At 48.0% G+C, this 57,671-nt stretch carries 53 protein-coding genes and 1 riboswitch (2 of these 54 cut by a window edge); of the genes, 31 read left to right on the plus strand and 22 right to left on the minus strand.

The window, feature by feature from the left end; genetic code table 11:
• The 8 genes from E4T81_RS06910 to E4T81_RS06945 all read right to left on the minus strand — a co-directional run.
• Positions 1-160, minus strand: the start of a protein-coding gene (locus E4T81_RS06910) for an iron ABC transporter permease (RefSeq protein ID WP_135042748.1). 833 nt of this gene lie to the left of the window's left edge; 160 of the gene's 993 nt are visible here — the first part of the coding sequence; the start codon lies at positions 158-160; its stop codon lies off the left edge, out of view.
• A 4-nt stretch (positions 161-164) separates the two neighbouring features.
• Complete coding sequence (locus E4T81_RS06915) at positions 165-1,298, minus strand: ABC transporter substrate-binding protein (RefSeq protein WP_245207028.1); 1,134 nt, start codon at positions 1,296-1,298, stop codon at positions 165-167.
• A gap of 9 nt (positions 1,299-1,307) precedes the next feature.
• Positions 1,308-2,456, minus strand: a complete 1,149-nt coding sequence (locus E4T81_RS06920) for a DUF5074 domain-containing protein (protein WP_135042750.1) — start codon at positions 2,454-2,456, stop codon at positions 1,308-1,310.
• A gap of 21 nt (positions 2,457-2,477) precedes the next feature.
• On the minus strand, positions 2,478-4,475 hold the full coding sequence (locus E4T81_RS06925) for a TonB-dependent siderophore receptor (protein WP_135042972.1): 1,998 nt from the start codon (positions 4,473-4,475) through the stop codon (positions 2,478-2,480).
• A 51-nt stretch (positions 4,476-4,526) separates the two neighbouring features.
• Positions 4,527-4,732, minus strand: a riboswitch (cobalamin riboswitch).
• Positions 4,733-4,893: 161 nt separating this feature from the next.
• The gene (locus E4T81_RS06930; RefSeq protein ID WP_135042752.1) at positions 4,894-7,818 is read right to left on the minus strand and encodes an Ig-like domain-containing protein; all 2,925 of its coding nucleotides are present in this window, start codon (positions 7,816-7,818) and stop codon (positions 4,894-4,896) included.
• 39 nt (positions 7,819-7,857) lie between these two features.
• Positions 7,858-8,313: a hypothetical protein gene (locus E4T81_RS06935; RefSeq protein WP_135042754.1), complete on the minus strand. Its 456-nt coding sequence runs from the start codon at positions 8,311-8,313 to the stop codon at positions 7,858-7,860.
• A 494-nt stretch (positions 8,314-8,807) separates the two neighbouring features.
• Entirely contained in the window at positions 8,808-9,698 is an 891-nt protein-coding gene (locus E4T81_RS06940; RefSeq protein WP_135042756.1) for an Abi family protein, read from the minus strand.
• Positions 9,699-9,973: 275 nt separating this feature from the next.
• Entirely contained in the window at positions 9,974-11,617 is a 1,644-nt protein-coding gene (locus E4T81_RS06945) for a diphosphate--fructose-6-phosphate 1-phosphotransferase (protein WP_135042758.1), read from the minus strand.
• A gap of 194 nt (positions 11,618-11,811) precedes the next feature.
• On the opposite strand from E4T81_RS06945, the gene E4T81_RS06950 reads away from it, so the two are divergent.
• From E4T81_RS06950 to E4T81_RS06965, 4 genes are all read left to right on the plus strand, one after another.
• Positions 11,812-12,849 carry a bifunctional oligoribonuclease/PAP phosphatase NrnA gene (locus tag E4T81_RS06950; RefSeq protein WP_135042760.1) on the plus strand — a complete coding sequence of 346 codons (1,038 nt, stop codon included), beginning with the start codon at positions 11,812-11,814 and terminating at the stop codon, positions 12,847-12,849.
• Positions 12,850-12,879: 30 nt separating this feature from the next.
• Positions 12,880-13,569 (plus strand): DUF4827 family protein, encoded by a 690-nt coding sequence (locus E4T81_RS06955; RefSeq protein ID WP_135042762.1) that lies wholly within the window; start codon positions 12,880-12,882, stop codon positions 13,567-13,569.
• A gap of 12 nt (positions 13,570-13,581) precedes the next feature.
• Entirely contained in the window at positions 13,582-14,967 is a 1,386-nt protein-coding gene (glmM, locus tag E4T81_RS06960; RefSeq protein WP_135042764.1) for a phosphoglucosamine mutase, read from the plus strand.
• A 96-nt stretch (positions 14,968-15,063) separates the two neighbouring features.
• Positions 15,064-15,306 carry a YtxH domain-containing protein gene (locus E4T81_RS06965; protein ID WP_135042766.1) on the plus strand — a complete coding sequence of 81 codons (243 nt, stop codon included), beginning with the start codon at positions 15,064-15,066 and terminating at the stop codon, positions 15,304-15,306.
• Between the two features lie 114 nt (positions 15,307-15,420).
• On the opposite strand, the gene radA is transcribed toward E4T81_RS06965, so the two are convergent.
• From radA to E4T81_RS06980, 3 genes are read right to left on the minus strand one after another with little or no spacing between them, the layout of a single operon-like run.
• On the minus strand, positions 15,421-16,788 hold the full coding sequence (gene radA / locus E4T81_RS06970) for a DNA repair protein RadA (RefSeq protein WP_135042768.1): 1,368 nt from the start codon (positions 16,786-16,788) through the stop codon (positions 15,421-15,423).
• An 18-nt stretch (positions 16,789-16,806) separates the two neighbouring features.
• A complete protein-coding gene (locus E4T81_RS06975; RefSeq protein ID WP_135042770.1) occupies positions 16,807-17,565 on the minus strand; it encodes an RNA methyltransferase in 759 nt (252 codons plus the stop codon).
• A 3-nt stretch (positions 17,566-17,568) separates the two neighbouring features.
• A complete protein-coding gene (locus E4T81_RS06980) occupies positions 17,569-19,557 on the minus strand; it encodes a cytochrome c biogenesis protein CcdA (RefSeq protein ID WP_135042772.1) in 1,989 nt (662 codons plus the stop codon).
• Positions 19,558-19,791: 234 nt separating this feature from the next.
• On the opposite strand from E4T81_RS06980, the gene E4T81_RS06985 reads away from it, so the two are divergent.
• From E4T81_RS06985 to rpmA, 6 genes are all read left to right on the plus strand, one after another.
• Positions 19,792-20,589 (plus strand): glycosyltransferase family 2 protein, encoded by a 798-nt coding sequence (locus E4T81_RS06985; RefSeq protein ID WP_135042774.1) that lies wholly within the window; start codon positions 19,792-19,794, stop codon positions 20,587-20,589.
• Positions 20,590-20,610: 21 nt separating this feature from the next.
• Complete coding sequence (locus tag E4T81_RS06990; protein ID WP_135042776.1) at positions 20,611-21,168, plus strand: CD225/dispanin family protein; 558 nt, start codon at positions 20,611-20,613, stop codon at positions 21,166-21,168.
• On the plus strand, positions 21,168-21,467 hold the full coding sequence (locus tag E4T81_RS06995) for a DUF4286 family protein (RefSeq protein ID WP_135042778.1): 300 nt from the start codon (positions 21,168-21,170) through the stop codon (positions 21,465-21,467). The genes E4T81_RS06990 and E4T81_RS06995 overlap by 1 nt, the downstream gene beginning before the upstream one ends.
• Positions 21,467-22,057 (plus strand): crossover junction endodeoxyribonuclease RuvC, encoded by a 591-nt coding sequence (gene ruvC, locus E4T81_RS07000; protein ID WP_135042780.1) that lies wholly within the window; start codon positions 21,467-21,469, stop codon positions 22,055-22,057. The genes E4T81_RS06995 and ruvC overlap by 1 nt, the downstream gene beginning before the upstream one ends.
• Positions 22,058-22,238: 181 nt before the next feature.
• Entirely contained in the window at positions 22,239-22,559 is a 321-nt protein-coding gene (gene rplU, locus E4T81_RS07005; protein ID WP_135042782.1) for a 50S ribosomal protein L21, read from the plus strand.
• Between the two features lie 22 nt (positions 22,560-22,581).
• Complete coding sequence (gene rpmA, locus E4T81_RS07010; protein ID WP_135042784.1) at positions 22,582-22,842, plus strand: 50S ribosomal protein L27; 261 nt, start codon at positions 22,582-22,584, stop codon at positions 22,840-22,842.
• Between the two features lie 187 nt (positions 22,843-23,029).
• Here rpmA and E4T81_RS07015 read toward each other — a convergent pair whose 3' ends face one another.
• The gene (locus tag E4T81_RS07015; protein WP_135042786.1) at positions 23,030-24,391 is read right to left on the minus strand and encodes an SLC45 family MFS transporter; all 1,362 of its coding nucleotides are present in this window, start codon (positions 24,389-24,391) and stop codon (positions 23,030-23,032) included.
• 158 nt (positions 24,392-24,549) lie between these two features.
• On the minus strand, positions 24,550-24,897 hold the full coding sequence (locus E4T81_RS07020; RefSeq protein WP_135042787.1) for a hypothetical protein: 348 nt from the start codon (positions 24,895-24,897) through the stop codon (positions 24,550-24,552).
• Positions 24,898-25,084: 187 nt separating this feature from the next.
• Between E4T81_RS07020 and E4T81_RS07025 the strand changes: the two genes are divergently transcribed.
• From E4T81_RS07025 to E4T81_RS07105, 17 genes are all read left to right on the plus strand, one after another.
• A complete protein-coding gene (locus tag E4T81_RS07025) occupies positions 25,085-25,579 on the plus strand; it encodes a TlpA disulfide reductase family protein (RefSeq protein ID WP_135042788.1) in 495 nt (164 codons plus the stop codon).
• A gap of 32 nt (positions 25,580-25,611) precedes the next feature.
• Entirely contained in the window at positions 25,612-27,261 is a 1,650-nt protein-coding gene (locus E4T81_RS07030) for a DUF6029 family protein (protein WP_135042790.1), read from the plus strand.
• Positions 27,262-27,279: 18 nt separating this feature from the next.
• Positions 27,280-28,110 (plus strand): Omp28 family outer membrane lipoprotein, encoded by an 831-nt coding sequence (locus tag E4T81_RS07035; RefSeq protein ID WP_135042792.1) that lies wholly within the window; start codon positions 27,280-27,282, stop codon positions 28,108-28,110.
• A 19-nt stretch (positions 28,111-28,129) separates the two neighbouring features.
• Complete coding sequence (locus E4T81_RS07040; RefSeq protein ID WP_135042794.1) at positions 28,130-28,825, plus strand: T9SS type A sorting domain-containing protein; 696 nt, start codon at positions 28,130-28,132, stop codon at positions 28,823-28,825.
• 101 nt (positions 28,826-28,926) lie between these two features.
• A complete protein-coding gene (locus E4T81_RS07045; RefSeq protein WP_135042796.1) occupies positions 28,927-29,097 on the plus strand; it encodes a DUF362 domain-containing protein in 171 nt (56 codons plus the stop codon).
• Between the two features lie 199 nt (positions 29,098-29,296).
• Positions 29,297-29,857 carry an RNA polymerase sigma factor gene (locus tag E4T81_RS07050; RefSeq protein ID WP_135042798.1) on the plus strand — a complete coding sequence of 187 codons (561 nt, stop codon included), beginning with the start codon at positions 29,297-29,299 and terminating at the stop codon, positions 29,855-29,857.
• 44 nt (positions 29,858-29,901) lie between these two features.
• Complete coding sequence (locus tag E4T81_RS07055; protein ID WP_135042800.1) at positions 29,902-30,285, plus strand: hypothetical protein; 384 nt, start codon at positions 29,902-29,904, stop codon at positions 30,283-30,285.
• A gap of 8 nt (positions 30,286-30,293) precedes the next feature.
• Positions 30,294-30,764 carry a hypothetical protein gene (locus E4T81_RS07060; RefSeq protein WP_135042802.1) on the plus strand — a complete coding sequence of 157 codons (471 nt, stop codon included), beginning with the start codon at positions 30,294-30,296 and terminating at the stop codon, positions 30,762-30,764.
• Between the two features lie 72 nt (positions 30,765-30,836).
• On the plus strand, positions 30,837-36,464 hold the full coding sequence (locus E4T81_RS07065) for an alpha-2-macroglobulin family protein (RefSeq protein ID WP_135042804.1): 5,628 nt from the start codon (positions 30,837-30,839) through the stop codon (positions 36,462-36,464).
• 2 nt (positions 36,465-36,466) lie between these two features.
• The gene (locus tag E4T81_RS07070) at positions 36,467-37,222 is read left to right on the plus strand and encodes a GDSL-type esterase/lipase family protein (RefSeq protein ID WP_135042806.1); all 756 of its coding nucleotides are present in this window, start codon (positions 36,467-36,469) and stop codon (positions 37,220-37,222) included.
• Positions 37,223-37,307: 85 nt separating this feature from the next.
• A complete protein-coding gene (locus E4T81_RS07075; RefSeq protein WP_135042808.1) occupies positions 37,308-38,054 on the plus strand; it encodes an Eco47II family restriction endonuclease in 747 nt (248 codons plus the stop codon).
• Between the two features lie 4 nt (positions 38,055-38,058).
• Positions 38,059-39,408: a DNA (cytosine-5-)-methyltransferase gene (dcm, locus tag E4T81_RS07080; protein WP_135042810.1), complete on the plus strand. Its 1,350-nt coding sequence runs from the start codon at positions 38,059-38,061 to the stop codon at positions 39,406-39,408.
• Between the two features lie 50 nt (positions 39,409-39,458).
• Positions 39,459-40,577, plus strand: a complete 1,119-nt coding sequence (locus E4T81_RS07085) for an aminotransferase class I/II-fold pyridoxal phosphate-dependent enzyme (RefSeq protein WP_135042812.1) — start codon at positions 39,459-39,461, stop codon at positions 40,575-40,577.
• Positions 40,574-41,959 (plus strand): pimeloyl-ACP methyl esterase BioG family protein, encoded by a 1,386-nt coding sequence (locus tag E4T81_RS07090; RefSeq protein ID WP_135042814.1) that lies wholly within the window; start codon positions 40,574-40,576, stop codon positions 41,957-41,959. Before E4T81_RS07085 ends, E4T81_RS07090 begins: the two co-directional genes overlap by 4 nt.
• Positions 41,956-42,582: a dethiobiotin synthase gene (bioD, locus tag E4T81_RS07095; protein ID WP_135042816.1), complete on the plus strand. Its 627-nt coding sequence runs from the start codon at positions 41,956-41,958 to the stop codon at positions 42,580-42,582. Before E4T81_RS07090 ends, bioD begins: the two co-directional genes overlap by 4 nt.
• A gap of 180 nt (positions 42,583-42,762) precedes the next feature.
• Complete coding sequence (locus E4T81_RS07100; RefSeq protein WP_135042818.1) at positions 42,763-43,413, plus strand: 3'-5' exonuclease; 651 nt, start codon at positions 42,763-42,765, stop codon at positions 43,411-43,413.
• A 33-nt stretch (positions 43,414-43,446) separates the two neighbouring features.
• Complete coding sequence (locus E4T81_RS07105) at positions 43,447-43,653, plus strand: hypothetical protein (protein WP_135042820.1); 207 nt, start codon at positions 43,447-43,449, stop codon at positions 43,651-43,653.
• Between the two features lie 26 nt (positions 43,654-43,679).
• Here the strand turns inward: E4T81_RS07105 and E4T81_RS07110 are convergent, their stop codons facing one another.
• Genes E4T81_RS07110 through E4T81_RS07135 form a run of 6 tightly spaced genes read right to left on the minus strand, consistent with a single transcriptional unit; the run spans position 43,680 to position 48,557 of the window.
• Positions 43,680-44,546, minus strand: coding sequence for a DUF6048 family protein (locus E4T81_RS07110; protein ID WP_135042822.1), 867 nt, complete (start codon positions 44,544-44,546; stop codon positions 43,680-43,682).
• Positions 44,543-45,076 (minus strand): DUF6452 family protein, encoded by a 534-nt coding sequence (locus E4T81_RS07115; protein ID WP_135042824.1) that lies wholly within the window; start codon positions 45,074-45,076, stop codon positions 44,543-44,545. The genes E4T81_RS07110 and E4T81_RS07115 overlap by 4 nt, the downstream gene beginning before the upstream one ends.
• Positions 45,061-45,591, minus strand: a complete 531-nt coding sequence (locus tag E4T81_RS07120; RefSeq protein ID WP_135042826.1) for a nitroreductase family protein — start codon at positions 45,589-45,591, stop codon at positions 45,061-45,063. Before E4T81_RS07120 ends, E4T81_RS07115 begins: the two co-directional genes overlap by 16 nt.
• 18 nt (positions 45,592-45,609) lie before the next feature.
• Complete coding sequence (locus E4T81_RS07125; RefSeq protein WP_135042828.1) at positions 45,610-46,581, minus strand: glycosyltransferase family 2 protein; 972 nt, start codon at positions 46,579-46,581, stop codon at positions 45,610-45,612.
• A 9-nt stretch (positions 46,582-46,590) separates the two neighbouring features.
• Positions 46,591-47,142 (minus strand): DUF4199 domain-containing protein, encoded by a 552-nt coding sequence (locus E4T81_RS07130; protein WP_135042830.1) that lies wholly within the window; start codon positions 47,140-47,142, stop codon positions 46,591-46,593.
• A 32-nt stretch (positions 47,143-47,174) separates the two neighbouring features.
• Positions 47,175-48,557, minus strand: a complete 1,383-nt coding sequence (locus E4T81_RS07135) for a hypothetical protein (RefSeq protein WP_135042832.1) — start codon at positions 48,555-48,557, stop codon at positions 47,175-47,177.
• 181 nt (positions 48,558-48,738) lie between these two features.
• Here E4T81_RS07135 and E4T81_RS07140 point away from each other — a divergent pair, with 181 nt between their 5' ends.
• Complete coding sequence (locus tag E4T81_RS07140; RefSeq protein WP_135042834.1) at positions 48,739-49,584, plus strand: OmpA family protein; 846 nt, start codon at positions 48,739-48,741, stop codon at positions 49,582-49,584.
• 91 nt (positions 49,585-49,675) lie between these two features.
• On the opposite strand, the gene E4T81_RS07145 is transcribed toward E4T81_RS07140, so the two are convergent.
• From E4T81_RS07145 to E4T81_RS07155, 3 genes are all read right to left on the minus strand, one after another.
• Positions 49,676-50,596, minus strand: a complete 921-nt coding sequence (locus tag E4T81_RS07145) for an NAD(P)-dependent oxidoreductase (protein ID WP_135042836.1) — start codon at positions 50,594-50,596, stop codon at positions 49,676-49,678.
• Between the two features lie 14 nt (positions 50,597-50,610).
• Entirely contained in the window at positions 50,611-51,678 is a 1,068-nt protein-coding gene (gene serC / locus E4T81_RS07150) for a 3-phosphoserine/phosphohydroxythreonine transaminase (protein WP_135042838.1), read from the minus strand.
• Between the two features lie 115 nt (positions 51,679-51,793).
• Positions 51,794-53,698: a hypothetical protein gene (locus E4T81_RS07155; RefSeq protein ID WP_135042840.1), complete on the minus strand. Its 1,905-nt coding sequence runs from the start codon at positions 53,696-53,698 to the stop codon at positions 51,794-51,796.
• A 382-nt stretch (positions 53,699-54,080) separates the two neighbouring features.
• Here E4T81_RS07155 and E4T81_RS07160 point away from each other — a divergent pair, with 382 nt between their 5' ends.
• From E4T81_RS07160 to E4T81_RS07170, 3 genes are all read left to right on the plus strand, one after another.
• Positions 54,081-55,649, plus strand: coding sequence for a hypothetical protein (locus E4T81_RS07160; RefSeq protein ID WP_135042842.1), 1,569 nt, complete (start codon positions 54,081-54,083; stop codon positions 55,647-55,649).
• Between the two features lie 119 nt (positions 55,650-55,768).
• The gene (gene bioA, locus E4T81_RS07165; RefSeq protein WP_135042844.1) at positions 55,769-57,049 is read left to right on the plus strand and encodes an adenosylmethionine--8-amino-7-oxononanoate transaminase; all 1,281 of its coding nucleotides are present in this window, start codon (positions 55,769-55,771) and stop codon (positions 57,047-57,049) included.
• A 174-nt stretch (positions 57,050-57,223) separates the two neighbouring features.
• Positions 57,224-57,671: the 5' portion of a DUF5672 family protein gene (locus E4T81_RS07170; RefSeq protein ID WP_135042846.1), read on the plus strand. It continues 338 nt past the right edge of the window; 448 of the gene's 786 nt are visible here — the first part of the coding sequence; it begins with the start codon at positions 57,224-57,226; its stop codon lies beyond the right edge, outside the window.

Genomic DNA, 57,671 nt, shown 5'->3' on the forward strand with positions numbered 1-57,671 from the left:
TAGGCAGGCGACTGCCCGTCACAATAAATCCCGCAGCACCGTGGGAGTCACCGCCAAGCAGTATATCCAGCACCTCACTTGCGGGAATATCTACTGAACCGATAAACAGGTTCAGCAGAAACAACACGGCAACTAATATGGAAATTATTGCAAACTTCATTATGTCACGGTTTCATTTTGGTAAAATAACGTGTGGCGTTTATATCACCGTTTCCGTCATGAAAGATAGTGATAAGGTCATTCAACAGCCATTGAGGGTGAAAAGGCACCTCTTCATAGAAATAGGTACCGGTCGTATTGCAGCCAAACACCCTACCCTCTTTCAACGCTTTAAACTGCGGATATATTGCATTGTCGGCAGCAAGTTCGCTCAACGTCTTGTCGGTTGTCTGAGAGTAACGCACAAGCCAGATGTCGGCATCAGACGCCCTGTAGAGAACCTCTTCGCCCGCAAGCCCCACACTGCCGCTGCGGTCGTAGGACTCAAACGGGTTTTCTCCGCCGGCATCCTTTATGAACGTACCCATCGTCGAGTTGGCCGACGGCACATACCAAACCTGCCCATAAAGACGGTCGATTATCACATTTGGACGTGAAGCCGCGGCAACTGACCGCTTGAGTGCATTATACTCCGATTCAGTAGCCTCAAACATCTTCTGAGCCTCATCCTCTTTTCCAAAGAGCATCCCGTAAAACCTCATCCATTCAGCTCGCGCGAGAGGCGTGGTCTCCATATAGTCGGCACACTCTATGATGGGGATTCCGAGCTGCCCTACCTTTCCGTAGGTGCCGGAGTTCTCAAAAGGCGACAGCATTATGCCGTCGGGCGACATATTGATTATGCGCTCTATGTCAGGGGAGGTTCCTATTCCGCAATCAACCACCTCGCCCGACGCGATACGTTCAGAAAGGTCACGCTGATGTATATAACGGGCATCACAAACCCCCTTTATGGCATCAATCGCACCTAACTCACTTACAAGACTGTTATGGACCGACGAATATATGAGAGCCCTTTTCATCGGAGTCCTGACCAAAGTCCCTTCAGGCAAGGAGGACGGAAGTTCCACACTGTCAGGGACAAGGAGATACGTATGCAATACGCGCGTCGTGTCCCAGGGATTACGGACCGAGGCGACTGTAAACCCGTCATGTCTGACAAGACTGATATTACGGGCATACTTCATCTTTATCGTATCGCCCTCTTCCGCGATAATATGAGCATTGCCGCCCTTGCACGAAGCAAGGAGCGGCAACACTGCTACCAAAAGTAACCTGATCAAAGGCTGTATTTTCATGTCGTTTTTTTAATTAAAGAAAACTGCGGCACGCGGGTTCTGTCCACCGCAATCAAATTTGCCGACAAAGCTTCCATCGCTCTTGAATCGGTACATAGTGCCGTTGGAAGCGCTGTAATTGGTAACTCCGACATAAATGTCACCGGTATATTCGCTTACAGTCATCATATATACGCTTGCAGTGGCAAGCTCTGCAGGCGCATCTTTCAAGAAAGTGGTGTTGTTCAGCTTGCCGCTCTTGATGTCATAGGTGCTGAATGTATTGGTAGTGACGTAGGGACGCACAGAGTAGTCGGTACGTGAGTCAACGAGATAAAGCATGTCATTGCCGGCAGCCAGATTGGTCGCATAGCCGATTTCACTCACCTTGTTGCCTGCGGCGGGGTCAATCATCTGAAGCACGTAGCTTTCACGACCATAGTTCCAGGAGATAAGGAACAATTTGTCATCCTCCTCAACAAGCACATTAGGATTCTGCTCGACTTCAAGGGTCTCCTTTTTCTTGAAAGTATCGAGGTCTATGACAAATACGTCTTTGAAATAGTTGTACTTATTTTTTCCTGTTTCCGGATCGGTGGTGCGCTCGTAGGAATTGGCGACATAAAGGCAGCCGTTCTCAATAGCGACACCTTCAAGATTTGCGCCGAGACCTTTCAATTTGTCGACAACCTCAAGAGTTTCCGCATTGATCTTAGCTACGACACCACCATAGAAAGACGCGTAGATAAAACCGTTGTCGGCAGCGATATAGCGTACACCGCCCATGAGATCGGGGTCAGAAGAGAAGACTGTACGAGCCTGCTGAACACACGCTGTGTTAAGCTTAACCATATAATTAGAGCCATACACGGCTACATATATGTTTTTGCCATATTTAATCATGCTCTGACCGCAATCTCCGAGACTTACTTCATTCTGGTCAAAAAATATGTTTTCTACAAATTTAGGTTCGCCTTCACCGGGATTATAGAAGCTGATTGACGCATTATTGCTTGCCATCGTTCCTTCGTTAAGAATGAACATTCTTGACTCGGGGAGCGAAATATCAGAGCCCTCGTCATTCCATTTCGGCTCGTCATCGTCACTGCTACAAGAAGTAAACACACCTCCTAATACAACGGCAGCAGCCATTGCAAGATAAAATTTTCTCATTTTCATAATAATATCACAATTATACTGTTAAAATTTAAATATTCCGGTAAGTCTCCATGAACGTCCGGGCATCGGATAAAACTTAATTACATCATATTGCACGTCGGCAATGTTAATCAGTTCGCCCCTAAGAGTAAGTTCACAGCGGTTCAACCGCAAGTCCTTAGAAAGGGTCAGTGTCTGTTCGGCATACCCGTCAATTTCATTTGCCTTAATATTTTCCGACATATAATAACGCATGCCGACAGCCACAACCGAATACCCGACATTGACCCACGGTGTCTCGATTATAGCCGACGCATTGCCGCTATGTTCGGGAGTATAGGGAAGCTGGGCTTTATAATTGCGCGACTCCTTGTCAGTCACGTCGATGGCTTTCTGCCAGGTATAAGAGCCATTGAGTATCACGTTAATACCTTTAGGCAGAGAGACAGCCGTCGATACAGTGAAATCAAGCCCCGTCACCCTCACCTTGCCGTAGTTTATCATTCGCCAGGCATAAGTCGTAGGGAACGCCACAATCTTGTCAGTGACATCATTATAATAAGCGTCGACAGTGACCGAGAAATAGTCCATCGCCGGGAAAAAGGACCGGCTCCAGGTTATCCCGAGGTCAAATTCATCGGCTTTCTCCGGACGCAGCACACGGCTTCCGAGGCGGTCGTAATACAAGTCATTGAATGTAGGCACCCTGAATGTGCTCTTATACATAGCCCTCAGATATAACATCTCGTCGGCAAGCGGCTTTACACTGACCGACAGCGAAGGCGCAAGACGCTTGACATCAGCAGGCCGGTCGCCGCTCTTCACACGCTCGGTGATATAGGTTCCGACAAGCGTGCCGTTGACGGTCAACAGAGATTGCTGCCAGCGGGCGCTCAGCGCCGTCAGTGATGTATATCGTGTAGGGTCGGGACACCCTACCATGGTGCTTTCAAGGGTATTGATAACACCGTCCTGGGCAAGCGCCACGGTCACATTATCCAAAGGACGGTACAGACCGGTCGCCGACATATAATATTCATTCTGCTTATGAAGCGCCTCGTAATGATTTCCGGTAAATTGCGGGCCTTCCTCAGTGTCTTTGTTCCAGCCGTAATTATACCTTGCCTGAGCCTGAAGCTCCCATCGCCGAGAAAAGCGTTTGCGATATTTCGCCTGGATGAAGGCGTTTTTATCCCATAGCTGCTCGGTCGAGACCGGATTATATAACACTATCGCACCCGGCAAGCCACGCCTGGAATAGAAATAATAGCCTTTTACCTGAAGGTCACCGTCACCGGGCATGTCATAATATACATTTGCCTCGCCATGCCAGGAGTCAATCGCAGAGTTGTTTCGCCGCTCACGCGTGACATCCTTACCGTTGACAAGCGTAAACGGATAATTGCCATCGGCACGGAGAAAAGTCCCGTCAAGCGATGTTGTGACACGCGAGCCGATTTTCTGCCACCATCTTACCGACGGGCTGACATAGCCGAAGGAGCCGCCGCTCATTTTCACGCGAAACGAGGCATTGCGTCCCCAATCAAAATGAGGTCGCTCGGTAGTGATGCCAAGCACTGCAGCCGAGGCATAAAGACGGGCACTCTGAAGCATATCCTCCGTCTGCCCTACGGCGAGCGAGAGCATACCTACGTTATCAAGTGAAAAGCGACCTATGTCAATCTGTCCTGCCTGACAATTACTTACCGGAGCCCCGTCGTAGCTCACCGCTGTGTGAGCCGCACCCATATTACGCACTGATACAGTCTTTAATCCGCCTATGCCTCCGTAATCACGGACATTGGTTCCGGCAAAACGACGCACGGCGTCAGCCACGCTCTGCACTCCGGTCTGATTCATATCTTCGATTGACAGTGTCTGCACCGGCACTGCAGTCGCAACCTTGTTAGGCATGCGACGCGAAGTCACGGTGACTTCTTCAATCTGATGCACCTTTCCGGTGATTGAATCGGAGTCAGCCGCACTTATGTCAAAACACGACAACGCGACCGCCCCGACTACGAGGCAGCGCACACACATGTCCTGCAATATCATATTCTCTTTATGTCCTCTCATCCTCGAAAGAAAAACATTATATTATAACACGCAGGCAGGTCTTCGGACTTATTTCCGGTTTAACTCAAGCGCCTTCCCAGATCCGTATTGCCGAAATCCAGTGGCTGAAAGCCTGAGACCGTTAATGAAAATTACCGCAGCGGGACTGTCCGGGATTCTCACCCGTGTTCCCTTTTAATCACCGGCAAACTCGCCGGCAAACCAACGCGACCGCAAAGTTACTACAATTTTTCTTCCTCGCAAAAAAATCTAACAGGCAAGCCAGGCAAATCAAAATTAGTCTTTATAAAATACTCTTAAATACCGGAGGTTAACATAATACAATAGCCGAGAAAATCACTTGTTTTCTCAGCTATTGTATTAAATGGGTCAGGATTATGTATCATTCTATCCTTACTTTTATATTATTGCCGTCACACACCAAAATATAATAATCGGAGACAAGATTGGCATCAGCATATATTCCTTCATAGACAAGCACACCATTAAGATTGAATATTTTAACATAAGTGGAATCATCTGTCAGGACATCTTTAATTCCTGATAATTCCGTCACTACTACTGCACATTGAGCATATATACCAGACTTATCTGTAGCCGATACAGTTATTACAGCCGCGCCTTTCCTCAACAATGATATAGCTCCGGAATCATCGACTGCCGCCACACTTTCATCAGATGAACTCCATGTAACAATCTTATTAGTGGCATCATCAGGAAAGACGGTTGCCGTAACCCTGATTTGCTCACCCTCTTTTCCCTCTACAGATGAAGGGCTCAATGATATTGATGAAACTAATATTTCCGGTTTAAAAACCGTGACTTCACAAGAAGCACTTACCACTGATTCATCGGTTGCAGATACCGTTATTACTGCGGTTCCTTCCTTAATGAGAGAAAGAAGTCCGGTATCATCTACCGTCACCACACTTTCATCAGATGAACTCCATGTAACAATCTTATTAGTGGCATCATCAGGAAGGACGGTTGCCGTGACCCTGATTTGCTCACCCTCTTTGCCCTCTACAGATGAAGGACTCAATGATATTGATGAAACTAATATTTCCGGTTTAAAAACCGTGACTTCACAAGAAGCACTTACCACTGATTCATCGGTTGCAGATACCGTTATTACTGCGGTTCCTTCCCTAATGAGAGAAAGAAGTCCGGTATCATCTACCGTCACCACACTTTCATCAGATGAACTCCATGTAACAATCTTATTAGTGGCATCATCAGGAAGGACGGTTGCCGTGACCCTGATTTGCTCACCCTCTTTTCCCTCTACAGATGAAGGACTCAATGATATTGATGAAACTAATATTTCCGGTTTAAAAACCGTAATATTACAAGACGCCAAAAGATTCGAACCATCATTAGTCTTTGCGGTAACAATAGCTGTACCAATTCCTAATGCCGTAACATTACCATTGTCATCAACAATTGCCACATTTTCGTTATCAGAGCTCCATGTTAAAGTTTTATCAGTAGCATCATCAGGCTTTATATCATAGGTCAACTGTACTATTTCGGAAATTTTTAAATCAACTGATTCCTGATTAATAGTCAATGATGAGACAGGGATACTATTGTCATACTCAACAATACTCTTAAACTTATTCCATTTGTCATCCAACCAATATCTTGGATAACTACCCCTCGGAATATACAATGTCACATATTCATACATCGAGTCTGAAATTTCAAGCCTTGGCGGATATTCAGTTTCACAATATAAATTGGAAAAAAACGGGCCAAACGGCTTGAGCGAAATATCCTTAACCTTATCTGAAATCACAAAAGACTCTAAACAACAGACATTCAAATTTATCCGCTCAGAGTCAACGCTATTCAATATTTCATGAACAAACGGCGTGTATTTAGATTTGTCAGGAATCCATGATATATATTGTAAAGCAGACCCATCAGTTTCCTTTATTCTGTAAGGTACTTCACTATACTCACTTAAATCTAATTTGATAAGATTTTTTAATTTATTAATCGCCAATACATCTGTCTGATTAAGTTCTGCTCCGCTTATTTTCAAAGAAGTCACATTATCAAGACTATCTAACGGAAGATACATTATTAAATCTCCACTTCTTTCCAAATTAATGTTAAGTGATATTTGTTTTCCAAATATCACATGATTGAAGCAAAAACGCCCCCAGGTGGAATCTCCGTTTGGGAAAAAGCATGAAGTATTTATTAGCCTCTGGCTACCAAATGCATAGGGGTCTATATCCGGCTTCTCATCCCCTAAAAACGTAATATTTCGCAACCAGTTATATCCATAAAATGCACGTTCACCTATTTTTTTTACATTCTTTGGTATAATAAGATCCGTCATTAAAGATGTTCCATCCTCAAAGAATGTGGAATCCCCTATTTCTGTCAAATCAGATGAAAATCTAACTTCTTTTAGATTCCGGCATCGCAAAAATGCCTTTTTGCCAATATATTTAGCAGCAGATAAATCAAGTGTCTCAAATTCTTTATCTACGAAAGCGTATTTTCCGATTTCTTCTATACGATCAAGACCTACAAAATGATTTATATTATTGGATGCAAAAGCATGATCCCCAACTATTTTTATACCTTCAGGAATTTTGAAAGATAACAGTTCGCTATCTTCTTCAACAGAAGATCCATATAGAAAATTATGAGGAATAATAGTTACATTTGGACCAAATTCAATACTTTTTATCCCTTTTTGACTTGCAAATGGACTATAGCCTAAAATATTACGCCCGATGTAACCCTTGGTAATTTGATAAATATCCCAATGACTATAAGGGCTCCATTCATCTGGATGATGCTTGTCATCATAATAACGATGGACTTCGGAATATAATGGTTCATCTCCATCTTCAATTATAAGTTCACCGACATCAAAATAACCATTACACCTCGCGGATAACTTAACTTTTTTGATTGTAGAAGGTATTATCAGTTGCGGAATAAAATGCCTGGGCATTTCTCCTTCGCCACTAAAATTTCTTCCAAAGCTTTGCCATCCAAAACAAGAAACTTTAGAGACGACATACTTTTTCATGTTTATCATAATTGAATCAGGTATCATCACATGCAGCTCATCTTTTTCAAATAAACCATTATCGGCAAACAGCCCCATGAAAGAAGCCTCCATGGTATTCTCATCCAATTCATAAACAACATCTCCGAGAATTATCCATTCATCACGCATAGTGTCATACAATTTAGAAAACCATACATCTCCAGATGCGTTCTCAGTCAAACAAAAAATGAACAATATGAACAATAAATATCTATTAATGCGTGCACTCATACTAAATTTACGTTTTTGTGAATAATTTAATCGCGTTTTTTATACCAGGAGGCTCTTTAGCACGGAAATAATCATATTTGCCGTAAGTTTATTGGCTTGATTTATAGCCAATGTTTTGGAATCGTCGTCTTTACATCGGGATACATATATAGGCGCAGTTTCAATGATGTCATATCCATTCTCATCAGCAAAATCATTCAACATATCGTATACGCCCCACTTTGTACGACTTGCCGAAATAATGACATCGCATTTGTAAGAGACACAAACATCCAAACACTCATGAAGAGTTTTTTCATACCCGGGATCTCCAAATGTAATAATACCCACAGCATGCTCTGAATACCGACCTATCATAAATGCTGTGATTTCATCTTTTCCCGATGGATAAAGCAATTCAAAATCAGGGTCGCTGCACAAATTTTGAATCAGACAATCCAGAGACCCTGTTTTTCCATGATTTTGTTTTGCTTTGTGTATTACAAGCGTTTTCATAAGTTTTTGGTTGCCGTGGTCATCCTCTCGTTGGCATTAGATTGGTTTACAAAGAGAAAAGCGTAGGAATCTGTATCTGTTACCATCCTACTTTCCGAGGCTTCTCGCATTGCCCTTTAGATGTCGGATGGCAACGCAGAAGCCCACGCCAGTATATGCAATCAATGCGTCCGGCTATATTTCTCCCGAAATATCATGCCGAAAGCAAGATAATCACATATCCACGGGCATCTACCGTTGCTCAATCCTTGACATCTAAATGAATTTTGCGAGAATTCCGGAAAGTCAAGAATCAGCGCGGATAAACGCTTTCAAATATTTATTACATCCCGCTCCGCTTAACCCCAGACCGAGGGATTGGTTCAGATGAATCTTACCCTGCTGGCGTGGTTTGCAGTACGGTCTGTAGTCACAAAGTTAATTAAAATTTATTGTTCCTACAATATTCCTCAAGAATTTAACGGTTATCGATCTTCACGTTTTTGCTGGCACGATTACTGCCAAAGCGTTTCATTCCCCCAATTGCTTGGGAACCCCATTGCAATAGTATCTACTTTCGGATATTCGGCAAGCAGTGATTTGAAACGGGCAACGAATGTGTTTTGTGGATTTACTGCTTGAAGGTAATACAATATAATTGACAGTATGTAATATACCCTTTTTGTATCATGCGGAGTATTTATAAATGGCAGATGTGTGTTGCGAGGTACGACTGCGTTAATGCTCAACCGACGATTCCACAATCGGCTGTGGTGTGCGCAAATATTCCTTATATATACGATTGAATGTAGCCAAGACTCCATTACAGAGTCTGTCAGTCCATAGAAACGAGCCACTTTTCGCCTTGCGTGACCGGCGTTGAGCCATTTGTACATCATCGACAATGTACCGAATGAACTTATTTCAAACGTCATCCAACTTGGCGGAAAGTTATTTGAATAACGCTGTTGGAAGCCGACAATGGCATCATCATCGCTCCTACGTAATTCGGACTGTAAATTTGTCAACAGAGTGGCGTGACGACTTGTGTTACGAAAATTATCCGGATTTTCAAACCAGTATATACCGGCCTCGTCACCCATTATCAATGATAGTTGTGTACGGATTGACACCTCGATTTTTTCCAGCTCTGAACAAATCATCTTTCGCAATGCCGAGTCAAACTTATATAGCGAGTAGGCATCTTCAAAACTTGCTCCCTCCTTAAACTGACGCGAATTAGTCTGTCGTAACGGCATAAGATAACTCTTCATTCGGAAAAGACTTATATTTTCCAAAATATGCTGTGCCTTGTTCTCATCGGAGAAAGTTAACCCCTCCGATTTTAGAAGACTTATCTGTTCGGCAACCGAGATCTGCGGTTGATTATAGTGTGGAAGTGTCATAAAAAAATAAAAACTTACCCTGAGCGCGCTGTTCTTACGGGAAGCGGGGTAAGTATGTTACTGCAAATTTAGTGCTTTTATCTGTAATAACAAAATCCAAATCAACTATTACGCCGTTTTCAGAGAGAAATCTTCAGCACACCGGGGCAGCTCCCGGCATTGCAGCCGGTTAGACAAAAAAGGGACCGCCTGAGAGCGACATTGCTCCCCCGAGGCGGTCCCTGCAAGCTGTGATTCGGGTTTTATCTTTTGCCGTCAGCCATCAATCCATGATGTTAACGGTGCTCATACTGAAGGGTCAGTGAGGGCTGGTCACACACTTCTGCCGGTCCAAAATACTGGATCGGGCCGGGATAAACGAAGTCAGTGTTGATCGCCCATCCGTCACGCTTAGATGCAAATTTCTTGAACGGCGCACCGTCAAGGCTGACAAGCGCTTTCTGTATAACGGGCTTCATGGCTCCGTGGCGGCGCTCCATGTTCATCATCATTGTGATAGGTATACCGCCGGCAATCCACTGTACAGAGGGCTTGGTAAGACCGCGCACACTTGACATGTAACCGGTGACACCTGAATTGATAAGACATGCGGCATTGAAACCGAGAGCATAGCAGTAGTCGGCATCAAAGTTAGAGGGATCGGCACAGCGTCCTTCGTAGCCGAAGAAGTGGTAGAGCGACGCAAACTTGCCTACATAGCGACCTTCGCTCTTCATTTCATTCAGGCGACGTGCCACCATCTCACCGAGCAGCTTCTCGGTCTCGATAAGCGATACCTGAACATTGCCGTGGGGGTCACGGTCAAGACAAAGCTGACGAGCCACGCCCTCGGGAAGGCTGGTGAAAATCGCAGTGTTGTCATCAGAAAGGCGCTCTGCAATCCAGGTAAGCTGGTTCTGACGGTCAACCTTTGCAAACTCTTCGGCATTAGCGGCAAGGAGGTCGTTGAGCTCGGCGATAAGAGCCTTCATCGCAGGGATGAACTCGATAAGACCCTCGGGGATGAGGACTGTACCGAAGTTATTGCCGTTGGCAGCACGCGCAGCCACTACATCGGCGATAGAGTTAACGATGTCGTTAAGAGTCTGCTTCTTTGCCTCAACTTCCTCGGAGATGATGCAGACATTGGGCTGACACTGTAGCGCACACTCAAGAGCGATGTGGCTTGCAGAACGTCCCATGAGCTTGATGAAGTGCCAGTATTTCTTTGATGAGTTACAGTCACGCTGGATGTTACCGATAACCTCACTGTAGACCTTAGTTGCGGTGTCGAAGCCGAAAGAGGTCTCAATCACCTCATTCTTGAGGTCACCGTCGATAGTCTTCGGACAGCCGATTACCTGAACACCGGCGTTGATTTCCTTATAATACTCGGCGAGGATAGCGGCATTGGTATTGGAGTCGTCACCACCGATGATGACAAGAGCCTTGATGTTAAGCTCTTTCAGGATTTCAAGACCTTTGTCAAACTGAGCCTTGGTCTCAAGCTTTGTTCTTCCTGAACCGATGATGTCAAATCCACCTGTGTTACGATACTCGTCGATAATTTCGGCGGTAAGTTCAACATACTGATGGTCAACAAAACCGCCGGGGCCCATAAGGAAGCCGTACAGACGGCTGTCGCGATGTACCTTCTTGATACCGTCAAACAGACCGCTGATTACATTGTGTCCGCCGGGAGCCTGACCTCCTGAAAGGATAACACCTACATTTACAGGCTCGGTCTTGCCTGCCGATGCAGCCTTCTCAAACTGGATTTCGGGAAGACCGTATGTGTTGGGAAACAGATTCTTGATATCTTCCTGATCGGCCACCGAATTAGTAGCCTTGCCCTCTACCGCCTTTACAGCGCCGGTAAGCACAATCGGCAATTTGGGCTGATAAGCCGCACGGGCTTTCTGAAGTGCACTCTTCTTCATTGACTTAATGAGTTATAGATTAGTAATATATATGTCCATATGTTTTGATTGCAAATTTCGCAAAAAATTATCAAAATATCAACCTGTTTCATAATAAAAAAACAACTTTTAATCAGAGTCGACAATCTCTATTGAAAATATCGGTTAATTTTGATAACTTTGCTCCTTGATAAATAGGCTAAATCAACAAATAAATGCTACGACCCGTCATATCGGAATCTAAAGTAAAAGCTGTCAGCGACCTGCTTCAGGAGAGCGACCGCATTGTGATAACGTGTCACATGGCACCTGACGGAGACGCCATAGGCTCGTCGCTCGGTTTGCTCCACACCCTTGCCAACATAGGCAAGGAGGCCCGCATAGTGACCCCCGACAGGATTCCGGAAACCCTCAGGTTTCTACCAGGCGCAAAAGATATTGTGCCTTACTCAAAATATACTGAATTTGCAGGAAAGCTTCTTAATGACGCCGACCTGATATTCTGTCTTGACTTTAACGCACTCTACCGCGTCGACCGCATGAAAGACGCCCTTGAGAGTGCAAGCGCCAGGAAGATACTTGTCGACCACCACGAAAGTCCGCAGGATTTTACCGACGTGGCAATCTCCCACCCCGACCAGTCGTCGACATCAATGCTTCTATTCCGCCTTCTTTGCCGTCTTGAGCTTTTCAACATGATTGACCGCAAGGCGGCGACATGCATCTATACAGGCATGATGACCGACACAGGCAACTTCTCCTACAACTCCAATGACCCTGACCTTTATGTAGTCATCGCAGAGCTTGTGAGAAAAGGCATCAACAAGGATGAGATTTACAAGCGCGTCATGGACACAAAGAAAGCAAATGTATTAAAGCTAAACGGATATGCCGTCTCCAACATGCAGCTTTTCCCTGAACACAAGGCTGCGTTGCTGACTCTATCTGCCGATGAGCTCAAGCGCTATAACTATCAGCGTGGCGACACAGAAGGGCTTGTCAACGAACCATTGGCGATTGAAGACGTAATCTACTCGGTGTTTCTCCGCGAAGACGAGCACCATATCAAGGTGTCAACCCGGAGCAAAGGCGATTTCCCGGTCAACAAAATCTGTGAAAAGTATTTCAACGGAGGCGGACACGTTAACGCAGCCGGCGGCGAAATAGAATGTTCTCTCGAAGAGGCTGTAGAAATGTTCAAGTCCACGCTTGCCGACATGGAGCAATACCTCAAATCAAAAACAATAAAATAACAAATACCCACTCTTACAACACCATTTGACATGAAACTACTTCAAAATATATTTCTATCACTTACCGGATGCCTGTTAATTTCTGTCGCCATGTCTTCATGCAACGACAGCAAAAGTTACGCCGACCTGCTTCGTGACGAGACAAAGGCTATCAACAACTACCTTGCCGACCAGCGTGTGGTAGGTGACGTGCCCGCCGACTCTGTATTCGAGTCACGACGCAGCCTCGCCGAAAAAATATATAAGGAGTCGGGAGCCACTGCAGCAACCGGCGAAGAGCATGAGGAAGCTATCGGAAAAATCATGAGCGACCTTGCAAAAGACCCGGCTAAAGACGCGCCCTATTACCGCATGGACGAAGATGGCAACGTCTACATGAAAGTCATTCGCGAGGGCGACATGGAAAACCGTCCTAAATACAATGACCTTGTATATTTCCGCTTTTTGCGCTACAACCTTGCGGGATATGACAACGGCGTGTACCCCACTCCGGAAGGCAACGCTTCAAGCATGGTCAACAGCGCCGAGTCGATACGCTTCGGCAATTATCAGTCAGTAGCGTCGTCGACATGGGGCGAAGGAGTGCAGCTGCCGCTCTATTACCTCGGCTACGGATGTGAGGTGCAGCTCGTAATCCGTTCTCAGGCGGGAATGTCGTCGGAGATTGCAGCCGTGACCCCCTACATGTATGAAATAAGATATTATAAAAGCAATATTTAACTTTTAGAAAATATGTCTCTGATAAAATCAATTTCAGGCATCCGCGGCACTATCGGCGGCGCACCCGGAGAGGGTCTCAGCCCGGTAGACGTAGTGAAATTCACTGCCGCATACGCACACTTTATAGCAAAAACGACAACACGCACCTCCCGCACAATAGTGGTGGGTAGAGACGCCAGACTGTCGGGACCGATGGTAAACTCTCTTGTCGAGGCTACACTCACCGGCATGGGATTTGATGTCGTAAACATCGGACTTGCCTCCACTCCCACCACAGAGGTGGCTGTAGTAATGGAGAAAGCCTGCGGCGGCATCATAATAACAGCGTCACACAATCCCAAACAGTGGAACGCGCTGAAGCTGCTCAACGAAAACGGCGAATTTCTAAACGACGAGCAGGGCAAGGAAGTGCTCCGCATAGCCGAAAACGACGAATACACATTTGCCGACATTGACTCAATCGGTCACGCTTATATCAACAACACTTACGACGCAAAGCATATCGAGTCAGTCCTCGCTCTTAAACTTGTAGACTGCGAAGCTATCGCCAAAGCCGATTTCACGGTTGCAGTAGATGCGGTAAACTCAGTGGGCGGAATCGTGATACCCAAACTTCTTCGCGCTCTCGGAGTGAAGAATATAATCGAACTCAACTGCGAGGCAACCGGTAAATTTGCCCACACCCCGGAGCCTATCCCGGAAAACCTGACCCAGATTTCCGATCTCATGCGCTCAGGCAAGGCAGATGTAGGCTTTGTCGTAGACCCCGACGTCGACCGCCTTGCCATCGTAATGGAAAACGGCGAGATGTTTGTCGAAGAATACACGCTTGTAGCCGTAGCCGATTATGTGCTAAGCCACACCCCCGGCTCGACAGTATCCAACCTCAGCTCTTCACGTGCACTTCGCGATGTCACCAACAGTCATGGATGCAGCTACTCGGCAGCGGCTGTAGGCGAGGTAAATGTAGTGACCAAGATGAAAGAGACCGGTGCTGTAATAGGTGGCGAAGGCAATGGCGGAGTCATCTATCCCGAGGCCCACTATGGACGTGACGCGCTTGTAGGCGTGGCTCTTTTCCTTACTTTGCTTGCTAAAAGCGGCAAGAAAGTCAGCGAGCTCAAAAAGACCTACCCGGAGTATGCGATAGCCAAGAACAAGATTGAGCTTACCCCCGACATTAATGTCGATGCCATACTCGCAGCCGTCAAGGAAAGATATTCCACCGAGACTGTCACTGACATCGACGGAGTAAAGATTGACTTCCCCGACTGCTGGGTGCATCTGCGCAAGTCCAACACCGAACCGATTATACGTATATACTCCGAAGCCCCGTCCATGGAAGAGGCAAACGAGCTTGCGCGCCAGATTAAAGAAGTGATTGCATCGCTTGCCTGACCTCCTTAATAGATGTTAATAAAGCATCGAGGCGGCAAACTTTCCATGACTGTTACAGGTTATAAAAGCAATTGGTAACTATTAATTTTAACAGTCATGAAGTGTAGCATCGAAACATTTCTGCTCGGGCTCGTAACCGGTGTACTCACCGGAATGTATGCCGAGCGATACACCCGCACAACAATGCGCGGTCGTAAGATAAGAAGAGAAGTCAACAAGACTATCCGTGACATTTACGGGTCAGCCGAGCAGCAGATAGGCAAAATCAAGGAAAAGGTGAGCCATTCTGTCGACGATGCCCGCGACGTAATTGATGACGCTTTAGAAGCGGCAAAATAAACTTTGATTTATACAATAGGAAAGGCGGCTGTTGCTTTAAGCATCGGTCGCCTTTCTGCATTATCTCGTCGCCGCCCCACCCTTGGGGAACGGGGTCTTAACCTCATATCGGCATCACGCAAAGAGGGCGCGGAATGCCTCCTCGACTTTAGCCACCTCCACAATCTTTATTTTCAAGCGGGATGTGTCAAAGCCTTTGATATTGTTTTTGGGAATGACTATCGTGCCGAAACCGAGTTTTTCCGCCTCAAGTATGCGCTGCTCTATACGCGTAACCGGGCGGATTTCGCCTGAAAGCCCCACTTCTCCCGACATACACACATCTCTCGGCACGGCAATGTCGACATTGGACGACAGGATAGCGCAAATAACACTAAGGTCAAGCGCCGGGTCATTGACTTTAAGTCCACCGGCGATGTTAAGAAACACATCTTTCTGAGCAAGTTTAAAGCCGACGCGCTTTTCAAGCACTGCAAGGAGCATGTTCATGCGCTTGGCGTCAAAACCGGTGACCGAACGCTGCGGCGTGCCGTATGCAGCTGTCGAAACGAGCGCCTGAGTCTCTATAAGAAACGGACGCACACCCTCAAGGGTGACTCCGACAGATATGCCCGACAACTGCTCGTCGCTACCCTGCGACAACAGCAGTTCGGAGGGATTTGTGACCTCACGCAGCCCTTTCTGTACCATCTCATATATGCCAAGTTCGGAGGTAGAGCCAAAGCGGTTTTTTATCGAGCGCAGTATACGGTACATGTAATGACGGTCGCCTTCAAACTGGAGTACCGCGTCAACGATATGCTCCAGCACCTTCGGCCCCGCAATCGAGCCCTCTTTATTAATGTGACCGATAAGAATCACGGGGGTGCCCGACTCCTTCGCATAACGCAACAGACGCGCCGCACACTCCCTTACCTGACTGACACTGCCTGCCGCCGACTCTATGGCATCAGACGCTATTGTCTGGATTGAGTCGACAATAAGCAGTTCCGGATCTACATGGGCGATATGGTTTAATATCGACTCAAGCGAGGTGTCACATACGATATAGCAGTTGTCATTGAGCTTACCGATGCGGTCGGCACGCATTTTAAGCTGGGACGCGCTCTCCTCGCCCGACACATACAGGATGCGGCGGCCACGCATAGACAGAATGTTCTGGAGCACAAGCGTAGACTTGCCGATACCCGGCTCACCGCCGACAAGTATAATCGACCCCGCCACAAGACCGCCGCCAAGCGCACGGTTAAGCTCTTCGCTCGGCATGCGCATGCGCTGCTCCTCGCGCGTCTCTATCTGGGTTATCGGGCGCGCCACAGTATCTTCACGGTGTTCAAATGTAGAGACTACACCTTTCTTCTTGACAACGCGCTCCTCGACCATAGTGTTCCACTCTCCGCAGCCCGGACAGCGACCCATCCATTTTGACGATTCCACGCCACAGTTGCTACAAAACCACACGGTCTTTTCCTGTCTTGCCATAATAAATGTATTTTTCCCTTATAACTGCCTGCGGCGGAACTCAGCCACGGTGACAGCTGTAGCCATGCCTACATTAAGCGACTCGCTGGTGACAGCGCCGGGAGGAAACGAAGGAATAGTGAGGCGACATGTCACTGTCCCGGCTACCTCATCGGAAATGCCTTTGCCCTCATTGCCCATCACGATTACACCCGACTCGCCAAGAGAAGATGAATAAATGTTTTCTCCGTTCAGAAATGTGCCATAAACAGGCATTCCGCATCCGGCAAGCCACGACGCCAGGTCGGTATAATAGACTTTCACCCTTGAAACAGCTCCCATGGTAGCCTGAATCACCTTAGGGTTATATACATCAACCGTGTCGCGCGAGCATACAATCTCCCTTATGCCAAACCAGTCGGCAATCCTGATTATCGTTCCGAGATTTCCCGGATCCTGCACCCTGTCGAGGGCTATCAGCAATTTACCCGACGCGTCAAGCGAAGCGACATCATTGTCGGGAGTCTCATACACGGCAATGACTTCGGGCGGAGTAGAAAGATGGCTCATACGCTCCATATCGGCGCGCGTGACAGGAGTGACCTCAATGCCCCTTATCTCAGCCTTGTGGCTGTCAGACCACGCATGTGTGGCAAACAGATAACGGACACTGAAATGTCTCAGAGTGTCAAGCACACACTTTGTGCCCTCAGCGACAAACAGTCGCTCGTCGCGTCTCGTCCGCGCATCGTCAAGCGATGCGACAAGTTTGCGGAGCCTGTTGGTAAGCTCGGCCATCGGCTACTTCTTATATTCTTTAATTCCCTTTTCAAGGAAACGGGTAAACTTAGGTATATTCTCGTCATAAGAGAACGGACCCGACAAAAGCTCGCCCTTGGCATCAAGCACTACATAATAAGGCTGAGCGTTTGCCTGGAATTTGTAACGCTGCAGATAGCTCCATCGGTCGCCGTAGGTCTCAAGAGTCACCTTCTTGCCATTTTCCATTACGGTCTCAGGCACGGGCAGTTCCTTTTTCTCATCCACCATAAGCTTGATTACCACAAAATTATCTTCTATCATGGCATGCACATTGCTTTCATCAAGCACAGCGCCCTCCATCTTGCGGCAATTCACACATCCGTAACCCGAGAAGTCGACAAGCACAGGCTTCCCTTCTTCAAGCGCGGCTTTCATGCCCTCCTCATAGTCGTCATACTCCTTGAATCCTCCTCCATAAAGATTGAAGTCCTGAGTGAACAACGGGGGCACAAACGCACTCACGCCTTTTAACGGAGCGCCCCAGAGTCCCGGTACAAGATATATGGTGAATGAAAATGAAATCATGGCAAGGAAGAACCGGAACACCCCGACCGAACTGTCGGCAGGTCCGTAATGGCTGAAATTGAACTTGCCGAGAAGATACATGCCCAGCAGAGCGAAAATCACAATCCACAATGCAAGGAACGCCTCGCGGTCAAGTATATGCCATCCATAGGCAAGGTCGGCGACCGAAAGAAACTTCAATGACAGGGCAAGCTCGATGAATCCGAGCACTACCTTCACGGTGTTCATCCAGCCACCCGATTTGGGTGCGCTCTGAAGCCATGACGGGAACATCGCGAAAAGGCAGAACGGTATGGCAAGAGCAAGCGAGAAGCCAAACATGCCCACGGCAGGGCCGAATTTATCGCCGGTGCTCGCCGCCTCCACAAGAAGAGTGCCTATGATCGGTCCGGTACATGAAAACGACACAAGCGTAAGCGTAAACGCCATGAAGAAGATACTCAACAGTCCTGTCGTCTTCTCCGCGGTGCTGTCCATCTTGTTAGCCCATGACTCCGGCAGCTTTATGTCAAATGCGCCGAAGAATGAGATCGCAAATACCACCAGCAGCAGGAAGAAAATAATATTGCATACGGCACTTGTCGAAAGGGCGTTCAGCGAGCTTGCGCCGAATATAGCGGTAATCAGCAGTCCGAGAAGCAGATATATCACGATTATCGACACTCCATAGACAGTGGCGTCGCCGATAGCCTTAGCCCTCGACTTACCTTTTTTAAGGAAGAAACTCACTGTAAGCGGTATCATAGGCCACACACAAGGAGTAAGCAAAGCCACAAATCCACCGATAAAGCAAGTCACGAATATATACCACAAAGAAGTGGTCGACGAGTCTTCGGGATTGTCTTCCCCGCTGAAATCGACAGGCGCCCATATGCCCTCCGACTCTGACTGAGACATCTCTCCCGAAGCGACCTCCTGCTGAGGCGCGACAGCCTCCACTACAGTATCGGCGGCAACCTCCTCCGGAGTTTCAGTCACAATCTTAGCCGTACCGGTAAACTCAAATGTCTCTTTGGTGGGAGGTATACAGTTCTCATCATTACAAGCCGAGAAACGGATGGCACCCTCAATTGCATATTTTGACGAGGTGACAATAAAATTCTGACGCAGCGTGACCTCATCAGTCCACCAGCTCAGATTGGCACCAAACATCTCGTCAAATTCCTTGTGAGGCGTCTTGCTCGGTTTCATTTTGCCGTCAAGCTTCACACCATCAAGTTTGCTCCAGTCAATCTCGAGCGGATTAGGCCCCACATCGGGGTCAACATCATTGCTGTAGACATGCCATCCGGCGTCAACAGTCGCAGTCATAACCACCGCACCATGAGTGTCATCAGCCATGTCAAGCGTCACGCTCCATTTGACAGGGTTCACAATCTGCGCCTCCACATAGTTAAACGAGGCAACCAAAATCGTAACGATAAGATAAATAAAACGAGTCATTGCAATCCTCTTTTTCCGTAAGTAACTCTTAAAAATCAGTTTATATTAATTTACCAAAGCAACCACGCACGCCGATGCATCCAATCCGCCCCGCGCAGAGACCTATCAATCACGTTCCGGCCGACTGTCGCAAGTTACCTTTAAATAAACATTTTGTGCAAAGATACATAAATTATTTTGACAAACTCTTAACACTTTCACGTTTTTATTGTATATTTGCTAAGTTAATCCATTATGCATGATTATATGTCACCTCTGTTTTCAATAATAACCGTAACTTACAACGCGGCGTCAACGCTGCCCGCCACCCTTGCCAGCGTCAAGGAACAGACCTGTGACTTATTTGAGCACATAATAATGGATGGAGTGTCGACCGACCGCACCCTGAAACTCGCAATTGATGCGGGAATACCTCAGGCACGTATATTCTCAAGCCCTGACAAAGGCATATATGACGCGATGAACAAGGCGATGGAAGTAGCCAAAGGCGACTACCTCATATTCCTGAACGCGGGCGACGCGTTTCATTCGCCCGACACACTCTCACTGCTTGCTAAAGAAATCATCGACAATGACTACCCGGGAATCATATACGGTCAGACCAACCTTGTCGACAGCGACAGACACTTTATCGCGCCGCGACATCTCACCGCGCCGGAGACACTTACTCTGGAAAGCTTCAAAAGCGGGATGCTTGTGTGTCATCAGGCATTTATCGTAAACAACAAGCTTGCGCAACCCTACGACCTGCGGTTCAGGTATTCAGCCGACTACGAGTGGTGTATACGCTGCCTCCAGCGTTCACGCCACAACCGATATGTTCCGGAGGTAATCATCGACTACCTGCATGAAGGCACCACGACAGCCAACCGCCGCAAATCGCTCATCGAACGATTCAAAATCATGAGCTACTATTATGGCTTCCTGCCGACAGCAGCACGACACCTCGCCTTCCTTCCCCGCTTTCTAAAGCAACGACGTTTAGAGCGCAAGAACCTTAAAGAGATTGAATCACAAAACAACACAATATAAAATTAACAAAACAGATAAATCATGAAGTATTACGTAGCAGAAAATGAACAGCCTGTTGGTCCCTTTGAAGTGAGCCAACTTGTAGCACGCGGAGTCAAGGGAACCGACCTCGTATGGGCTGAAGGCTTCGAAGGATGGGTGCCCGCCGAGAGCGTAGAGGAGATACGCATCGCCTTATATTCACCCAACGGCAGCTCTGCGGAATACCGCGAGACAGCAATCCCCGAAATCAACCCTCAGATTAACACTCAGTGTCCTCCCCCGCCATTCCGCCCGGCCTATAGCGAGCCTCAGCGCGTGCAACCGACCGCCCCGGTTGAGATTCCGCCCAAAAACTGGCTCGTGGAGTCAATTCTCGTCACGATCCTGTGCTGCCTTCCGTTTGGCATTGTCGGCATCCTGAAAGCATCTAAAGTAAACACCTTCTGGGCAACCGGCAACTACGAAGAAGCGGCAAAGGCGTCGGCCGAAGCAAAGCGCTGGACCATCATCGGCTTTACCTGCGGACTCGTGTGGATAATCCTTTATGTAATCTTTGTCGTGACAGTAGGCATGGCAGGAATCATGGAGAACATGTAATGGTAGTAAACACGACCTTTCATGTCGAGGAATCAGCCGAAGCCGAATTCATCGAATGGATAAAGACCGAGTACATCCCCGAGGCGCAGGAAAGTGTAAAGCTACACTCTCCGCTATTCATGCGCATCCTCACCCCTATGGAGGGAGGCGTAGGATATGCCGTGCAGCTACAGGCGATGTCAAAGGCTCATGTCGAGACATGGATTGACTCGGAGCAGCCCCGCCTGCTGTCGGCAATGGCACGGAAATTCGGTAAAAAGGTGATGTTTTTCACCACGGTCATGGAGAAAGTCAAGTGATGGACTCCCCGGCTCAAAGAAACGAGGCGTTGCGTGACTGGGATCGTATCATAATCGGTATCGATCCCGGCACCAATGTCATGGGCTATGGAGTGCTCGGCGTAAAGCGCAACAAACCGGCGATGATAGCCATGGGAGTCATAAAGCTCAACCGCTTCGACAGCCACTACCTCAGGCTCGGACACATATTCAAGCGCGTGACAGGAATCCTTGAGCAGTATCTGCCCGACGAGATGGCTATTGAAGCTCCGTTTTTCGGCAAAAACGTGCAATCGATGCTCAAGCTCGGACGCGCACAGGGCGTGGCGATGGCAGCCGCCATAAGCCGCGACATATCAATCTGCGAATACGAACCGAGAAAAATCAAAATGGCAATCACCGGCAACGGAGCGGCGGCAAAGGAGCAGGTACAGGAAATGCTCCGTCGCATCCTTAACATCCCGGCCGAAAACCTGCTGCCTGAACTTGACGCCACCGACGCTCTCGGAGCGGCACTGTGCCACTTCTATGAGTCGGGCAAGCCGGAAATTGCACGTGGACCGCGCTCATGGAAAGAGTTCATAGCCCGCAACCCCGACCGAATAAAATAATAAAATCGACCCAAAGACAAGCAACCGCCCACTTTTTTACTCAAAAATCAGGCATTTATATTGCATGGATTGTAAAAAAGTCGTAACTTTGCGGTCGCAATTTTTCCGTACAGGCTTGATAAAGCATCCGGCAATCCGGATCGCCCGGCGGAGTTAACCTGTAATAATCATTATTTAACAGATGTACGCAATCGTAGAAATTCAAGGACAGCAGTTCAAGGCAGAAGCCGGCAAGTTCTTGTATGTTCACTATCTCGGCGATGACAAGAAAGAAGGTGACGCAGTAGAGTTTGACCGCGTTCTCCTCGTAGACGCCGACGGTGCCGTTAAGGTAGGCGCACCTACCGTAGAAGGTGCAAAAGTAGTTTGCGAAGTGGCAACCCCGCTCGTAAAAGGTGACAAAGTAATCGTCTTCAAGAAGAAAAGACGTAAAGGCTATCGCCGCAAAAACGGTCATCGCCAGTACTTCACCAAAATCGTGATTAAGGACCTCGTAGCTTAACCCATTAAAATCTTAAAAAAACATGGCACATAAAAAAGGTGTAGGTAGTTCAAAGAACGGCCGTGAGTCAGAAAGCAAACGACTCGGAGTTAAGATTTTTGGCGGTCAGCATGCTAAGGCAGGCAACATCATCAAGCGTCAGCGCGGTACAGTTCACCACCCCGGTGAAAATGTAGGCATGGGCAAGGATCACACAATCTATGCTCTTGTTGACGGTGTCGTTGAGTTCAAGCTCAAGGGCGGTCGTCAGTACATCAACGTAACCCCCGACGCAGAGGCATAACCGCCTTTCGTAAAATCACAAAAAATGGGCTGTATCAAAATTGATACAGCCCATTTTTCTATCCGCTCGACACCTGCCACATACACTCGCGCGAGATTACAATTACAAAAACATATGGGCGATTCTGATTGAACCGCCCATACATTTTATGGTTAACAAGAAGTGAAACTCTTTATCAGCCCGGAGCCTACTGCTCGGCAATCGGATCAACAGCCACGTCATGCTTCTCGGCATAAGTCTCCTTTATGCCAAACACGCAGCATGCACCTACAAGAAGCAACACACCCGCAAGTATAATCATGTTAAGCTGCGAATGTCCGCCAAGCAGCGAGTAAACCCCGCCTCCGACAGCAGCAGCGACAATCTGCGATATAGTGATTGTTCCGTTAAACAATCCGAGATATGCGCCCATATGCTTTCCGGAGATTGAATTGGTAAGTATCGTAAAGGGCATCGCAAGCATCGCAGCCCAGGCGGCACCTACAAGGAAATAGCTGATAAACAGCAGGTGCGGGTCATGGAAAAACATAGTCGATATAAATCCTATGCCGCCGATGACAAGGCTGAGCGAATAAGCCACACGACGATTCTTGAAACTCGGAAGCACGGCGGCCCATATCACAGAGCCGATTGCCTGCACTGCAAACAATATACCGTTCCAGTTTGCCGCCTCCTGATAATTCTCAGTCTGGGTACCCTGCGATGCATCCCATCCGAAAGCCTGTTCGGCAACACCGCCGGTATTATAAGTCCACATATACATAAATGCCGCCCAACAGAAGAATTGCACAAGCCCTACTGTCCAGAACACCTTGGGCGCACGCACAAGCAGCGTTATGAAATTAGCCTTGTCATCATCCTTGTCCTCAGTGATGCCATGATACTCGGCATACTGCTTCGGCGGCATCTCTTTTACATTACAGAATGTGTATATCACACAAAGAATCAATATCACAGCGCCGCCGTAGAATGAATAAGTCACCGAGTCGGGCACCTTATTGCCTTCCGCCACGTTACTGATGCCTATCCACGCGAGGACAAACGGAAACACATATCCAACTATCGAACCGGCATTGCAAAGGAAACTCTGTATCGAATAAGCAAGACCCTTCTGCTTCTCATTGACCATGTCACCGACAAGCATCTTGAACGGCTGCATCGATATATTAATCGAAAGGTCAAGAAACATCAGCGCAAACGCACCAAACACAAGCGCCGCGCCTACGGCAAAATGAAAACTGCCGGCATTGGGAAGAAGAGCCATCACGATGACAGCAAGTATCGAGCCGAAAAGAAGATATGGCAGGCGACGTCCGAAGCGGTTCCATGTACGGTCGCTAAGAGTGCCTACGATAGGCTGGATGACCAATCCGGCAAGCGGAGGAAGAATCCAGAAATAGCTTAATTCATGAGGGTCGGCACCGAGAGTCGCAAAAATTCGCGAGATGTTGGCACTTTGCAGTGCATAAGCAATCTGAACGCCGAAAAAACCGAAACTGAGGTTCCATAGTTTCCAAAAGCCCAAGTCAGGCTTTACTTTTGCTTTCATGTGTATAAACGGTTGTAAAAGAGTTGGACAATATCTTTAGAATTAACCGCAAAGATAACACATTTTTCAACAAATGCAAAAAAGAGTTTACCTACATGCGCTATTTTATACATTTTATACAAGTTGCACCTGTCAAGCGGACCAAAGAGCGGTTTCTGTCAGCAATATTTTGCGGCAATCTTCCTCACGGCATCCATGTCGACATCGTAAAATCCCGTAGCCGACATTTTCAACAGCCTGTCGACCGGATATATGTCAGGATTTTGCTCCACCTGATAGTCGGTAGCTTCTTCCGACTCCGGCCGTTCCGCCGCCGCGGCATCCTCGACTGCCTCATTGGAGTTTTCGATGTCAGAAAGCATCTCGTCCTGAGTAATCACCGACACAAAAAGCGAAACAGGATTGATGCTTAGCTTCAGTCCGGGACCGTTGTTATTGTCATGTCCTACATACTCTTTTATAGTAATTGCAATTGTGTCAGATAATTCATCGCGTGTCATAGTCATAGTCTTTTATTGTAATTATTATCATACATAACACCGCAACCCGACTCAATGTTGAAAGCCACAACAACAATCCCGCTCTGCCAAGTGACATAACGCACATTTATACGCAATATTTTTTCGATTATATTTATTTTTCTCACACTAAAGTAGTAAATTTGCACATTATTACCATCATATCACTGACAATATGAAATCATTTAAGACCATAGCCGCAGCCTTGCTCATGTCGCTTGCTGCATTTACGGCGGAGGCTCAGCTGCCCTCAGTACAGCTAAAAGACCTCCAGGGAAAGACCGTCGACACCTCTAAACTCAGCAACGACGGCAAACCGTTTGTCATCACGTTTTTCGCTTCATGGTGCAAGCCTTGCAACAGAGAGCTGAAGGCCATCCACGAAGTATACCCTGACTGGCAGGAAGAGACAGGCATGAAAGTCGTGGCAATCTCAGTCGACACCGGTCAGAATGCAAGCAAAGTCAAGCCTACGGTTGACGCCGAGGGATGGGAATATGACATCTTACTTGACCCCAACAGCGACTTCATGCGCGCAATGGGCATACAGATGATACCCCACTGCCTCATCGTCGACGGTGACGGCAACATCGCTGACAGCCGCAGCGGATATACCGAAGGCGCGGAAACCCACATAATTGAAAAAATCCGCGAATTGCAGAATAAATAATCACGTAATAACTCAACCATTTCCCCAAAGCGATGAAGTTGACCCGACAGTTGACCCTGCTTGTCATCGGCTCTGCAGCCCTTGCCTCGCAGGCTCAAAATAACGTTGCGGTACATGGTAGCGTCCAAAGCGACAACCTGTTTCCGACAAAGCCTTATAAAGACATGAACGATCAGGAACATCACAGCGATTTCCTGACCAACACATATGCCGATGTCGGACTGATAAGCAAATATGTAGATGCAGGATTACGTGTCGAGTATCTTGACCATCCGCTTCCCGGATTTGAGCCCGACTTCAAAGGCTGGGGACTGCCAAACATCTATGTAAAAGGCAAATACAAGGGATTGGAACTGACCGCCGGCGACTTCTACGAGCAGTTTGGCAGCGGATTCATACTCCGCACCTATGAAGAGCGCAGTCTCGGCATCGACAACTCCATAAGGGGCGGACGCCTGAAAGTCAACGCCTTGCAGGGGCTCAGGTTTACGGCTCTCGGTGGTCTGCAACGCCGCTTCTGGGACTGGAGCAAACACTCTCAGGTATATGGCGCCGACCTTGAATGGGACATGCAGGAGCATATCAAAGGCTTGCGCGACCGCGACATAATATGGACCCTCGGAGGCTCATGGGTGTTACGCCATGAAGACGACGAGACCATAATGGTGCCCGGCACCAACTACCGTCTCAATCTGCCGAAGACAGTCAACGCCTTTGATGCGCGCACCCATTTTTACCGTAGCGGGCTTGACCTGCTCGGAGAGTTTGCCTGGAAAGCCCCCGACCCTTCATTTGACAACAATTACACCTACCGCCACGGTAGCGCGGTAATGCTTTCAGCATCCTACTCAAAGCCCGGATGGAGCGCCCTTATACAGGCAAAGCGCTCGGAAAACATGGCATTCCGCAGCCAGCGGTCAATGAAGCTCACCTCGGCATTTATCAACAACATGCCGGCATTTGCCTATCAACACACCTACGCGCTTGCGGCAATGTATCCTTACGCCACCCAGGCTGCGCCGGGAGAATGGGCGTTTCAGGGAGCATTTGCCTACTCATTCAAGCGCAATACTCCGCTTGGCGGCAAATATGGCACCAAACTGAAACTTAACGTAAGCTATATACGCGGCTTGCACCACGAAAAGCAGCCTACATTCAACGGCTCGGAATATGGCACCGACGGTGACAAATGCAAGTTTTTCGGAATGGGTGAGTTGTATTACCAGGATATCAACCTGCAGTTTGAGAAGCGTTTCACCCGCGACTTCAACTTCAACTTCATGTATATGAATCAGCGCTACAACCAGATGGTGGTAGAAGGTCACGGAAGCATCGTTAACGCAAACATATTTGTGGCTGAAGGAAAATATAAATTTAACCGAAAGCTCACACTGCGTGGAGAACTGCAATATCTCACTACCCGCCAGGATCATAAAGACTGGGCTTACGGGTTGCTTGAACTGTCGGTACTGCCCTACCTCATGTTCAGCGTTAGCGACCAATGGAACTGCGGTGACACAGGAACACATTATTATATGGCTTCGGTCACAGGCACATATAAGTCCAACCGCCTTATGGTAGGTTACGGCAGAACACGAGCCGGATATAACTGTTCCGGAGGCGTGTGCCGCTATGTGCCGGAGACTCAAGGCGTAAACATCTCTTATAACTACAATTTTTAAACAGGGATAAAACCCACTATGAAAAAATCGATAATAATCACAGCACTCGCTGCCGCCTCAATAACCGGACTCTCCCTTACCTCGTGTGATGAGATAAAGGAGAACGACCGATATATCGACATGGGAGAAATCACAGCAAAACGCACTGTTCTCCTTGAAGAATTTACAGGACAATTTTGTACAAACTGCCCCCGCGCCCATGAAGTGATTTCGAGCATCGTTGAGCTTTATAGCGAAAATGTGGTTGCGGTAAGCATCCATGCAGGAAGGCAATCTCTCGGTGAAAACGAGAGCCCGGTCATGGTCGGGCTAAGAGTCGAAGAAGGCAACGAATATGCTTCCCGCTGGACTATCACTGAATACCCGAGCGGAATCGTAAACAGGAACAGCGGAATAAAAAGCATGTCGGAATGGCAATCAATCATACGTCAGGAGATGGAAAAGCCCGCGACGGTCGACATAGAGTTAAAAGCGATTTATGACGCAAGCACTGACAAGGTGACTATAACCACCGACCTCGCTCCCGGAGCAAATATCGAAGGAAACTTCCAGCTATGGATAACTGAAAGCGGCATAGTCGCGCCACAACAGGGCAACCCTGCCGAGGTTGGGTTCAGTTACAAAGCCGACTATGTGCATAACCACGTGTTCCGCGCGGCGGTCAACGGCACTTGGGGCGAGGAGATAGCTCTTACCACCAGGGAGAATACAACGCTCTCTCACGAGGTCGAAGTAAGAGATAACTGGAATGTAGACAACCTGTCGGTTGTGGCTTTTATCTACAACAATGAGGAAGGCGTAATCCAGGCTGCTGAATGTGAAATAAATACAGAAACTCCAACTGAGTAATATAATTAACAGTATAATTATGAAGAAAATTTTTACCCTCATCATCGGCGTTGCCTGTGCAATCGCCATCAATGCACAGGAATTTACCTGTACAGTAGACGGAAAGCCCGTTGAAAACGGCGCGACAGTAACCGTAGGTTACGAATATGGACTCGATGGCGCCTCTTTCTGGGAGTCAAAGCCCGAAATTTATCTGACCGCATCAGAAGATATATCCTGTAACATAAAGACATCGTGTGCTGCCGGAACCAAGGTAAAATTCTGCTATGGAATATGCAAAGACCCGGTACGCGAAGGCGACTTTGATGTAGTGGAGTATGACTTTGACCTCACTGCAGGCGAAGCTGAAAAGCTTGATGTTGAGTATTCCGATTTCACGGCAGCCGACCAGAATGTCGTGCCCGCAAAAAGCTCGGTTGACGTAATCGTATCGGTAAGACTGAAACCGAGATTCACGTTCACCCTTGTATTTGACGGAAATGTTGCCGGCATTGACAACGTGGCAGGCGATGGCAGCTATGTCAATCTCGTAGCAGGCAACATACTTGAATATAATGTTGCCAACGGCACCAAACTTGACATCTATTCGCTCAACGGAGCTACCGTAATCGAGCGCACGGTCAACGGTCACGGCTCGCTTTCACTTGACCGTCTTGCCCCCGGTGTCTACCTCTACAAGGCAGGCGAACTCACCGGAAAAGTGCTTGTGAAGTAATTTTTTCGATAAAAGGCTATGATTTTAAAATAAAAGATATAACTTTGCATCGTAAAGCAATCATAAACAAATTATCGTATAATATCTAAATTTAATTAATCATGGCTTACGTAATCACTGATAAATGTGTAGCTTGCGGCACTTGTCTTCCCGTGTGCCCCGTTGAAGCAATCTCTGAAGGCGACATCTACCACATCGATCCCGAAACTTGCATCGAGTGTGGCAGCTGCGCAGAAGTTTGCCCCAGCGAAGCAATTATCCCCGGCGAATAATTGAAGCTATACAGCAGCAAGACATAAGGGCTGTCCGTTACGGGCAGCCCCTTTGCGTTTTATAGCCCCATGGAAATCGGAATGCGCCCAACAAGCACGTAATCACCACAGCTTCCTCCGCAGCCGTGAGATATTTGCGACATTCAGATTTGCGCGATTGGGGTTATTTTACTAAATTTGTGAGACAAAGTATCAGACAATGGGCAACGAGTTTGTGAAAGAAAATCCTGAACTGATAGCGAGGTTGCGCGACCCCGCCACCTGCCGCGATGCCTTCGGCGAGGTCATAAGACTTTATGGCGAGCCCCTCTACTGGCAGATACGCCGCATGGTCGAGAGCCACGAGGATGCCGATGACCTTCTTCAGAACACTTTCATGAAAGCCTGGTCGTCAATCGAGAGCTTCCGTGGAGACGCAAAACTGTCGACATGGCTCTACAAGATAGCCATAAACGAGAGCATTACTTTTCTTGCCAGAGAAAGGAAGCGCCTCAACCTTTCGCTTGACGACGAGGAGTCACATCTTGTCAACCTCATTGAATCAGACACATTTATCGACGGTGACGAGCTTGCCCTTAAACTGCGTAAGGCCATCGCCACCCTACCTGAAAAACAAAGGCTCGTGTTCAACATGCGCTACTATGAAGACATGAAATATGAAGACATGTCGCAGGTGCTCGGGACATCAGTCGGAGCGTTGAAAGCATCCTATCATCTTGCGGCAAAAAAAATTGAACAATATTTTGCCGATAACGATTAAACCTTTGACCATCTATTTAGTCCTAAAAATAAAAGTTATACGATATGGCACATGACAATGACATCTTAAAGCAAGTCGACCGACGGTCGGGGATGACAGTTCCCGATGGTTACTTCGCTGATTTTGCCTCACGTATGATGGAGCAACTTCCTGAAAAGAAGCAGGAAAAGATATTGCCGCGCACATGGTGGCAGCGTTGCCGACCCTATGTCTACATGGCAGCCATGTTTAGCGGCATATGGCTCATGATGTGGCTCTTCAACGACATCAGCGGCCGCACATCGAGCCACATGAGCGACAATCCTGTAATAGCCAAGGTGCTTGAAAGCGACAATTTCTATGACTACTACATGCAGGACCAGGTCGACGAGTATGACGTTATCGAAGGTCTTTACGATGACGGCGTGACATTAGCTAACTTTAAATAATGCTCCATATGAAACTACAGAAGATGATACTGTCGCTCATAATGGCAATGGTCATTGCCATTCCCGGTTATGCACAGGAAAAGCAAAACATCGACCGCAAGGAATGGTTTAAAGAGCTTCGCCAGTACAAGCACAGCTTCCTCGCCAAGGAGCTTGAGCTGACAAAAGAGCAGGAGGCCAAGTTTTTCCCGATATATGACGAGATGGACGACGCACTGTGGAAAGTCAACCGCGAGACACGCGGACTTGAACGTAAAATAGCCAAGGCCGACGGAAAAGTATCGGATCTTGAATATGAAAAAGCAGCCGAGGCGATGTTTGAGACCAAAAGCAAGGAGGGAGCTATCGAAAAGCAATATTTCGCCAAGCTAAAGTCAGTGCTGACACCCAAGCAACTGTTTCAACTGAAACGCGCTGAACGCAAGTTTACCGACAAGCTGATGAAGGAGCACTCCAAGGCACGTGCGGCAAAAAAGTAAATTGACATCATTGTAAATAAAATAACAAGTATTGGCGCGAACATATCGCGCCAATCTCATATTTATACTATTATGAAACGAGTATTACACATTCTGTCACTATTAATTCTGTTTGCTACCATGAACGCCAACGCGCAATATGCCAAACCGGATTTCGCTTACCCGAAGACTGTAAGCAAAAACGCCATGGAGTCGCTTGAAAAAGCGCTGAACGACGGAGACGGCAAAAAACTTGTCAGGTCGCTCATCAACTACAGCCTTGCAGAATGTGCCATCGACAATGACAGCCTGCAGCCGGTGCTTGACAAAATCGCCGACATCACCTCATCAGAGAAAGATGCCGCGACCCGCTCGCTGCTGTATCTTATGCAAGCCGACATATACAACTCCATCTACACGAGAAACCGATGGAATTATGACCGCAGGGAGCTGCCGTCGTCCGACAATGGCAACTATCAGCTGTGGAGCGGCGAGCAGTTCTGTGAAAAAATACGGCAACTGACAGCCGACGCCCTGTCATCGCCCGAGCAATTGCTGGGTCACAAGCTGTCGGAATACAAGGGCATAGTGAAATATGACGATGACGCAATGCCGTTTTTCCCCACTCTTTACGACTTCGTTGCCTGGAGATCGATTGACATCCTGAAGTGGCTGCAGCAGAAAGAATGGGTGTTTCCCGCGTCTGTCCTGTGTCGCTATGACAGATACAGCCACATGTCTTTCAATTACAGGCAGCCTATAGCCCGTCAGATTCTTGATATATACCGCCAATTAATCGACTTCCATAAAAATGCCCCGGCCGCGCTAATATATACCGACATAAGCCGCATAGAGTTTATCGGGTCGGGTGTGGACAATTCGGAAAAGAAGCAATGCGCCCTTCTCTACGACCTCTACAACCAATATTCCTCCTCACCCTACTCAACCGAAGCAATGATAGCTATCGGTGACAAGTCATATTACTACAACATCGAGAATTATCCGGAAGAAGTGAACACATTTTACCGCATGGCAAATGAATGTCTTCACCGTCACCCCGGATATTTCAGGGCTGCATGTCTTAAAAACAGGCTTGCCAACATCACGGACCGCAAGCTCTATCTTGAATATCAATCAACAGTAGTCCCCGGTGACACCCTGCTCATAACTGTCAGCAACAATAACGTCAACAATGCAAAAATCGAGATTTACAAAGTGCCCTACAGCCGGTCAGCCGACTATCGCAGCTATGACTTAAAGAAAGGCAACGCCACTCTTGTAAAGACCTTGCACATAAAGAATGACTTGAAGGCACCGTTTTTCAGCAAGACAACGGAAAAGACCGTACTTCCGGGAGAAGGAGCCTATATTATTGTCCCTGTAATAGAAGGCAAGCGTAACGACCGCTACAATTCTTCCGGCGACACCTACGACTACGTTCATTGCACGTCGCTTAACCTCAGCACCGGTGCTTACGGGGCTGAACGCTGGGCATATGTAACCAATCCCAAGACCGGCGAGCCGGTAAAGCATGGCGTCACCATAACAGTATCGGAAAACAATAACCGCAACTCCCGGAACATCACCGCCGACACCACAGCGATGACTAAAATCACCGACAAGGGCAATTATCTGTATGCGACAAAGGGTACAGACCGCTTTTCCCAGCCATGTTACCTGCCCTACAGCAGCCCCTCAACCCAACGCGGAGGCTATGCGATACAAGGCAACACCGACCTCGCCATATATCATCCCGGCGACACGGTCAGGTGGAGTGCCGTAGTGCAGCAGTACGGCTATGGCAAAGCGACGGCAGTCGTGCCCGGATTTGTCGTGGAAGTAGCTATGCGCGATGCCAACTACGAGGTTAAAGACACCGTGCTTGTCACTTCCGACGACTTTGGACGTATCAACGGTTCATTCCGGATTCCCGAGGAAGGATTGACCGGCAATTATTCGCTTGTATTCACACATCCTCAGGACAATGCCGGCAGAAATAACTACGGCTATACTCAATTCATGGTGTCGGACTACAAGCTTCCCACCTATGAAGTCGAAATCACCGACATACTGCGTGACTGCCCCGCCAAGGGCGATGTCACACTAAAAGGCAAGACAGAGACCTATTCAGGATTCCCGCTTGCCGGATGTCGAATAGTCGCCGAACTTAAAGCGTCGCCACGCTATCGCTTCTGGTGGGGTAGCAGCAATGGTGAGCAGTTCTACACCACAACGCTGTCGACCGATGAATCAGGAACATTCTCTATCTGCTTTCCGGCGCAACTGCTCGAAGAGTCACCCGTGACAAACGGAATTTTCACCGCAAACCTCACAGCTACATCACCCACGGGAGAAAACAGGCAGGCGTCAAGAAACTTTACGACAGGCAAGCCCTACATTCTTTCAGCGTCACTGCCCTCATCGATTGACATCGACAGCAATGTCGACCTTGACGTGACACTCGCCGACCTCAACGGCAAGCCTGTCGCGGCAAAAATCCTTTACCGTTTCATTGACAGAGACAGCAATACTGTAGCCGAAGGGTCATTCATGAGCGACCGCCGCATTGTCGACCTCGCCAAAGTGCCTTCAGGAGTCTATTCAGTTGAGTTTGCCACCGTCGACCCTGAACTTGCCGAAAAGATGACAGTGGCAAATGTCACGCTTTATCGTGACAACGACACCACATGCCCTGTAAAAGACGCGATACTGTGGATTCCGCGACATGATTACACTATCGGCGGACGCGAGACCGACATTCTTTACGGCACAACCGGCGACACGCAGTACATACGCTACTCCGTCTACAGCGATTCCACTGTAATCGAGCAAGGCTGGAAAAAAGTCAAAGCCGGAATGCACAGGTTCACCTATCGCCTGCCCGATGGAATAGAAAAGATTCATGTCAATCTTACCACCTGTCATGACTACGCCTATCAATCAGTCGACATCAATGTGACAACGAAATCATCACTCCGGGGAATAAACCTCAGTGTCGAGAGTTTCCGCGACAGAATTGTGCCGGGAACAGAAGAAAGATGGACCTTCAAGGTGAGCGACCGCGACTCTTTGGGAGTAAAGTCGGCAATTATCCTTGACATGTATTCCAAAGCACTCGACGCAATCCGCCCCCACGCGCTGTCGCTTTCACCGCGCAACGTTCCTCCTACGGTATTCCGCTACAATTTCTCAGGGTTTGACAATCTTTACTCAAGTGACATAACCGGAGTCAAAGGCGACAATTGCCGCTATATATCATCTCCATCTTTTGAGCTGTGGGGACAATCATGGACCAATATCCGCATCAGGGGCTACATGGCTAAATCTGCCGGAATGGGAATGCTCAACAGTGTCACGTTCAGTGCTAAAGAAGCGTCAGACGAAGCTGTCTTCGTTACCGGAGCTCTTGACGGTGGAGAAAGCGACGCGGAAGAGGAAAAATCAATGTCCCCGGAAAAGAGTATGGACAATTTCCAATACCGCGCGGCAGAGACCCCTCTTGCCTTTTTCCGTCCGGAACTGACGACCGACAGCGACGGCAACCTGTCATTCTCGTTTACGGCTCCTGACGCCAACACGACCTGGCAATTGCGCGGACTTGCCTTTACAAAAGACATGCTGGTAAGCAACCTTTCGCGTGAGATACTGTCCAACAAGCCTGTAATGGTACAGCCCAATATGCCCCGCTTCCTCCGCACGGGCGACAAGGCCGTGATCGAGGCTTCGGTCATGAACAACAGCGATTCAGCAGCCACTGTGACCACGACAGTACAACTGTTTGACCCGTTCAGCGGCAAGGTAACGGCGACTTACCCATACGAAACCATGATTCCGGCAGGTCAGTCGACGGTTATCGCAACCGAAATAAATGCCGGAAACGATGTCACCGCAATCGGTTATCGCATAAAATCATCGACCCCGGATTTTGCTGATGGCGAACAGAGCATAATTCCGGTATTGTCATCGATTTCACCGGTCATTGATACAATGCCGTTCTATATCGCGCCTGATTCGACTTCCTTTGAGATGAAACTGCCCGAGATGCCCGCCGATGCGAAAGTGACCCTGCAGTCCTGCAATAATCCGTCATGGTATGTCGTGACAGCACTGCCGGGGCTCCGTAATGACGAGTCAAAGGATGCCCTTTCAGCCGCTGCAGCGATATTTTCCGCTGCGATAGCCGAAGGCATACTAAAGACCGACAGCAACATCGCCGCTGCAATAAAGATGTGGAATGAAAGCGACCGCAGCGATTCCACTCTCGTATCCATGCTCGAACGAAACTCCGACCTGAAGACCATACTTCTCAACTGCACTCCCTGGGTAATGGATGCAAAGAGCGACACTGAGCGAATGGAGCGTCTCGCCCTCCTCTTTGACCGAGCCACGATAGCGGAGACTTATGAAAAATCAATCAGACAACTGTCGCTGCTCGAAGCTCCGCGAGGCGGATGGTCATGGATGAGCCAGGTAAAGGAACCGTCGGCATGGATTACCGAGAATATCCTCGGCATGATGGGCCGCTTGAAACGCCTCGGCTTTATGCCTGACAACAGCCGCCTCGAGGCAATGATAAAACGCGGAGTCGGCTATCTTGACCGCGAGGCAGGAGAAACAGTGAAAAAGCATCCTGCATCAACCGACACCGGTTACTCTATACTGCGACTTGATTACAAAGAAATCCCGGTGCCGTCAGCCGCACAGCGCCTGATCAACAACACTGTCACAGAGGCTAAGTCGCACTGGAAAGATTATGGCGTCACGAGCAAAGCCCTTGCAGCCACCCTGCTCTACAATCATAACTACAAGAGCGAATCAAGACGCATACTCGCCTCTCTACGCGAATATGCTACATCGACACCTCAGAAAGGCATGTGGTGGGCGTCACTTGACGACCTGACAGCATGGTCAATGGGGAAAATAGGCGCGACAACTATCATCCTTGACGCATTCAACACCATAGAACCACAGTCGCCCGATGTAGAACTCATACGCCAGTGGCTCATATTGCAAAAAGAGGCTAAAAACTGGGGCACATCAGTCACTACTTCGGATGCTGTAGCCGCAATACTACTCTCAGGCAAACGCCTTACAGCTCCTGCCGAACCTCCCGTCATAAAAATAGGCGACAAGACCGTCACCCCTGACTCCATCGACTCCCTTCTCGGATATTTCCGACGCGACATCAGCGACCTGATGCCGGCAGGGGCGACACTATCGGTCGACAAGCAGGAAGGTCTGCCCTCATGGGGAGCCGTATTCTGTCAGTACGACAGCGAGATGACCGAGATCAAGGCGGCTTCATGTGACGACGTTTCCATTGACAAGCATCTCTTTGTAAAATCGGTCGACGGTGACAAAACCGTATGGACTGACGCCGACACAATCAAGACAGGCGATGTGGTGCAGGTCAACCTTACCATAATCACCAAGCGCGATATGGACTATGTGGCGATAATCGATGAGCGCGGAGCATGCTTCGAACCTGTCGAACAACTGCCGCAGCCGCTATATGCCGAAGGAATATGTTTCTATCGCGAAAACCGCGATGCCGCGACAAACATATTTGTAACCCATCTTCCCAAAGGCACATATCGCCTCAGCTATGAACTGTTTGTAAATAATCAAGGCGTGTACTCGGCAGGCATTGCATCGATACAGAGCCAATATGCCCCTGCGCTATCAGCTCATTCCGCAGGATCAACAATTAACGTAAAGTGACTATGAAGCCGGCTAAATTACTATCTTCCGCCTTAGGATTGGCAATGCTTGCGATGCTCACGTCATCGACAACCATACTTTTTATCGGCGACTCGATAACCGACGGCAACTGGGGCAATCCCGTCGGTTATCCATGTCCTACTGAAAACAGGTCGACAACCGACATGAACCATATCTATGGTCATGGCTATGTGTTTCTTATTGCTTCCGACATCGAAAGCAACAGACCTTGCCCCGAACGACATTTTATAAACCGTGGCATCAGCGGCAACACTCTCGCCGACCTTGAATCGCGATGGGAGAAGGATGTGATAGCCCACCGTCCCGACATTGTGTCGATACTTGTAGGCACAAATGACGTCCACTATTGGCTTGACGGCGACAAGACTACAGCATTTGACTACGATGGATGGGAACAACGCTACCGAAAACTGCTTGACATGACCCTTGACTCACTGCCCGGCACCCGGATTGTAATCGGTGCGCCGTTTACAGCGCCGAGCGGCCAGGCAGGCAAACGCCCCGATTTTGAGCTACGGAAAGAGATGATTGCCCGTCTCGACTCAATTACAAGCGACATCGCGGCTGACTATAAGGCAATCTATCTGCCCTACGACAAGATGTTCCACGAATTGCAGGCTATACCGTCACTCCCGGCAGAATACTGGATATGGGACGGCATACACCCAACCCCGGCAGGTCACCGCCGCATCGCCGACCTCTGGCTAAACACCGTCCCCCTCCCCGCCTGCGAGTGACTGATTTAACTTCTATTAATATTATTGTTGTCCAATTTGACCCATCATATATCGTATATTTGCACTCTAAAGCAATTCCGGCAAAATGAAATCATACAATCTTGGATTTATATCAGATGAGGCGATATACCTGCATGTCAAAAAGACAGTAGAATCATATCGCAGAGAGATAACCCTTAATCAATTTAATGAAAATATTGTCGACCCGATTAAATTGACCTTTGACTCAAAAGTTTATGGCAAGACAATCGGTCAGGCTATTGCCGATGAATGCTTCAGACAGATTGACAAGTCCAATACAAACCGTATCGGCTATTTTCACCAAAACATATTCAATTATGCAGGAAACGGTTGGATTGTACCCAGAGAAGGTTTTGATGTTGAAAATCACGACCTGCACTTATTTGTTGAGCTTAAAAACAAGCACAACACCATGAATGCGGCGTCATCACAGAAAACATATATGAAAATGCAAGCCAAACTGCTGGATGATGACAAAGCGACATGCTATCTGGTGGAAGCCATTTCCAAACGGTCAAAAGACGAAGCGTGGAAAATAACCCTTGACAAAAGTCCACGATGTCACAACCGCATTAGAAGAATGTCCATGGACAAATTCTATGGACTGGTATTTGGCGACTCAAAGGCATTTTACAAATTATGTGTCGCCCTTCCGACAATCATTGAAGATGTACTTGAAAACAACTCTGAACTGACGTTAAAGAATACAGTTTATGAGGAACTGACCAAAGAGCATTCCGACTTGCTTACGGCATTGTATATGCTCGCATTTTCTACTTACGAAGGGTTTGAGGATTTTACCAACAGGTGATATAATGACAAGACGTACAATATCCATAAATAACTTCTCTGATTTGCTCGGTGTTTCAAGAGCCACAGTCCTTTCCTGGATAGGAAAAGACCGATTTAAGGTACATACGGATTCCAATGGCAAAAAATTTTTCTTCCTGGACGAAATAGGCGACATTCCTGAAATTTCAGCCATGCTTCAGTCGCGTTGGGATGAAGAGATGCTTACAACTCCCGTGAGCAGGTTCACTTCCGTCGAACTTTTTGCCGGTGGTGGCGGTCTGGCTCTCGGTATGGAAAAAGCCGGATTTGATCATTTGCTGCTAAATGAATTTGACCATAGTGCTTGCGAAACACTTAGACACAATCGTCCCAACTGGAATGTTGTAGAAGGAGACATTCATGATATTGATTTTACCCCATATCGTGATTCTATAGATTTCTTGTCAGGAGGATTTCCGTGTCAGGCATTTTCCTATGCAGGCAAACGTCTTGGATTTGAAGAGACGAGAGGAACTTTGTTTTTTGAACTTGCCCGCGCAGTAAAGGAGATTCATCCTAAAGTGTTCATGGGTGAAAATGTCAAGGGGCTTCTTGAACACGACGGCGGTAAAACTATGGAAACAATCAAGAATGTAATCTCGGAACTTGGCTACACGCTAATCAAGCCAAGAATACTGAAAGCGCTACAATACGATGTTCCTCAAAAACGCGAACGAATCATACTTATTGCAATAAGAAACGACATAGCGCCATTTGTAGATTTCAAGTGGCCCGATGTAAGCAGTGAAGTCAGAACCCTCAGAGACGCATTTTACAAAGGCAACCTGTATGATACGGATGTTCCCGAATCAGAAGGGCAGCAATATCCTGAATCAAAAAAGAGAATAATGAATCTTGTACCGGAAGGGGGCGATTGGCGTGACCTTCCTGAAGATGTAGCAAAAGAGTATCTAAAGGGCAGTTTTTATCTTGGCGGCGGCAAAACAGGCATGGCAAGAAGACTTGCAATGGACGAACCGAGCCTCACTCTCACCTGCGCTCCGGCACAAAAACAGACGGAACGCTGCCACCCATTTGAAACTCGCCCTCTTTCAGTCAGAGAATATGCACGAATACAGACATTCCCTGACAGTTGGGAATTCAAAGGCAATCTGACATCAAAATACAAACAGATAGGAAACGCCGTACCTGTAAATCTTGCGTGGGCTATAGGACGGTCACTTATCAGGCTTTTCAATGACATCCACAGGCTCGGTTTTATTTCTCATGAAAACGTGAAAAGAGGGACAAAGCCGCTCGTCAAGTTGGACGGGCTTTTTGAGGGGATGGTGTGTGACAAGGATGCCGGCTATCACGGATTGTCGGAAAAGTGATTGCAGAATGGGTATTTTTGAGTAATTTTGCATTGCATTATCAGAAAGCGATGGCAAGTTACAACGAAATACTCAACCGTCTTGAGACAGAAGGCAACCTACGCACTATTCCGTCAAACGAAGAGCGCGAAATCATAGATTTCTCCACCAATGACTACATGGGCCTTGCCACGCGCATCGACCTGAGGGAAGAGTTTTTTAGCCGGGATGCCAACAAGTTGCTGCCGATGAGCTCCTCGGCATCAAGACTTCTCGCCTCTTGCCAGAAAGAGCATAACCGCCTTGAAGAGTTGCTTGAAGAGCTGTATGGACGCCCCGCGCTGCTGTTTAACAGCGGGTATCATGCCAATACCGGGGTCCTGCCGGCACTTGCCGAAGGCAATACTTTTATCGTAGCCGACAAGTTAAGCCACGCCAGCATCATTGACGGAATGGTATTGTCAAGGGCAAAATTCACTCGCTATCCCCACAACGACTATGACAGGCTCGAACGCATAGTAAGCGACAGCGCAGGTAAACATGACAGAATAATTATTGTCACTGAATCCATATTCAGCATGGACGGTGACAGCTCCGACATAGAACGCCTCGCCGATATAAAACGTCGCTATCGCAACACCATGCTCTATGTAGACGAAGCTCACGCTTTTGGTGTAACGGGAAAATACGGGCTCGGTCTGTCCCATGATTCTGCATGCTTCGATGATGTCGATGTCGTAATAGGCACATTCGGGAAAGCGGCGGCATCAGCCGGAGCATTCGCGTCGGTATCCCCGACAATAAAAGCCTACCTTATAAACCGCGCCCGCAGTTTCATATTTTCCACGGCATTGTCTCCGATGACTTCAGCGTGGACACGCTTCATGATAGAGACACTGACCGGCATGGAGGATGAGCGACACCATGTCAAGCGACTGTCGCTGATGCTTCATGAAGCCCTGCATCTAACCGGCAGCGAGCCAAGTCATATAGCTCCGTTTATAACCGGCGACTCACGAAAAGCCATCGAATTGTCGACCCGGCTAAAAGCACTCGGCTACAAAGCATTACCAATAAGAACCCCGACTGTCCCGGCAGGCACCGAGCGTATAAGATTCAGTCTTAGTGCCTCAATGTCGGACAACGACATCACCGGACTCGGAAAAGCACTTAGCTCTCTAACATCATGAAGCTGGATTTCACGGTAAAACAAAATAACAGAAAACTTATACTGATTTTTGCCGGCTGGGGCATGAATCCAGCCCCTTTCAGCAACATAAGGCTTGCCGGACACGACATAGCCGTCATATGGGACTACCGCGACACGGCACTTGACATCAAGGCACTGTCGGGCTACACCGACATATATCTTTTCGCCTGGTCATTCGGCGTCTACATGGCATCACAGGTCCTTGCATCGACCGGTCTGACACCGACTGTCAAGGTTGCAGTCAACGGCACTCTCCGACCGATTGACGATACTGAAGGAATACCGTCGCAGATATTCAGAGGCACACTTGAAAATCTGTCAGAAAGAAACCTGGACAAGTTTTACCGACGCATGTGCAAAAATGCTGAATCTTTTGCCTCATTTAGCGCCAACCGTCCTGACAGAGACATCGAAGGACTTAAAGAAGAACTTATCGCAATCGAGAACGCCTACAGTCACGATGACCCCGGCAGTCACGCAGCCGCCGACTGGGACCGTGCGGTAATTGCCGGAAATGACCGCATATTTCCACCTGACAATCAACGACGGGCATGGCGCACACTTCAGCGCACAAGAATCATTGAAGACGGTGCACATCTTCCGGACTGGCAGACCCTTATCGAACAAGAGATTATCGACAAGAGTCTTGTAGCACAAAAATTCTCACGCAGCGCGGCAACCTACGATGACAATGCCGACGTGCAACGTCATATAGCTGAGAAACTTTGGCTTCTTTGGCAAAAAGCCTCTCCCGCCCCTCCCCTGTCAATACTTGAAGCAGGCTATGGTACGGGGATGCTTACACGCCTGTACATGAGCAAATGGCATCCCTATCGCGTGAGCCTGTGGGACCTGGCGCCCGTTGAAATAGAGCTTCCAGAGGCAGGAGAGATAATCGCGGGTGATGCAGAAGAACTTATACGCCTTATCCCGGAAGGATATTATGAAGCAATCGCTTCGGCATCGGCTATGCAATGGTTTGACTCGCCGGAAAGGTGGCTGCATAACGCAGCGCAAGCCCTTACGGCAGGAGGCATTATAGCCGTGTCCACGTTCGGACCCGACAACATGCATGAGATTGCCAAAATCACCGGAATGCCATTGCGCTACTACTCCGTAGAGGAGCTTGCAGCCATGACTCCCGCAGGTTGCCGGATAATCAGCGTCGAGGATGAACATATCACCAAAGAGTTTGACTCACCGCGTGAAGTGATGCATCACCTGAAGCTCACAGGAGTTAATGCAATGCGAAACACCCCGACCGACATCCGCCGACTTATCTCCGACTACCCGATGACCGGCGGAAAAGCCTGTCTTACATATCATCCCATATATCTTATCATCCAAAAAGAAGAAAAATGAGCGACATCATATTCATTTCAGGCATCGACACCGATGCAGGAAAAACCTACGCTACCGCCTGGCTCGCCAACCGCCTTATTGAAAAGGGCAAACGCGTAATCACACAGAAGTTTATCCAGACAGGCAACGAAGGATACTCTGAAGACATCATCAAGCATCGCGAGCTCATGAACACAGAGCTATTTCCCGAAGACAAGGATTTTACCACATCTCCGGTGATATTCTCTTATCCGGCATCGGCACAGCTTGCAGCCCGCATCGACGGCAAAGAGATAGATCTTGAAACAATAAGACGGAGCACCTCACTGCTTGCCTCACGTTACGACACTGTACTTATCGAAGGGGCGGGAGGATTGATGGTACCCATCACCGACAGCTATTTCACAATTGACTATATCGCTGATGAGAACCTGCCGATAGCATTGGTAACCAACGGAATACTCGGTTCAATCAATCACACGATACTGTCACTTGAGGCAATAAAGAATCGTGGCATAAAGTTGCGCTATCTGCTCTACAATACCTATTTCGACAAAGACAAGATCATCGCCGACGACACAAAGGGTTTTATCAGCCGATACCTCAAAAACCACTTCCCGGAAAGTGAAATGATTATTTTCTAAACCTGAGCCGCGGAAGCATAAATTAAGTTAACATAAATTTACAAGTGTTAAATATAAAACATGATAATTACAACTTATCCTACTTATCGACGAAAATTCCTACCTTTACATTGCTGAGATTATGCACACAGAATCCCGGTACATTCAAGAGAAGTCGAGAAATCTTTTATATAAACCAAAATGGATGTAAAAACTATTGTATTGTCGATTAACAAAGAGCAATTAGCATCTTTACCCACAGTAACCTATCCCGGACATATTGAGGTAGTTAACTCGGTAGAGCAGGCTAAGAGTGCGCTCGACACAATAAGTAGATACAGCGTTGTCGGCTTTGACACTGAAACCAAACCATCATTCCGCAAAGGACACACTAACCAAGTAGCCCTCATCCAGATTTCAACAGGCGAATGTTGCTACCTGTTCCGTATCAACAAATTCGGATTCACTCCTGAATTAAAGGAGTTTCTTGAAAACGAAAATATCACAAAGGTAGGACTCTCGCTGAAAGATGACTTTCACGTGCTGCACAAGCTGCATAAATTCTCGCCATGCTCGTTCATCGACCTGCAGGAAATGGTAAAAGACTACTGTATTCGCGACTGTAGCCTTCAAAAGATATACGGCATAATCTTTAATGAACGCATATCCAAAAGCCAGCGCCTATCCAACTGGGAAGCCTCATTGCTAACGGCCCCTCAGCAGACCTATGCTTCAATCGACGCATGGGCATGTATAAAAATATACAACTACCTTATATCGGGCAAGTTCAAGCCTGAAGAATCAAAATACATTTACACTCCACCGCTTTCTGAAGAAAACCATTCAGAATAGCAAAAATCGCCTTTACTAAAATTTTACTTATCCATGAAAAAATCAACTTACATTCCATTACTGCTGCTGGTGTACCTCGGAGTCATGAGCTACATCGGAAGACAGGAGTTTTTTGACGGACACTATCTGTACTATTTCGGAATCATAGGAACCACACTTCTATGTATCATACTGCTACATTTCTTCATGAAGAAGCGTGACAGACTCCGCCGACAGAGAGAGGATGACCTGAAACGTTAGCCTCCTTCGTCAGGACTGTCAACTTATCACTTGCTATCGGTATCCACTTGCTTACGCTTGTGGAACGGTAGCGTATAGCTTACTGAAAGGGAAGCACTGAAAGGAGTGGTGCGGGTGCCATAACCGGGAATGTACCACGGTTCGCCATACTGCAAGTTACTCTGATGGACTATCGAGTGCATACGAATGTCCCACCCGATATAGAAATTACTAAAAATCAACACCTTCAAACCCACTACCGCCTCAACATAACCGACAGTGGCACGCTGCGACGGCACATTAATCATCATGTCATCACCCCAATAGCCCTGATTTATGGTCACGTCAGTCACCTCAAACCCGAAATTGCTTATACCATAACGCAGACCGGCATATACGGAATAAGCCGTGTCGGAATTATACAGAAAATTATAATTCAACCCCACCTTGAAATAGGGCGCTACCGATGATTTATAAGTATAGTTTCCATTGTCAGGAGTCATCTCAGCCTGACCAAGCCCGGCTTCCACGACAGGCTTAATCCAGTTGTGAATGCTGAGTTCGCCCCAGAACCCTATAAGCCCGTACTTCTGCCCGAAGCAGCGCAGGAGCGGATCCCATACATTTACACCCACTGACACAGCCTCAAAACGGGGGTAAACCAGCTTTGGAGCCTGCGTGAGTATCGTATCGCGATATTCCACTCCTGAAATAGTGTCCACAAGCACAGTATGACCCGACATGTCAGTAGTCTCTACAAGATTGTCAGGCTTCGCCTCTGTCGCCACACTGTCGGCAACTGCCGCACTACCACTCTTGCCGGGTATTTCCACCGGGGTGATGCGTCGTTGAGCAGATGTCACAACGACAGTCAGCACAAAAAACAATGTCAATATGTAACGGATCATATTCATTCGGCAGGTTGTTGCCCCTCGTCAGGCGTGTCAGCGTCATCGGGCTGTTGCGTACGGAAATACACCCGTATGGTCTCAACATCAGCATTAGTCATCACATCGGTAAGTAATCCTACCGAATCGACAAGATGGCGAGTGTAGGAATAGTCATCAATCCGATAGCGGAACATAGCCCCGCAGTCCTTAGACGCGAAATAGGGAATCGGCGTATAGTTAAACGTAATTGTGTCAAACAGTTCCGGGAAATTAAGAGCCTCATCCTCATATCGGATAAAGAATCGTGACTGACCCGCGTCAGCACGAAACGGCAGATACACCTGGCTCACCGACCCGTTGTTGACAAGCAGAGAATCGTCAGGCGCGCCCACACCGCCAATTGACACATTATTGACAGTAATAGCCGCCAGTTCCTCATAAGAATAGAAGCCGGCAAGCGGAATGGAGCTCTTATTGTCGGTGCATCCTACAGAGTTACACGACTGCAGGACAACCGACATCACAATCGAGAAATATATCAATATTTTCCCCATTTCACTATTTCATCGAGTGACTTACGCTTTTTCTCCGGAATCTGCGAGCCATCGATCGGATAGCCGAGCGGAATTATTGCAATCGGCTCCACTCCCTCAGGCAGTGAAAGAGCCTCATTCAGCACCGCCGGATCAAAATTGCACACCCAGCATGTGCCAAGCCCCAAAGTTGACGCTGCAAGACAGAAATGCTCTACGGCAATCGACACATCCACGTCAGTGTGATCCTTTCCGTCGTAAGGACGATGCCATGCCTCGTCATGCAGCCCGAGAGCGACCACATAGACCGGAGCGGAGTTAAACCATTCACGGTCATAGCTCTTCCGGATGGCTTGACAAAGCTCCGGGGTATCAATCACCAGAAACTTCCAGGGCTGACGATTGCACGCCGACGGAGCAAGACGCATAGCGTCAAAAACAGCGACGATAAGGTCGCGCGGCACAGACTTGTCAGAGTAGCCGCGACATGAATAACGGCGTTCGGAGAGGCTATAGAATTGAGGATACTGTTCCATATACTGATTAATATTTATTTACTTTTCTGAGTCAAGGCAACCTATCTCCTCCTCTATCTCATATTCATTGCGCCTGTCGGAATTACGCACAATCAGCTCACCGACAAATCCGGTAAGAAACAATTGCGAGCCCAGCAGCATCAATGTCAGGGACAGATAGAAATAAGGGGAGTCAGTCACCAGAATGTAAGGGAGCCCGTGGTGCATATTGTATAGCTTGCCAAATCCGACTATAGCCACAGCAATAAGACCGAGGAAAAACATAAGACTGCCGAGCAATCCGAAAAAGTGCATCGGCTTTACCCCGAACCGCGAAGTAAACCATAGCGTCGCAAGGTCGAGATAACCGTTGACAAAGCGGTCGAGACCAAACTTTGTAGTACCGTATTTACGAGCCTGATGATGAACGACTTTTTCCCCGATACGGTTAAATCCTGCATTTTTCGCAAGATAAGGTATATACCGGTGCATGTCACCATATACTTCGATATGCTTCACGACCTTGTTGCGATAAGCCTTTAACCCGCAATTAAAATCGTGCAGATTATGTATGCCGCTCACCTTACGCGCAGTAGCGTTAAAGAGTTTTGTAGGAATCGTCTTTGACAGCGGGTCATAGCGTTTCTGCTTCCACCCCGACACAAGGTCATATTTCTCTTCCTTAATCATGCGGTACAACTCCGGAATCTCGTCAGGGCTGTCCTGCAAGTCGGCATCCATTGTTATCACCACATCACCTGAGGCACGCGCAAAGCCGGTGTTCAGAGCCGGCGACTTACCATAGTTACGCCTGAAGCTAACCCCCTTTACGTTAGGGTTATGCTCCCTGAGACTTGAGATTACTTCCCACGAATTGTCGGTAGAGCCATCATTGACAAATATTATCTCGTAAGAGAATCCATGCTCATTCATGACTCTCGCAATCCAGCTTTCCAGTTCCGGAAGCGACTCGGCTTCATTGTATAACGGGACAACGACTGATATATCCATTGAATTCTGTTAATTTGCTTGTTTTTTACCGTAGCCTCTTGCCTGTACAAGCAGCGACATCAACATCGACAGTATCGAGCCTGAAAACACGATAAGCCACAGCATGTCAATGGCAAGATCAATAGGCGCGGGTATCAGATGCTGCTCCTTAGCTCTCACTAGCATGTCAGACAGCTCCTTGCCGCGTTCCCAGTCGGCACTGCCATATAACTCAATCATCATGTCGACCTGACTGTAAAGATAGCCCGGATTAATCCATGTCATATAAGCGACCGACACCAGCGAGGCTATAAGTCCGCCAAAGAAGAATATTGCTATACCCTCCATCCACAGCGAAGAAAAGATAGTCTTTCCATAGTCGGCGACATAGCTTTTCCGCAACATGATATATATAACCGCAGGGACGCCCGCCATCATCATAAGCGACAGCAGACTAAGCAACGGCACTGTCAGCGAATAAGCTATAGCGAAAAAAAGCACGCTCAGATACACGCCGAAAGCGACACCATAATGGGCGCCGCGGCTATAAGGTGACTGATTTATTGACTGAGAACCGCTCATACCTTGCAAAGGTATAAAATAAAAACGAATTATCAGAGTCTATCAAGAGAGAAAACATAAGCTCCGACATCAGGTCTGGAGCCTCGCGGCAATCCATACCGGTCGACAGCCGCGTCAGGGAGCGAGAGCGAAGGGTCGGCAGCCCCTATGGCAGGAGAACCCTCCTTCAGCCTGTAATCAAAATAATAGTCCTCGCGCACAGTGTAAAACAACGGGTCGGCATCCCATATCGTAGCGATGAAATTGTCATCATCGGAACCCGCCGATTTAAAAAGGCAGTTCCGGAAATATACAGGCTTTCCGGCAAGGTCAGAAGGCAATATATCGCTGCCGATGCCATAAAGGATAGAGTTGGATATGTCGGCATCTACCGTTTCTCCGTCAAGATAAAGTAACGGACCTGAAATCGCAGAGAAAAGGTAATAGTTGGCAAATGTGCAATGATTGAACCGATGGACTCCGTTATATAGATACACAGCTCCTTTCGCCGCCTCCGCAAACTCACATCCTACGGCGGTGACCGGAGCATGGTCGGCGACAAGCACCGTGCCTGCGGAATTACGAAGCTGGCAGTTGACGAGTGTCAGCACCGGCTCTGTAATGTCGGCGCTTACAGAATCGACATAGACGCCATAGACTGTGTTTCTTATCGATGTATTATACAACCTGTTGTCGCGGGTCGAGCCATAAAAATACACTCCACCCCACTGTCCCGACATTATCTCGTAAGGGATGCGCCCTACAACCTGACCGAAACGGTCGCCGGTCATGTTGACCTGACGTTCAGGCGTACCGTTGGACAGTAGTGTTCCGCGCACCACAAGTTCCGCGCTGTCATGAAAATACAATGTCACCCCGGGGTCAAGAGTAAGCGTCACACCCTCGGCGACTACAAGACTGTCATAAACCTGATAAGGCTTCTCGCCCGACAAGGTGGCGTCAGAAGTAATCGTGACAGCCTCAAGGCGAGTGACATCCTGCCCGAAAGCATTGATAACGACAGTCGAAGTGACCCCGTTTACCACAAAGTCGAGCGGCGCGTTGATTTCCACAGGCAGGTCGCTGCCCGATTCAGGCAGCGTCGCTTCAACAAGCACGAATATAGAGTCATTGGCGCGGATTTCCACATCAGTGAAGCGGGATCCTGACACACCGTCGACATTAATGCGGAATATACCTCCCATCTCTTGGTCGCGCAATGAAATTTCGCTTATGTTCAACCCCTTGTCATGGGGGTTAAACACCTTGAACATCCTGGTAGGTGTGCCCTCGGCTGTAAAAACCGTCCCCATTTTCAGCGTGTCGGAGGAATATACCGGCTGGTCGGAAGGCGAGGTCGTAAACCCATCTTCTATACACCCTGTCACCACAAGCAGAGGCAACACTAACAAGAATATGTAACTGACTGATTTCATATAATAATGATAACGCGACATCACGCATCTTTATTATATCCCGGCATTTCATTGATGACCGACGCGCCGGTTGTCAGCGCCTTCTCTACCTTGCTCATGTCAAAGCCATAAGAACATAGTTATTGCAGTCAACGTTATAAATATAGTTTTGAATAGAATAAATAACCATATTTTATAAGTTATGAAAATCAAAAGTATGCTCGTCGTTTTCAGCCTGTGTGGCATGATGATGACAGGTTGTGTATCAAATAAGAAGTATCAGAAACTTCAATCTGACTATCTGGCAACCCGCGAAAGCCTAATAAAATGTGATGCGAATGGTGAAAACTTGCAGCAGCAACTTGATGCGGCACGGAAAAACAATGAAGAGCTTCGTGCAGGCCTTGCCGAGCTGAAAGGAACCCTTGACAAAAGCATGGACCAGAATGCACAAGGCAACGTGAATATCGCGAAGCTTGTCGATGAAATCAATGCGTCAAACAAATATATCAAGGAGCTTGTCGACGCAAAATCAAAAAGCGACTCGCTTAACATAGCCCTCACTAACAAGCTTACACGCTCGCTCAGCACCGATGAACTTAAAGATGTCGATGTCAAGGTGCTGAAAGGCGTGGTCTACATATCGCTTGCCGACAACATGCTTTTCAAGACAGGCAGCTATGAGATAAGCAGCCGCGCGATGGAGACACTAAGCAAAATTGCCAAAATCATAAAGGATTACAGCAATTATGACGTGCTTGTAGAGGGCAATACCGACAATGTGCCTATCAATAGGACCAACATCCGTAACAACTGGGACCTCTCGACTCTTCGCGCATCATCTGTCGTACAGGTTCTGCAAAATGACTTCGGCATCAACCCCAAGCGCCTGTCGGCTGCAGGTAGAGGCGAGTACAACCCTATTGCCGACAATGACAGCGAAGTAGGGCGTCAGCGCAATCGACGGACAGAGATTATCATCACTCCTAAGCTTGACGAGTTCCTTGACCTCATCGACAAAGCTCCGGAGACCGACAACGCTCAATAAGCGACTACATAAGAGCCGGTTTGGCAATAAATGAAACCGGGACCGCGCTTGGCGCAGTCCCGGCTTTTTGTTATCTGATAATTCTCAGGGATTACTTGTTGACCTGAAACTTGTTAACTCCGTCGCGCAGATAAGCCACCACCTGATTGGCTGCGGCTATTCCCGCGTTGATGTTAGCCTCAGATGTCTGCGCTCCCATCTTCTTGGGAGTGAAGAAAACACGACCGCCAAATTCCTCCTTGAGGGCTTCGGCATTGTCAGGCTTCACGTCGGCGACATAGCGGAGGTCAGTACGCTCGCGCAGTGCCTTTGCCAGTCCATCCTCGTCGATAACCTCCTTACGTGCGGTATTGACTACAACGCCTCCGAGAGGCATATTGGTGAGATTGAAATATCCTATGCTCTTGCGAGTCTCAGGAGTGGCGGGTATATGAATAGACACAACATCGTTGCCCGAATAAAGGTCATCCACAGAGTGTACAGGTTTTACCCCGTCATTGGTCATCACCTCGTCAGGGCAATAAGGGTCAAACGCCGACACCTCCATGCCGAAACCATTGGCGATACGCGCCACATTACGTCCTACCTGACCGTAAGCCTGCAGTCCGAGACGCTTTCCTTTAAGCTCAGTGCCCGAAGTGCCATTGTAATTGTTGCGCACAGCCATGACTGCCATTCCGAAAACGAGCTCGGCAACAGCGTTAGAGTTCTGTCCGGGAGTATTCTCAACCACTACATTATGAGTGGTCGCTGAAGCAAGGTCCACATTGTCGTAACCGGCGCCGGCACGTACAACAATCTTTAGATTTTTAGCCGCGTCAAAGACCTCGGCGTCTATCACATCACTGCGTATGATAAGAGCGTCGGCATTAGCGACAGCTGCGAGGAGTTCTGACTTCGCCTGATACTTTTCAAGCAGTTCAAGTTCATAACCTGCGTCTTCAACCACCTTGCGGATACCGTCGACAGCAACTGTCGCAAACGGTTTTTCAGTAGCTACCAGTACTTTCATAGCCTGTGTATCGATTAGTGTTTCTTTTCAAATTCATTCATTGCCTCGACGAGCACCTTTACACTCTCGATAGGGAGAGCATTGTAAAGTGACGCGCGGAAACCGCCTACAGAGCGGTGACCCTTTATACCGACAATACCCTTTGTTGCAGCAAAGTCGATAAACTCTTTGTCAAGACCGTCATACTCGGGCTTCATAACGAAGCACACATTCATTATCGAGCGATCTTCAGGAGCGACTGTGCCGACAAACATCTTGCTTGAGTCGATAGCCTCATAAAGCAATTCAGCCTTGGCAAGATCGCGACGCTCCATCTCCTTCACTCCGCCAAGCTCCTTGTAATATTTCAGGGTCTGCAGCGCAGAGTATATCGGCAATACCGGAGGAGTGTTGAACATCGAGCCCTTCTTTATGTGGGTGCGGTAATCAAGCATGGTCGGGATTGCACGGTCCACGTTGCCGAGAGCCGACTCCTTCACGATTGCGATGGTCACTCCGGCGGGAGCAAGATTCTTCTGTGCGCCGGCATAAATCACATCATACTTTGCCACATCTACCGGACGAGAGAAGATGTCGCTTGACATATCGGCAACCAAAGGCACCTTTACATCAGGGTCATAGCGCATCTCTGTTCCGTAGATTGTATTATTGGAGGTAAAATGGAAATAGTCGACATCTTCAGGCACGGTAAAGCCCTTGGGGATGAAAGTATAATTCTTATCCTTGCTTGATGCCAACACATCCACCTCTCCGAAGAGCTTAGCCTCCTTGATTGCATTGGCAGCCCAAGTACCGGTGTCAAGGTAAGCCGCCTTCTTCTTCAAAAGGTTGTAAGGCACCATGCAGAACTGCATCGAGGCTCCTCCTCCGAGGAACAGCACGTGATAACCTTCCGGCACCTCAAGCAACTCTTTTACAAGCTGCTGAGCCTCTTCTATCACTGCGGTAAACTCCTTGCTGCGGTGAGAGATTTCAAGAATTGACAATCCGGTACCGGCGAAGTCTTTGATGGCTTCTGCTGTATTCTTAATCGTGTATTCGCTAAGAATCGAGGGTCCGGCATAAAAATTATGCTTTTTCATCTTATAACGTGTTAAATGGGTTATATCCGCAAATTTAGTGATTTTATACAAGGTAACTAAACAAATCGCAAGAAAAATACACGTATTTATGGAAATTTTTCCATAAATGCCTGTTTTAATGCTCAAAATGTCTTCTTATGCCTACATTGTCGACTATGACTGCGCAGTCGCCGCTGCTGTCAGGGATAGAAAATGTAACACCCGTAATGCACGAGTCGCCCTCGCTCCTTATAGGAAGCGTGAAGCTCTTTAGCACCTGCTCGCGCACTCCGTCACCCTGAACCGGAAATATCAACCGACAACGCGACAATCGCTTTACAGGATTTGCCACGAGCCGCACAGTGTCGGAGAGGACGATTCCCGACGCTCCGGTCGCAACCACGGCAAGGCGCGTGTCACAGTCGGAATAGGCCGAAAATATCAAAAGCCATCCATCTCCGGCTATTGATGCTGAATCGACCGTGACCGCATGACTGCGTGAAGCCGTTATCCTGACTCCGTGATTTGCCTGCGACATCTGCCTGTTGTCACGCAAGGTGAGCTCAACGACCTCGCCAAGCCCGGCATCGTCCTCGAAATCGGCAAAATATCGACACTTTGTGTCACTCCATTGTATTATATCGCCCTCTTGCAGTTGACGGCTAAACTCGGCGGGAAGCTCTCCCCGCCCCTTTAATGTCACGTCAAGAAACGGCTCTATATAGCCAAGCGCGAGACGCCGCTGCGCGTCGCCGCCAATCATTCCCTCCCGGGCAAGCAGCCGGGAAGCCGGAGGCTGACGGTCTTCGCTGCCCCACACGGTGTTGAACTGACCGTGATTGGCTCCGTCAATATAAACTGATGCCTTGAAGTGATAGGACGAATTGCTAAATGTAGCCACATTATAACGGCGCAATCCATACATAAACGAGACATCCCCGTCCATATCGCCATGCAGGAGCAGATAATTCACATTAGTATATTTATAGGGAGAGCCTTCCGCAAGCGTCAGCATCCCGGTAGGCGCAATCTCGATGACTCCTTTTATGCCAAAATCAAAACAGTATATCTCCGAGGGGTCAAACGGTGACTTTTCAAGCCCGTTAAGCCATGTCGCGGCAGCAATGCCGTCGCCTCCGCGCGAATGTCCAGCAAGCACAATATTGTCAAAGTCAATTTTTCCGGCAAGTCCCGACTGCGGGTCATTTGCCATGTCTCTCAGCAATTCCAGATTCTTCAACAGCAGCCAGCCCCTGCCTATATAATCATCGGGAGCGTAGCCTCCCGAAAAGCTCTTGTTTATAAAATTTTCATCAACAAGCATGACAGCATACCCCCTGGCTGCAAGATTACGGGCAAGCCAGATATAGCCTACATGAGACGTGTCAAGCATGTAATGGCTCCCGTGAAGGACAACCACAAGCGGGCAGTCTTCACCGGCAGCAGGCAGAAACACTTTCCCGGCAAGGGGCAACTCATGCCGGTCAAATCCCCATATTAAACGTCGCGCCACGCTGTCAATCCTGCTCGCCACATGAAAATAAGCAGAGCCGTCGACCACTGCCCCGTCACGACCATAATCAAAGACAGTCATGTCATGATCCACGGCAGGTTGATCGGCACCGGAATCGTCCGCGTCAGAGCCAACACAATATGCAGTAACGGCTGCAAACAACAAGACATCAACCGTCAGAGCCAACAGCCTGACAGATAACCTGCGCGACATCCAAGCCAAAGCGGTAATTACACCGGCAGCCCCACCGATTCCGACCATTGTCCATCCTATCCTCGGGAAATCCATTCTGCCAAGACAGAACCACGCAACAAGCAGAGCCGAAACTGTAAGCACAGGCAACCTCGGCAGTAAACGCTGGATCAAGACCGCACCACCACCTGCAATCAACAGACAAATGCCGACAAGCCCAAACGCCCACAAAACAGGCAACGCCACCACCGGACTAAGATAAAACGAGTAAGTCGCGCCTAAAAATACCCACAATCCTGCCGTAACCCCTCCCGCAAGGAAACGGTCACCCGACATAATCCGGCTAAATTTTCCACGACACTCCCGCCAATCCATGCCACAAAGATAGCCAAATTTAAAGCAGTATCATACACTCATGTCCAATATTATAACGACAGTTTATCGGCAATAACATTTTATATCAGCTGACAACACGCTTCTTAAATCATCAAACGTCCTAACACCTAATTCAGACAATAAACTATCCTTAATTGAAAGAAGACACTTCGATGACAACCGGCAGATAATCGCAACCAAAAAAAACACAAAGACAGCAATCACAATAAAAACACAGAATTTTTCCAACAAAACAAAATCAAAAGCATCATTTATTTGCACTAAAACATATTTTTATATACTTTTGCCAAAACCAAAATTATCAAAAAAAATATCAATGCGTATGAAAAAGTATTTACTCTCGTTAGCAACCGCTGCTTTTATCAGCGGCGTCATGACACAGCCGGTCAATGCAGCAGGTATTCAGGAAACCCCGTCGGGTACGGTATACAATAATATTTATCGTAGCTCCAAGCAATACTTATATATGTGGGGGGCTCTTTATGAGTCTGATATTGAAGGCAAAATAAGCAATCTGGTAATTGACGGCAAAGACTTTTATATGTATATGCCGGTGTCTACTTTTGCCACAACCTCACCATACTGGATAAAAGGCACACTTTCTGATAACGGTGATGAAGTCGTATTCTCTTTCCCTCAGGATGTGTACATACAGCCGGCAAATCCGTATAGCGGAGCTCCGGAGTCACAGATTTCAGCTCAAATCATGAAGGTCATAACCGTTGATGACACCAATGACTTTGTTGTTGACACAGAAAACAGAGACCTCGTAATGAAATGGAAAGACAACAGGCTGTCTCAAATTGACACCGAGAGCGACGGCACACCGAGAGTGATCGGACTTGTCGATGCAGACGGTATGTTCACCGGCTCAGCTGAAGGAAATATCGACTGGCTCATATTTGACGAGAATTTACCTACCCCTCCAGCCGGTATGGAAACCACACAATATATATGTTCAGCCGAAAGCAACTGGGGTGAAAAGCTCAACCGTATAGTCGAAATAGGCATAGCAGACAATCGCATGTGGATCAAAGGTCTTTACAGCTATTTCAGTGATTCCTGGATTACTGGCACGATTGACGGCGACAAGGTGACATTACCGACCGACCAGTATCTCGGCATTTACACTACAGAGATGTATTACTACTTCTTTCAGGCTGCCGGAACAGAAGAGTACGAAAACGAATGGGGCGAACCTGACGTGAGATTCATTCCCGAAACCGAAGTGACACTCACCAAAACCGGCGACAAATACATCGCCGACAAGGCAATGCTCATGACTTTCGGTATGAAGACCGCCAATCCGGGAATGCCCGCAGGCTCACGGCTTATGAACGTCACTTTCTCACCATACGAAGAAAAACCGGCAACACCTGCTAACCCTTCACTGAACTTTGTCGGTGACTATTACTCTCCCTATGGCAGGTCAGTAAGCTTCACTATTCCCGCCACCGATACTGAAGGTAATTTCATCAACCCCGACAATATGTATTACAACATATTTATCAACAATGAGTTATTCTCTTTCACGCCCGAAGTGTACCCTGTTCTGAAAAGCGCCATAACCGACATTCCTTACAACTTCTCCGAAACAGGAGTTGTCATAACCAACGAAGGCTCCCCGGAACACACAGTCACCCTTCAGATGGAAGAGCTTCCTGAAATTGCCATACAGAGCGTCTATGTTGTAAACGGAGTTGTAAACAAGTCGGCAAAGGTAGGGACAGCCGCCGGCATCGAGACACCGGCCGAGGCAGCCGCCATTGTATCTACAGAATGGTATAACCTGCATGGCATACGCATTGACAAACCATCGGACGGCACAATCGCCATTCGCCGCGACCGCATGTCGGACGGATCAGTCAAAACAGCCAAAGTAATCAGATAAAGAATTCTCTTACCCTGAGCAAGTCACCTGTCATGATTCCGGCAGGTGACTTTTTATATATCGGTTTTGCTGCGGTCAGCTATTATAATTAATTTTGCACTATAAAATCCATAAAAAAAATGACCGACCACACTTCACTCCATGACTCCTGGGACCGAGAGCATCTATGGCATCCCTACACATCGACGATCGACCCCCTGCCCACATATAAGGTTGACTCAGCCCACGGCACGACCATACGTCTCGCCGACGAGACCGAGCTGATTGACGGGATGTCGTCATGGTGGTGTACAATCCACGGCTATAACAATCCGGCGATCAACGAAGCCGCGATGCGACAGATCGGCAAGATGTCGCATGTAATGTTTGGCGGTTTCACCCATGAGCCGGCAATAGAGCTTGGCAAGCTGCTGCTGGAGATAGCGCCTCCATCCATGAACAATATATTTTATGCCGACTCCGGCTCAGTTGCCGTCGAAGTCGCGATGAAAGTAGCGGTACAGGCGGCTATAGCCAAAAGCGGCGACCACAGGAAAAGCAATTTTGTAACAATACGCTCAGGCTATCATGGCGACACATGGAACGCCATGAGTGTCTGCGACCCGGTGACAGGCATGCACGGGGCATTCGGACCCGCACTGCCCATACGTTACTTTGTCGAGGCTCCGAGAATAGGATTTTACGAAGAGTGGAGCCATGAGGCTGTCGAGCCTCTTGAAAAGATGCTTGAGCAGCATCATGAAGAGCTCGCGGCTCTCATCCTTGAACCGGTCGTACAAGGAGCCGGAGGCATGCGCTTCTATCATCCGCAATATCTCGTGGAAGCGCGTCGACTCTGCGACCGCTATGGCGTGTTGCTGATATTTGACGAGATTGCTACCGGATTCTGGCGCACCGGCAAATGCTTCGCCTGGGAATGGGCGGGTGTTGAGCCCGACATCATGTGCATCGGCAAAGGTCTTACGGCGGGCTATCTCACAATGAGCGCCGTGCTTACAACAAAGGATGTCGCCGACACTGTGTCACGCGGCGAGGCGGGTGTACTGATGCACGGTCCGACATTCATGGCAAATCCGCTTGCCTGTGCCATCGCATGCGAGTCAATCCGCCTGCTACGCGGCAAAGACATGGAGACCCACATCAGACATATCGAATCAATCATCAAGCGAGAGCTGGCGCCTGCCGCCACTTTTGACTCGGTAAAGGAGGTAAGGGTGCTTGGCACAATCGGCGTGATCGAGATGAAAGAGCCTGTCAATGTCGGAGAATTTCAGAAGCGTTGTGTCGACAACGGCATCTGGGTGCGTCCATTTGGCAGAAATGTCTACATCATGCCCCCCTACGTAATCACCGACGACGACCTCGTCACCCTCTGCCGCCGCCTTATTTCAATCATATAGCGCAATTACGACAGGAAACATTTGGTTTGCAACGAGTATAACATAACCCTGAAATATAAGTTCATAGACCAGTAAGTCCCGACCCGACCGAGAATAAAGAAGCCTCAAAATCCAACACATATCTTCTGATATGGAATTGTTGTTTTAGATTATTGTGCTAATTTTGCACCAGTCATGGAAAAAGTCAACATAGTAATACCGGCTTATAAAAGTACACTTCATCAATATGAAGAAATCTCGTTACGCGCGGTTGCAGCAAATCTGAGCCGGCATCCGGTCACATTTGTAGTCCCTGAAGGGCTTGATATTTCAAAACTGACCGGTATAGTCAAAAATGCCGGAGTTGAAACGTTTGACCCGTCATATTTTCAAGGTATTGCAGGCTACAACCGACTGATGATGTCAGAAGAGTTTTATGACCGCTTTGCCGGTTTTAACTACATCCTTATATATCAACTTGACGCATATGTATTCTCCGACCGGTTACTTGAATGGTGTGACAAAGGATACGATTATGTTGGCGCACCGTGGCTTGTACGCCCCATCTACAAATTTCCATTACTGAAACTTGGCTCGAAAATCAAGCATGGCTTCCGCAAAATGCTTCACATGCCTGACGAGC

The sequence above is a fragment of the Barnesiella sp. WM24 genome (assembly GCF_004570975.1).
GTDB lineage: Bacteria > Bacteroidota > Bacteroidia > Bacteroidales > Muribaculaceae > Muribaculum.

Bases quoted from the DNA above. Each gene is read 5' to 3' on its own strand.
- E4T81_RS06920 (WP_135042750.1), bottom strand. From the start codon at position 2,456: ATGAAAATGAGAAAATTTTATCTTGCAATGGCTGCTGCCGTTGTATTA.
- E4T81_RS07055 (WP_135042800.1), top strand. From the start codon at position 29,902: ATGGCACATGACAATGACATCTTAAAGCAAGTCGACCGACGGTCGGGG.
- E4T81_RS07075 (WP_135042808.1), top strand. From the start codon at position 37,308: ATGAAATCATACAATCTTGGATTTATATCAGATGAGGCGATATACCTG.
- E4T81_RS06935 (WP_135042754.1), bottom strand. From the start codon at position 8,313: ATGAAAACGCTTGTAATACACAAAGCAAAACAAAATCATGGAAAAACA.
- E4T81_RS06940 (WP_135042756.1), bottom strand. From the start codon at position 9,698: ATGACACTTCCACACTATAATCAACCGCAGATCTCGGTTGCCGAACAG.
- E4T81_RS07035 (WP_135042792.1), top strand. From the start codon at position 27,280: ATGAAAAAATCGATAATAATCACAGCACTCGCTGCCGCCTCAATAACC.
- ruvC (WP_135042780.1), top strand. From the start codon at position 21,467: ATGGACTCCCCGGCTCAAAGAAACGAGGCGTTGCGTGACTGGGATCGT.
- E4T81_RS06980 (WP_135042772.1), bottom strand. From the start codon at position 19,557: ATGACTCGTTTTATTTATCTTATCGTTACGATTTTGGTTGCCTCGTTT.
- E4T81_RS06915 (WP_245207028.1), bottom strand. From the start codon at position 1,298: ATGAAAATACAGCCTTTGATCAGGTTACTTTTGGTAGCAGTGTTGCCG.
- E4T81_RS07100 (WP_135042818.1), top strand. From the start codon at position 42,763: ATGGATGTAAAAACTATTGTATTGTCGATTAACAAAGAGCAATTAGCA.
- E4T81_RS07115 (WP_135042824.1), bottom strand. From the start codon at position 45,076: ATGGGGAAAATATTGATATATTTCTCGATTGTGATGTCGGTTGTCCTG.
- glmM (WP_135042764.1), top strand. From the start codon at position 13,582: ATGTCTCTGATAAAATCAATTTCAGGCATCCGCGGCACTATCGGCGGC.
- E4T81_RS06930 (WP_135042752.1), bottom strand. From the start codon at position 7,818: ATGAGTGCACGCATTAATAGATATTTATTGTTCATATTGTTCATTTTT.
- rpmA (WP_135042784.1), top strand. From the start codon at position 22,582: ATGGCACATAAAAAAGGTGTAGGTAGTTCAAAGAACGGCCGTGAGTCA.
- E4T81_RS07160 (WP_135042842.1), top strand. From the start codon at position 54,081: ATGAAAAAGTATTTACTCTCGTTAGCAACCGCTGCTTTTATCAGCGGC.
- E4T81_RS06950 (WP_135042760.1), top strand. From the start codon at position 11,812: ATGCTACGACCCGTCATATCGGAATCTAAAGTAAAAGCTGTCAGCGAC.
- E4T81_RS07120 (WP_135042826.1), bottom strand. From the start codon at position 45,591: ATGGAACAGTATCCTCAATTCTATAGCCTCTCCGAACGCCGTTATTCA.
- E4T81_RS07130 (WP_135042830.1), bottom strand. From the start codon at position 47,142: ATGAGCGGTTCTCAGTCAATAAATCAGTCACCTTATAGCCGCGGCGCC.
- E4T81_RS07040 (WP_135042794.1), top strand. From the start codon at position 28,130: ATGAAGAAAATTTTTACCCTCATCATCGGCGTTGCCTGTGCAATCGCC.
- E4T81_RS07110 (WP_135042822.1), bottom strand. From the start codon at position 44,546: ATGAATATGATCCGTTACATATTGACATTGTTTTTTGTGCTGACTGTC.
- E4T81_RS06925 (WP_135042972.1), bottom strand. From the start codon at position 4,475: ATGTGTGTGCGCTGCCTCGTAGTCGGGGCGGTCGCGTTGTCGTGTTTT.
- E4T81_RS07015 (WP_135042786.1), bottom strand. From the start codon at position 24,391: ATGAAAGCAAAAGTAAAGCCTGACTTGGGCTTTTGGAAACTATGGAAC.
- bioA (WP_135042844.1), top strand. From the start codon at position 55,769: ATGACCGACCACACTTCACTCCATGACTCCTGGGACCGAGAGCATCTA.
- E4T81_RS07020 (WP_135042787.1), bottom strand. From the start codon at position 24,897: ATGACTATGACACGCGATGAATTATCTGACACAATTGCAATTACTATA.
- E4T81_RS06965 (WP_135042766.1), top strand. From the start codon at position 15,064: ATGAAGTGTAGCATCGAAACATTTCTGCTCGGGCTCGTAACCGGTGTA.
- E4T81_RS07045 (WP_135042796.1), top strand. From the start codon at position 28,927: ATGGCTTACGTAATCACTGATAAATGTGTAGCTTGCGGCACTTGTCTT.
- E4T81_RS06990 (WP_135042776.1), top strand. From the start codon at position 20,611: ATGAAGTATTACGTAGCAGAAAATGAACAGCCTGTTGGTCCCTTTGAA.
- E4T81_RS07090 (WP_135042814.1), top strand. From the start codon at position 40,574: ATGAAGCTGGATTTCACGGTAAAACAAAATAACAGAAAACTTATACTG.
- E4T81_RS07125 (WP_135042828.1), bottom strand. From the start codon at position 46,581: ATGGATATATCAGTCGTTGTCCCGTTATACAATGAAGCCGAGTCGCTT.
- E4T81_RS06985 (WP_135042774.1), top strand. From the start codon at position 19,792: ATGCATGATTATATGTCACCTCTGTTTTCAATAATAACCGTAACTTAC.
- dcm (WP_135042810.1), top strand. From the start codon at position 38,059: ATGACAAGACGTACAATATCCATAAATAACTTCTCTGATTTGCTCGGT.
- E4T81_RS06995 (WP_135042778.1), top strand. From the start codon at position 21,168: ATGGTAGTAAACACGACCTTTCATGTCGAGGAATCAGCCGAAGCCGAA.
- E4T81_RS07030 (WP_135042790.1), top strand. From the start codon at position 25,612: ATGAAGTTGACCCGACAGTTGACCCTGCTTGTCATCGGCTCTGCAGCC.
- E4T81_RS07085 (WP_135042812.1), top strand. From the start codon at position 39,459: ATGGCAAGTTACAACGAAATACTCAACCGTCTTGAGACAGAAGGCAAC.
- E4T81_RS07135 (WP_135042832.1), bottom strand. From the start codon at position 48,557: ATGAAATCAGTCAGTTACATATTCTTGTTAGTGTTGCCTCTGCTTGTG.
- bioD (WP_135042816.1), top strand. From the start codon at position 41,956: ATGAGCGACATCATATTCATTTCAGGCATCGACACCGATGCAGGAAAA.
- E4T81_RS07145 (WP_135042836.1), bottom strand. From the start codon at position 50,596: ATGAAAGTACTGGTAGCTACTGAAAAACCGTTTGCGACAGTTGCTGTC.
- E4T81_RS07050 (WP_135042798.1), top strand. From the start codon at position 29,297: ATGGGCAACGAGTTTGTGAAAGAAAATCCTGAACTGATAGCGAGGTTG.
- radA (WP_135042768.1), bottom strand. From the start codon at position 16,788: ATGGCAAGACAGGAAAAGACCGTGTGGTTTTGTAGCAACTGTGGCGTG.
- rplU (WP_135042782.1), top strand. From the start codon at position 22,239: ATGTACGCAATCGTAGAAATTCAAGGACAGCAGTTCAAGGCAGAAGCC.
- E4T81_RS07025 (WP_135042788.1), top strand. From the start codon at position 25,085: ATGAAATCATTTAAGACCATAGCCGCAGCCTTGCTCATGTCGCTTGCT.
- serC (WP_135042838.1), bottom strand. From the start codon at position 51,678: ATGAAAAAGCATAATTTTTATGCCGGACCCTCGATTCTTAGCGAATAC.
- E4T81_RS07070 (WP_135042806.1), top strand. From the start codon at position 36,467: ATGAAGCCGGCTAAATTACTATCTTCCGCCTTAGGATTGGCAATGCTT.
- E4T81_RS06955 (WP_135042762.1), top strand. From the start codon at position 12,880: ATGAAACTACTTCAAAATATATTTCTATCACTTACCGGATGCCTGTTA.
- E4T81_RS07060 (WP_135042802.1), top strand. From the start codon at position 30,294: ATGAAACTACAGAAGATGATACTGTCGCTCATAATGGCAATGGTCATT.
- E4T81_RS06945 (WP_135042758.1), bottom strand. From the start codon at position 11,617: ATGAAGAAGAGTGCACTTCAGAAAGCCCGTGCGGCTTATCAGCCCAAA.
- E4T81_RS07140 (WP_135042834.1), top strand. From the start codon at position 48,739: ATGAAAATCAAAAGTATGCTCGTCGTTTTCAGCCTGTGTGGCATGATG.
- E4T81_RS07065 (WP_135042804.1), top strand. From the start codon at position 30,837: ATGAAACGAGTATTACACATTCTGTCACTATTAATTCTGTTTGCTACC.
- E4T81_RS06975 (WP_135042770.1), bottom strand. From the start codon at position 17,565: ATGGCCGAGCTTACCAACAGGCTCCGCAAACTTGTCGCATCGCTTGAC.
- E4T81_RS07155 (WP_135042840.1), bottom strand. From the start codon at position 53,698: ATGTCGGGTGACCGTTTCCTTGCGGGAGGGGTTACGGCAGGATTGTGG.
- E4T81_RS07105 (WP_135042820.1), top strand. From the start codon at position 43,447: ATGAAAAAATCAACTTACATTCCATTACTGCTGCTGGTGTACCTCGGA.